A 57,671-nucleotide genomic window follows, 5' to 3' on the forward strand; every position below is an offset into this window, starting at 1 on the left:
TTCGCGGTCGCTAGTCCCCTTGCACTATTGATGACAAGCGATAATCAGGTTGAGCATGTGTTACAGATGCACTTAATGATTGTCCCTATTAGTTTGGGCTCTCTGGGTGTATGTATGCTGATGGTATCTGTCTGTAATGCGCTCGGTAAATCTTATACAGCGCTAGCGATTTCCGCTTTACGCCTGTTTGTTTTCTTCCTTCCTTGTTTATGGGTGGGCTCACAACTTGGCGGCATCAAAGGGCTTTTGCTCGGAGCTTGTATTGGTAATATCTTTGCGGGAGTTTCCGCGTATATAACTTACCGACGTACTATTGATAAGCTCGCAGTAAAGCAGAAAGCCGAATAAAAGGAAGCCCTCTAATTGAGGGCTTCAACGTTTATATAAGCGGCTAACATTTACTTAAACCGTCTTATCCGCCGGAAAAACAACGCCAGTTTGTCTTCTGATTTCGGTTAGAACTTTCGCTACCGTCAATGAACGTTGTTTTGTGTTCTCATCAATCACACCACGTTTGAGCTGCTTAGCAAATGCTTCAGCTTCATAAAACATGTGGTTTTCTGTTTGTGGCAGTGTCAGCACCTCTTTCTCTTTACCACGGAGAACACGTTCGACACCACGCCCTGTGGAGATCATATCAACCAACACGCTCCCCTGCTCGCCCTGAAACTCGCTGGGAATCAATGAATCGCTCACTTTAGAATGAAGGAGGTTCACGTTAAACCCATCGTATGCCAACGTCACGCTTCCACATCCATCTACACCAGACGGCAATACACAGGCACTGGCATGAACCTCATTAGGCTCACCAAACAGCTCGACAGCAGAACCTAAACAGTAGTAACCAATGTCCATAATTGAGCCATTAGAGAAGTCCGGGTTAAACGTATTAGGATTCTCTCCATCTAAATACTTCTGGTATCTTGAGGAGTATTGGCAATAGCTGATAGTCGCGTGTCTTAAAGGGGCAATCGTCGGTAGGCTCTCTTTAAGCACGACAAAGTTTGGTGTGTATGGCGACATAAACGCTTCAAAAAGAACCACATTGTTTTCCTCTGCGCACTGAAACATTTCTTGTGCAAGCTCGTAATTAGAAGCCATCGGTTTTTCGCAGATAACATGCTTTCCGGCTTTCAACATTTGCAATGCTTGAGGAGCATGAAGAGAATTCGGACTGGCAATGTAGACTGCGTCAATATCAGAATCTTTTCCCAGTGCTTGTAAATTGTCATAAAAAGCCTCTGCGCCGAAAGGCGTACCAAATGAACGGGCTTTCTCAATGTCTCTCGAATAAACAGCGCTAAGACTAAACTCTCCGGTTTGTATAGCAGCTTCAACAAATTGTTGAGAAATCCAGTTAGTCCCGATGACCGCGAGTTTAAACATGTTACTTCCTTTTTATTTTCGTTATAAAAACCAAAATGTTCCGGCTTTGATAGTTGATTTAAACAAGGTTTATTTGTTTAAACAACTTAAAAGAGCCAAACGCTCTAGTCCTTTTAATGCATTTAATGTGACAACGTCACCAATAGTATGAGTTAAATTACAGCTAAACGTGGATTTATTGATAAGCCTCAACTATCTCTATCCAGATGGTTGGTAATTTTAGGCCAAGATAATTACCTTCGGAGCTGACATTAAGCCTACTCTGACCATGGTTAATACATGTTCTTACTGCTAATTCACTCATTTTATATTGTGATTTGCTGCAAAATTTTTGATCGCGAAATGCCGGTTTCACTGCACATTTCAGTTAATACTTAAGGCTCAATTAAAAAACCACTCGATAATACCTTTTATGTTTACCAGTTAAGTTGCGTTATCGATTCACATCACACCAAAATGTAACTTATAAATAACTTTTCACAACAAAGCCTTGAAGATAAGCATTATCGACGAAAAATAAGTTTGCATTTTTGAAATTGTCAACACATCAAAAACAACGCATTAGTCACACAAATTGTCCATTTCAGCCCTGTAAAACAGTGAATTCCACTGGATTTAATTTTCCTAGCAGAATAAGCCCTCCACCCGTAGAATCCGCCCCATAATTATTACAACCCGATTACATTACCACCACACTCCTACGCTCTACCGTAGAGGTAACAGCGGCGAGTATGGTTAGCCCCCAAAACGTGAAAGGTCCAATACAACAATGAGTCCAGAGAAATATCTCCAAGATTGGCAAACTAGCCAAACGATTGCTGAATCTATCTCCCCTCTAATTGGTAAGCTATATCGTGAAAAAGGAATCGAAGTAATTCTGTTCGGTAAAACACTTATCAATGCCACCACTATCGACATTCTCAAAGCTCACCGCGTTGCAAGACGATACACTGGAAACCCTCTTTCTCTAGAGCAAACAATGCCTATCGTTGAAGCGCTATCTGAAATGAGCATTTCTTCTTGCCGTGTTGATATTGGTCAGTTGGCAACTCAGTATTGGAATGAGCGCGAAGACACTTCTGCGCTTAACGACTTCGTGCAAACAGCGCTTGAAGGTGCACGTGACGCAGACTCTTCTCTAAAAGCTCGTGATGTTGTTCTTTACGGTTTTGGCCGTATCGGCCGACTGCTAACTCGTCTGCTTATCGAAAAGAGCGGTCCTGGTTACCCACTAAGACTGCGTGCTATCGTTGTACGTGGCGGTAAGAAAGGTGACTTAGAGAAACGTGCCAGCCTGCTTCGTCGTGATTCTGTACACGGCCAGTTCAACGGCAGCATCATCATTGATGAAGAGCGTAAAGCACTGATCGTTAATGGTAACTTCATCCAAATCATCTACGCAAACAACCCAAGCGATGTTGACTACACAGCATACGGCATTAACAACGCTCTTGTTGTAGACAACACTGGCGTTTGGCGTGATTCGGAAGGCCTGAGCCAGCACTTAGCATGTAACGGTGCCGAAAAAGTACTTCTGACAGCTCCTGGTAAAGGCGACATCAAAAACGTTGTGTTTGGTGTAAACGAATCTGTGATTCAAGAAGAAGACACCATCATCTCAGCAGCAAGCTGCACAACAAACGCAATTACACCAGTACTGAAAGCGCTGAACGATAAGTACGGTGTACTTTCAGGCCACATCGAAACGGTTCACTCATACACTAACGACCAGAACCTGATTGACAACTTCCACTCAGGTGACCGTCGTGGCCGCAGTGCCTCACTGAACATGGTTCTGACTTCAACTGGTGCAGCAAAAGCAGTAGCAAAAGCGCTGCCAGAACTTGCTGGTAAGCTGACAGGTAACGCAATCCGTGTACCTACGCCAAACGTATCAATGGCAGTAGCAAACCTGAACTTAGGTGAAGATGTTGACCGTGATTCACTAAACGAATACCTGCGTGAAATCGCGCTGAACTCAGAGCTGTCTGCACAGATCGACTACACTGACTCAACGGAAATCGTTTCAACAGATTTAGTGGGTTCTCGCCATCCTGGCGTTGTTGATGGTCAGGCGACTATCGCACAAGACAAGCGTTGTGTACTGTACATTTGGTACGACAACGAATTCGGTTACAGCTGCCAAGTAGTGCACTGTATGGAACAAATGATGGGTGTTCGTTACCAAACATTCCCTCGATAGGTGAACATTGCTCCACAACGTTAACCACATGGTGTAACGAGCGATAACTTAACATTTGTTCTTAATAATAAGCGCGAAAGCGCACTACTAATATCAATACCCCCTTTATACGCCTGAGCTCACCCTCAGGCGTTTTTTCATTTAGACGGTTTGACATTATCCAGACACAGTAAGACGTTTCGTTCATGTTTCGTTCATATTCAGAACGCTAATCTGAATACATAGACGAATTAAGAGGTCAAGATTATGAATCGGATCATCGTTACTGCACTGGCACTGATTACTGGTCTATTTGCTTTAATATTTAGCCTGCTCATGGCGATTCCATTGACCATCGCGGCACTGATAACCGGTAAGCGTATTGAGGCTCGTAAAAAGTACATGCAAAGAGAAATGCAGGAAGAGTACGAGTTTAATACCGGAAAAGCTGATGCGATAGAAGGCGAATTTGAAGAAGTGCACCGATAAAGAATTAAAATGTTTCTCGCTCCAATCCCCCTATTAGAGTAAAAAGCTCCTGAGAAACTCCTTGCTTACACCCAGCCGGTTTTACCACGCTGGGTGTTTTTTTATGTTCAAAAAAAGATATTTATATCGTTGCGACAACCCGAAGTGCCAATAGAATAAGTACTACTCCGGATAAGCGATCTATCAATACCGCTGTTGAACGAATTCGGTCAACCAACTTAGAGCTAGACAGTACGATGGTGATGAACGTATACCATAAACCATCTACGACAAATGGCGTCGCAACAATAATCATTTGATTGCTCAGTTCATTACCCAGAGCGACAAACTGGCTAAATAACGCAATAAAAAACAGGGCAATTTTAGGGCTGAGAATAGAAATGAAGAAGCCTTCTCTCGCCGATTGAATCACCGTCGTTTCTTCCCCTGATTCAAGCTTAGCCGCAACGCCCCCTTTCGAACGTAAAGCATTAAAACCTAAATACGCAAGATAAGCGGCACCCGCTAAACTGATTGCTTTAAACAAAAACGGACTTTGCTGCAGAACAACCGCCAGACCAATCAAGGTAATAAATGCGTATATACCAATACCAAACGCATGAGCCCATGCGGTCGCTAATCCATTAATTCGGCCACCAGCCAGTGCGTGCTTAGCGACAATAGCCAGACTAGGGCCAGGGGACATGGCACCCAATAAACAAACGGTAAAAAGTGATAGCCAAACTGTTAGTGTCATAGAACTCTCTCCTCCTTTGACTTAAATCTACCAAGTGAAGGGATATAAATAGAAATCAAAGTTTTTCATAAAGGTCATAACCAAAAGTCATAACCTAATGAATGGAGTATTCCGATATCTGCATCACCGCTCGTATTTGTTCTCTCACCCAGCGATGAGCAGGATCAGTGTCGTATTTAGGGTGCCACATAAGCCAGTACTCATGAGTCTGGGTTTTCATCGGCAATGGCTTGTTAACTAGCTTCCAGTGCTTAGCTAAATTGAGTGCAATATGTTCTGGCACAACCAAAAGATGCTCACTTGTGACCAATCTATTTACCGCTGCAGAAAAGAAAGGCACTTTGAATGCAATATGCCGTTCTAGACCAATCTGTTTCAACGCAAGATCGGTACTCGAATCTTTATCACCACCGCCAGTGACTTTGATATGTGAATAGCTGACTAGCTGTTCCACACTGATATTTTTTAACTTGGCTAACGGATGACTCTCCTTCATCAGGCAGACCGAAGTATCAGAACCAATATTGATACTCGAAACACCTTCCGGTTTTGAAGGGTACATTGAAGAGGCGATATGTATCCCTAGCTCGTGTAACTTATCAAGAAAGTCTGGCTGCCAGAGCCGATAAGCCATATCAAGTTGCGGCGCTAGTTCACTCAGGTGTGATGCAATATCGGGAAGTACGTACTGAGCGACATAATCACTGGAGGCAATCACCAGTTCCCCCTGCCAGTCTTGTGGCTCAAAAGGCTTGTCATCTAAAAGATGATCAAACTCAGCAAGTAATGCATCAAGCTTATCTTTTAATGCTAAGGCACGTGGTGTCGGAATCAGTTGATTACCCTGTCGGACAAGCAATGGATCACCGCATAACTCCCGAAGCTGTGCCAGTTGACGGCTTACCGCGGATTGGGTGATATGAAGCCGCTCTGCGGTTCGGCTAACATGACACTCTTCCAACAGTACATGCAGGGATCTCAACAGATTTAAATTAATGTGGTTTAACATGCTTTATCCATGTGAATGACTATACCCAGATAACCTCAGTTTCCACCTTACAAACTTATTAACGGTCGTATTGAAAAACTCGGTCAAAACCGTATGGGTCATAAGATGTCTCAGTTCAGGAAAGCGTTGAATTTGATCTCTGATTTCATTCAGGCGATTCATGTTCGGAACCTCGACAAACACCATCATGTCAGTTTCACCACTGATCGCATGGCACCATTTCACACCATCAATTTTATATAGCTCGTCGGCGTAAGATTCGCAGTAGTAAGTCGAGGTTGACTTATCAAACTTCAGAGCAAAATAAGCACAGATGGAGTCCCCTTCATTCGGAGCAATTTCTGCGTGATAACCCAAGATGACTTTGTCGTTTTCGAGTTTGCGAATACGAGCGGTTACGGCTGAACGAGATAAACTCACTTTATCAGCAATTTCTGTAACTGACAGCCGGGCATTGTGCCGGAGGAGATCAATGATCCTGTGATCAAACTTGTCCATAAACTTACCGCGTCTTCCGTGTGTTTTTCATTCTATACCGATTTTAAATACATAAGAAACCAACATTTTGTTGGAATTATTTAAAACAACCGTCATATTGACGGCGCAGTAACGCATTTTGTTTTTCAGAACTCATTTATTCTTAGAGCTCTCTTCAATTGGGATCTTCAGAGGTAGCATGGAACAGCTCAAAAAAGACATTTCTCTCGTATCCGGTATCGCCCAACTTTCTACTACTTTGATGGGAACTGGCCTATTTATGATCCCGGCCATTGCCGCAGGTATTGCAGGTCATTATTCACTTTGGGCGTGGGTATTATTATTTATTGCCATCTGCCCGATAGCTCTGACTTTTGCGCAACTAGGTAAACGTTATCCGAATGCTGGCGGTACAGCATTTTTCGTCCGCAAAGCATTTAATCCCAAACTGGAAAGCAGCGTGGCCTGGCTTTTTGTCAGCGTCATTCCCGTTGGCGTTCCTGCAGCTATTGCTCTTGCTGCTGGCTTTCTTCAACAGCTGTTACCTGAACCAATAAACAATAACTTGTTTGCTCAGGTAATGACTGTTCTGCTTCTGGTCTTTGTTAACTTACTCGGGACTAAGTCATCTGGTCGCTTGCAGACAGTTATCGCATTAAGTGTCTTCGCTCTGGTTGGCGCTTTCCTGTGGAAGGGAGAGATAAACAATGCGGATCTTATAATGCCTGACATCACAGCAGACTCAGTTTGGCCGATAACCGCGGCACTGGGTGTGATGTTTTGGTGTTTTGTCGGTATTGAGGCCTTTGCTCATATGGGCGAAGAATTTAAGAATCCGCAGCGAGATTTTCCGATAGCCATTATTGTCGGCTGCTTTGTCGCAGGAGTGACTTATTGGGCTTGTTCAGTGGTTATCCTAAAGTTTGGTGCTTATGGCACCCCCCAGTTTGATAACGCTTCTATCCCCTGGTTAAGCGCCCAACTGTTGGGAGACAGCGCTAAATGGATTATCAGTGTGATTGGTTTTTCCGCGTGTTTTGCCAGTGTGAATCTGTATACACAAAGTCTGTCTCGAATGGTATGGAGCCAGGCTCGTGAACACAGGCCGGATAGTAAGCTCGCGAAAATCTCCCGTCGAGGCGTCCCTTCGTCGGCAACATTACTGGTTGGTTTCGTCTTATTGATATCATGCGTGATAGGAACTCTTTCACAGCTTGATTTGGAGTTTTTCCTCAAGCTCGCTAACAGCATTTTTGTGCTGGTTTATCTCCTCGCTATGCTGTCGGCGTTTAAACTGTTGCGTGGAGTTGGTAAGGTGCTGGCAGGTGTATCTTTACTACTTTGCACGGGCGTGTTTATTTGCCTGGGCTGGTCTATGTTATACGCGATCACGATTTTCGCCTTACTTTCCTTTCCTTGGAAGCAATGGAGGCAAAAGCGGCCTGCTCGCGCGATAGAATAGCAGCCCTAAAACAACTCAGATAAGCGTTTTATATGAGAATCTATATCCTTTAACGAGACATTACCATAGCCGAGAACAGCGCCGTTCCAATCACGATGCTTAAAGTCAGGGTGCTCATAATAACTTAACGGACGTAATACGATGCCTTCAGCGGCAGCGCGTTGCGTCCATGCTTGTTCATCAATACCCGAACACCATTTCAGTGTGATGTGCAACCCTGCCGCCTGACTGATTACGCTGACTTTCTCTCCCAAGTGCTTGCCAATTGAGAGACTCATTTGTTCATGTTTGGCTTTGTACACACGGCGCATCTTGCGGATGTGACGTAGCAACCCGCCCTCACTAATAAAATCCGCCATTGCTTCTTGTACATGACTGGGCGAATCTCCGCTTAGCGCATCCTTAACCATCAGACACGATTCTACCAACGATTCCGGAACAACGAGGTAACCGAGCCTCAATCCGTTAAACATGACTTTACTGAAAGAGCCGATGTAAAGAACGCGATCATCACGCCCCATCTGCGCGGCTAGTCCCTGAAGACTGGTATATGGACGATGTGCAAACTGGAACTCACTGTCGTAATCATCTTCTAAAATCCAGGACGAGGTCTGTTCCGCCCAGTCGATAATTTTCCCTCTTTGCTCGGTATTCAGGGTGGTACCCATCGGATACTGGTTACTTGGCGTAATGTAAAGTGCATCAGCATCACTGCTAGTCACAGTGTTCACATCAAATCCAGTCTTTTCCTGAACAAGCAACGGCTCAAACTGATACTGCTGAAACTGGATCAACTTGCGCATTTGCGCGTAGCCGGGCTGTTCCATCAGTACTTTGCTGCCTCGGTTTAACGTGGTCATTGTCGCAATGCTCAACGCTTGTTGGGCGCCAGAGGTAATGATAATTCGGTTAGGGGTACAGTTTACTGAACGACTGGAAGCTAAATAATCAGACAGAGCACAACGCAGTGCCCAACTTCCCTGTATATCCTGATTGCCAAGCAGCGATGCTCTCGTTAAATGGCGGTTGAGATACTTTTGCCACATAACACCAGGAAACAGAGCCAAATCAGGGACTCCCGGAGCAAACGCGGAGTTCATATCATGCTTACTGACTGGTGTTTTAGATGTTTTGACGGACACCTTCTCAGGCAAGTATTGTTCAGGCAATTCCACAGCAACATAAAAGCCAGAACCTTTCCGGCTTATTAAATACCCCTCGGCCACTAGTTGTTCGTACGCCAAAATTACCGTGTTTCGACTTATGTTCAGTTCATGAGACAGCTTACGAGTGGAGGGTAATTTGCCATTTATAGGCCAAAGACCTTTGACGATCTTCTCCCGAATCGCAAAGAAAACCGATTGCTGCAGAGTCCCGGACTCCGAGTTTACACATAAATCACCCACATCAATCAACAAACCGGATCCATCCTTTGTTTAAAACTGGCTCTCTTTAAACTACCAGTTAGGCGATAGATTGCAATTCAACACTAATAAAAATTGAATTAAGTCCCAGCATTGGGGTGACGCCAAGGAGAGCAGCAATGTTATCAAACACGAAAAGAACTCAAATTAAGAAAGGGGCTCACAAAGCCGTCACTGAGGTTGAAAAGCTACACTCGATTATCGATGAAAGTTTAATAGCGCATATTGCAATCACCAATGAGTCGGGCCCTGTCGTGATCCCGATGCTCGCGTGGCGTGTGGGTGAGTTTGTCTATATTCATGGTGCAAACAACAGCCGCTTACTCCGCTCACTCAAACAAGGTCAGCAAAGCTGCCTAACATTCACATTGTTTGATGGATGGGTAATGGCTCGTTCAGCATTCCACCATAGCGCTCATTACCGAAGCGCTGTTGTGTTTGGTCAGTTTGAGGAAGTACCGGACAACAATGAAAAGGATCGCTTGCTGAATCACTTTGTAGAGCAAATCGCTCCGGGCAGAACAGAACAAATCAGACTGAGTAATGAAAAAGAGCTGAATGCGACTCTGTTGCTGAGAATCTCACTGCAAGAGGCTTCTGTAAAAATCAGTAACTCCGACGTAAAAGATGACGCTGAAGATATGGATATACCAGTATGGGCAGGCATACTTCCGTACCGAACCGTGGTTGGTCCGCTACAAGCAAGTCATGATCTGTATGAAGGTATTACAACACCAGATTACAGCAGCGCTTACCCGACTCGTTGGTATAACAATGAGAGTCTGGACTAAACACTAAGCACACTGAGCCGCCTTAAATGTAAGTATTGAACTCGTAAACCACCAGCACTACTGGTGGTTTTCTTTGTCAGTGTATCTAATCGCACCGTTTTCCCGTATAACAGAAATCGCTAAATGGCTTCATAAAACAGCGTTCAATGCCAGTTTGGATACCATACTAATCGTAGTGAGTAACGGGAGACTCTCAATGTCGGACAAAGAAAGAAACTTACCCACACATCGCATTTCTAGATTCGGTAAATTTGCCTCGCTAGCAACAAGAGTTGCAGGGAATGTCCTTGCAGAAGGCACAAAGCAACTTGTTAAAGGCAATAAACCTAAAGCAAAAGACCTCCTATTAACTCCGCAAAACGTTACCAGGCTAACCGACCAGCTTGCTCACCTGCGTGGTGCCGCGATGAAACTCGGCCAAATGATATCAATGGATACGGGTGATATTCTTGACCCTGAACTGGCAGACATTCTTTCAAGGCTCAGATCCAACGCCGATCCCATGCCAGCAAAACAATTAAATAGTGTGCTGGAAAATGCACTGGGTTCAAACTGGAAAGCGGAATTTCTCGCGTTTAACTTTAAGCCTATCGCCAGTGCTTCTATCGGTCAGGTTCATCAGGCATACAGTGATGCAGGGGATAAGCTTGCAGTAAAAGTCCAATACCCCGGCATTCGTAAGAGCATCAACAGTGACGTCGACAATGTCGGCACACTGCTTAAAGTGGTCGGTTTGATACCAGAATCCGTAGACTATAAAGGATTACTAGAAGAGGCGAAAAAGCAGCTGCACGACGAGGCTGACTACGAGCGCGAAGCACAATTTGCTATGCGTTATTACGAGGCATTAAAAGACAATCCTCATTTCGTTGTACCAAAAATCCATTTTGAAAGTTCATCGCAATCTGTTTTGGCAATGGAGTTCATCGAAGGTAACTCCGTAGATACCATCATAAATTATGATCAAAGCACACGTGATTTCGTCATGCATAATTTGCTTCAACTACTATTCCGTGAACTGTTTGAGTTTAAAATGGTTCAGACGGATCCAAACTTTGCTAACTATATCTATCTTGAAGAGACCAAACAGATTGGCCTGTTAGATTTTGGAGCGACCCGAGAATACAGCGAACGATTTAGTTCTGGTTATCGCCTGGCTTTCTCTTCTGTCATTAACCAGGATGAAAACGGGCTGAATGACGCCTTGCAGCAAATAGGTTTTTTCAGCCAGACAATAATACCTGAGCAGCGACAAGCAATTCTGGACCTGGTGAAAATGGCGTGTGAGCCTATGTTAGTTGACGAAGCCTATGATTTTAAAGCCAGCGGCCTTGCGCAGAGGTTGCGAGATGCGGGTAAAATACTCAGTATGGAACAAGATTACTGGCACACTCCACCGGCAGATGCCATTTTTCTCCACCGTAAAATAGCTGGTATGTACTTACTTGCTGCCCGAATTGATGCCAAAGTGAACATTCGCAATCTTGTTTTGCCCTATCTCAAGATCAATAACGACTAGCCTATTGTTTTTCTTTTGCTTTCGCGTAGTTTGAATACATATATATACCCAAGTGACTTCAAGATGCAGGATTCAGAGCACTGTCACTGATTCAAGTTCAAGGAAAGCAACGCAGCGGAATAGCGAGCTATTTCCAAGTTGTTTGACGATGAAATTGTGCCAGTGACATGCTCCCAAGGGGCGAGTTGCCTTGGCTTACATACTTCGTTAACGATTTTTGATTTAGAACCACTAGATCATCAAATCGTTGCCTCGTCTGTAAGCCAAGTCATTCTCGCTGAACCAAGCATCTTGAGGTTACTTGGGTATATTGCCCGAATGTTCATATTCACTATTGTTGATAGAATGATTCGAGAGCAATGAACACATTTTTATTTTCCATTAAAACGAACAAATATCGGGGTGCTCGGTGAGCAAGTTTCAAGATCTCTCCACTCTAATACAACAAATTGGACAAGCCGAAGAAGCGGATCAAGTCACAACGCTCAACGAGTCTATTGAAGCAGGTCTGGAACCCGGTGCGATAGCTTTGATACTAGAAGCGTTCACCATTAATGATCGTGTCCGGTTATGGAGAGCCTTACCACTAGAGCTGCATATTGATGTATTGACTGAAATGCGTGCTGATGTGCGCTTTTCTATCATTAATGCATTATCCGAAGTCGAGTTAAAACTCACCCTTGCGAAACTGGATAACCTTTCACTGATCGAGTGGGCAGATTCTCTGCCGGAAGAGATCATTAATGAAGCGCTATCACTGATCGAAAAAGACGAGTTGGAGCTTTACGATCTTGCTAACGCTTATGAAGATGAAGAGATTGGTCGTTGGGCTGAACGTAAGATCATCACCCTACCATTCAACATTACAGTAGGCACTGCGAAGCTACTGATGGATCGCTACAGTTATGACACACCTCAGCAAGTCTATTTAATTAACCGAAACAAACAGTTCCGTGGTGCAGTTAACTATTACGAAATACTGCGCAGTGACTCTAATACTCGCCTAAAAAGCTTGGCGATTGAAACGGTCACCATCGTTGACAGTAAGATGTCTTTACCGGAAGCCGTAGAAGCATTGGAGCACAGCGCACTCTCAGCTTTACCAGTTACGGACGCGGATCAGACTTTAATCGGCGAAGTAGACTGGCAATTTGCTCTACGTACCCAGCGTGAAATTTATGAAGCACGATTAATGGCGGGTACAGGTATGGACGAAGGCGATGATTTATTCGCACCTGTAATGAAAAGCTCCCAGAAACGAGGGGTTTGGCTCGGTATTAACTTACTTACTGCGATATTAGCCTCAATCACCATTGGCCTTTTCGAAGATGTCATAGCTCAGGTGGTCGCACTCGCAGTGTTGATGCCAATAGTTGCCTCTATGGGAGGCATTGCCGGTAGCCAGACTCTCACACTGATGATCCGGGCAATGGCACTTAACCAGATCACACCAGGAAACCGGTTCAAGCTATTAAAAAATGAACTCGGTATCGGATCTTTAAACGGTATTGCCTGGGCCCTCATCATTGGAGGATTGGCCGGGGTATGGTTCCAGTCACCAATCCTTGGCGGCACCATCGCTCTGGCAATCGTGGTCAACATCATCACCGCAGCACTGTTTGGTGTTTTGATTCCCATCATTTTGGATAAGCTGGAACTGGATCCGGCGCTTGCCGGCTCAGTGATTTTGACGACTGTTACAGATGTTGTAGGCTTTTTTGCCTTTTTAGGTACTGCTAGCCTAGTGTTATTGTAATCATTTAATAGTAATTAATTGATCAGTCACTAGCATAATAATGAAAAATTGCAAATCGCAGTTGCAAATTGCAAGTATTAACGAGTTTTAAACAACGTACCTCGCCAAAACTACGGTATTACGTGGATTTAAAAGTTGGCACACAAGCTGCTATATATCAACCGACCCTTCTTAAGCCGAGGGTCACCTAGCCAACTGACGTTGTTAGTGGACTCGATTTTGTTCACATATATATAAGCCAATCGCACTATTTGCGGTTGGCTATTTTTTATATACCACCTCACCTTCTCCTGTCGTCAAACATTCGAAAACTTGTTTACTATAGCCACGCACTCGGGCTTATTCGGGTATAAGTCTCAATAACACCATCGCCTTTGGAAATTCGTCACTGTGTTGGGCATAATTTTCACAATTCCCAACATTAAGTATTACCCATGACCTCATTAAGCCAAGCTGAACCGCTATTTCTGGAATTTATGCAGCAAGAGATGCAAGTCGATGCCGCTCACGACCTTAGCCACATCAAGCGTGTTGCCAAAACCGCGAAGAAGCTTGCTGAGCAAGAAGGGGCTCAGTTAGAGGTTGTACTACCCGCGGCCTATCTGCATGACTGTTTCACTTATCCCAAAGATCATCCCAACAGAAAGAAAAGTTCGGTAATTGCAGCGACAAAGGCTATCGCCTTTTTAGAGAGTATTGATTATCCGCAGCACTACCATGACGCTATTGCTCATGCGATAGAAGCGCACAGCTACAGTGCCGGAATTCGCCCTGACACATTAGAAGCGCAAGTGGTTCAGGATGCCGATCGCTTGGATGCATTAGGTGCGATAGGCGTGACCCGCTGTATTCAGGTCAGTACCCAGTTCGATGCAAAACTCTACGATCACCAAGATATGTTTGCCGAACAGCGCGATCTGGATGACAAGCAATATACGCTTGATCATTTTCAGACCAAATTGTTCAAAATTGTGGAAACAATGAATACGGAATCGGCCCGTCAAGAAGCACGACAGCGCAAGGTGTTCATGCAGGCTTATTTGAGTCAACTGCGTGATGAGGTAACTGAGTAAATGTCTGAAAGCTATGCCTTGATTAAAGAACTGAAACGTCAGTTAAAACTCTCAGGACTGCACTATGTCGACGTTGCGCAGCATCTTGAGGTCAGCGAAGGGACAGTGAAAAGACTACTCGCTGAAGGGCACCAAATTAGCCTCGAACGCCTTGAACGTATCTGCCAGCTTATTGGTTTAGAAATGGCAGAACTGTTTAAACTCGCCGCTTCACATAACAAAGGCCTAGAATCACTCACTCTGGAACAAGAAAAGCACCTGATTGAAGACAAAGCTCTGTTACTGGTTGCTGTCTGTGTCTTAAACGGTTATCAGTTTGAGCAAATCATTGAGCAATACACCTTTTGCGAATCAGAGCTGGTACAGAAACTGGCCCAGTTAGACCATCTTAATATTATTGATTTACTGCCCGGCAATAAACTCCGCTTGCGGGTTTCTCCAACGTTTCAATGGCAAACCGGCGGCCCGATTCAGCGCTTTTTTCAACAGCAGGTACAGGAAGCCTTCTTCCAGAGCTACTTCTCCGCAGAGGATGAAAAACTGTCCATGGCGACGGGCTTAATGAGTATTCCAACCAACAAAAAACTCCAACACAAACTGCAAAAAGTGATCGACGACTTCTATCAAGCCTGCCAAAGTGACAACTCTCTGGAAATGCGTGAAAAACATGGTACTTCTTTAGTTATCGCGATGCGCAGATGGACATTTCCTCTCTTTGAACCATGGGAACGTGCACCGAATAAAAAGTAACATTTTAAGCAACCTAAGATCCGGTAAGTTGCAATAATCGCCACCTTAAGTCTCATATAATGTGACTTTTGATATAAAGCTGGTGTATCTGCTAACAAGGCATAAAGTGCTCACATCTTTTGACTTTTTTCCTTTGGTGCCAGCATGTTCTTCTCTAAACGCTTTTTCCCTTATTTTGTCACGCAATGCCTTGGGGCGCTGAATGACAACGTCTATAAAAACATACTCTTATTAATGGTCACCTACAGTCTGGTTGATTCACTGCCTGTATCCACCAGTTTGTTTGTTAACCTCGCAGCAGGTCTGTTTATTCTGCCCTTCTTCCTGTTTTCAGCTCATGCTGGCGCAATCGCGGACAGTGTGGACAAAGCAAAGCTTATTCGTCGTTTAAAGCTGATTGAACTGCTGATCATGGCCTGTGCTGCTGCCGCTATCCTGACGCAAAATGCCATCTTGATGCTGGTGCTGCTTTTTTTAACCGGAACACAATCGGCTTACTTCGGCCCTGTAAAATACGCTTTGCTTCCGCAGGCTTTGAAAGCAAGTGAACTAATAAAAGGTAACGCATGGGTCGAGATAGGCACCTTTCTTTCTATTTTGATTGGCACATTATCGGCGGGAATCTTATTTGCGGTTCCAAATGGCACTCTCATCGCATCATGCCTTGTCATCGTCTTATCACTAGCAGGCTTCATCAGTAGTTTAAATATTCCCGCGTTACCGGGCCGCTCAAAACATAAAGTTAAGTTCGAGCCAATCAACGGCCTTAAAAAAACTCTGGCAGTCGCACAGAAACAACAGGGAGTTTGGATGTCGATTTTAGCGATCAGCTGGTTCTGGTTTATGGGGGCGACCTACCTGACGCAGTTCCCTAATTTCGCTCGCGAACATCTGTTTGCCGACAGCACCGTCGTATCTTTGTTACTCGCACTATTTTCAATTGGAATTGCCTCCGGCTCGTGGCTATGTGAAAAGCTCTCTTTTGATCATGTTGAACTCGGTATTCTGCCATTTGGTATCCTTGGCTTAACCATCTTTGGCGTAGACCTGTTGTGGGCGGTACCGTCATACGACACCTTGCCGAACCAGTACTATGACGTACAAAGTTTCGTCTCTGATTCCAAACACTACCGCGTCATGATGGATCTGTTCTTTACCGGATTAAGCGGCGGTGTATTTATCGTGCCCCTGTACGCATTTATTCAGTCTCGCGCTAAAGCAGAGGTATGTGCACGTTCTATCGCTGCCAATAACATCATGAATGCCTTGTTCATGGTCGTGTCAGCCTTGGTATCAATATTCGTACTCAGTGTTCTAGAACGTTCTGTTCTTGAGCTGTTCGCTATCGTAGCGATCGGGAATTTCTTAGTCGCGATGTATGTTTACCGCCAGGTTCCAGAGTTTACTCAACGCTTTATCAGCTACTTACTGAGTCATTGCCTGTATCGGGTATCGGTTGACGGACGCCAGCATATCCCGGAAAAAGGTGCAGCGTTGATCGTCGCAAATCATGTCAGTTATGTAGATGCGCTTATCCTGATGGGCACCTCGACCCGACCGGTACGTTTTGTGATGGATAAGTCCATCAGCGAACTGCCAGTATTTAAATATATCTTTCGCCACGCGGGTGTCATTCCCATTTGCTCTCCGCGTAAGTGTGCAGACACTTACAAAAAAGCCTTTGAACAAATAGAGCAAGCTTTAAACAACGAAGAGATTGTGTGTATTTTCCCAGAGGGTCGACTGACGTCTGACGGTAAGCTAGGTGAGTTTCGACCTGGGGTGGAAAAAATTCTCCAACGAACACCAGTGCCAGTTATCCCGATGGCGCTGCAAGGACTGTGGGGGTCATTTTTTAGCCATAAAGGTGGGCATGCACTCACCACCTTACCGAAGCGATTTTGGTCTAAAGTCCAGGTAAACATTGGCGAAGTGATCAGCCCTGTTTCTTTAGACCGCCATATGCTGCAGCAAGAGGTGCAAGGTTTATTAATAAATCACAAGTAGTTACGCCCAAATTAGAGTAGGATGACTAATGTATATTTACCAGAACCCAAGGTTAGTACGCCCTGTTACATCAATGGAGATAATATGAAAATCATCATTTTACATGGTCTTTATATGCATGGTCTGGTCATGCAACCTCTTAGCCAAAAGCTGCGTAAACTGGGCTACGAAACCCAAGTGTTGAGTTACAACACTTTATCTATCAATGAAGAAGCGCTTTTCAACTCAATAGATCATGCACTCAATCCGCTTACCACAAATGTGTTGGTGGGGCACAGCTTAGGCGGCTTGATGATAAAACGCTATCTGGCGAACAGAAAGCCATCGACAAACCTGGTTTCTCACGTTATTGCCATTGGTTCGCCTCTGAAAGGAGCTTCAATAGTATCCCGCATTCAAGATCTTGGATTGGGGGCGATTTTGGGTAATTCTCCGCATCACGGATTGAATAAACACGACGACGTCTGGGAGTTTCCGCAAAAACTCGGTAGTATCGCAGGCACACTCCCTATCGGTGCTCGTCCGTTGTTAATTCGCGATGGGAATACCTTATCCGATGGTACGGTTACCGTCGACGAAACTCGTCTGGAAGGGATGCAGGACCATATTGAAGCCAAGCAAACTCATACTAGCCTAATCTACAATACCTACGTTCCTGAACAGATTGATCACTTCATTCGCACCGACTTTTTTCGTCGGTAGCACAAAATTAACTAATAAAAGCTCAATCGACTTCCCAAAATATTGTTAACTCAGTACTATCTTTACGCCAATCTTCTTAACACAAGAGGTTTGGCGTCATTTTAATTGTTCTCAGGGCGGGGCGAAATTCCCCACCGGCGGTATACTCTTTAGAGTGAGCCCGCGAGCGCTCGATTCGTCGAGGTCAGCAGATCTGGTGAGATGCCAGAGCCGACGGTTATAGTCCGGATGAAAGAGAATAAGAAGACACCAGTCAATCTATCTCATAATGTTGAGGTGATTCTGGTGCATTTCTTTATAGTCGCGTTTTATGGCGACCTCTCATACCGCCCTGATTCTGGTCATATTTTAGGAGTTAACCATGAATCAGTCATCTCTACTTGCCGAGTTCGGCGACCCAATTACTCGTGTTGAAAACGCACTAACTGCGCTGCAAGAAGGCCGTGGTGTCCTTCTGCTTGATGATGAAGATCGTGAAAACGAAGGCGACATTATTTACTCAGTTGAGCACCTGACTAACGAACAAATGGCGCTTATGATCCGCGAATGCAGTGGTATTGTGTGCCTTTGTCTTACAGACACTCAGGCAGACAAACTTGAGCTGCCGCCTATGGTAGTAGACAACAATAGTGCAAACCAAACTGCCTTTACCGTTTCAATCGAAGCTAAAGTTGGCGTAACTACAGGTGTATCTGCCGCTGATCGCGTAACGACAATCAAAACCGCAGCTAACCCACATGCGAAACCAGAAGACCTTGCTCGTCCGGGGCACGTATTTCCACTGCGCGCACGCCCGGGTGGCGTGATGACCCGCCGTGGTCATACAGAAGGTACCGTCGATTTAATGCAAATGGCCGGGCTTCAGCCTGCTGGCGTACTATGTGAAGTGACTAATCCTGACGGCACTATGGCGAAAACACCTGAACTGGTTGCCTTCGGCCGCCTGCACAACATGCCTGTGCTAACGATTGAAGACATGGTCGCTTACCGCAACCAGTTTGATTTGAAGCTGGCGTAAAACTTACCCTCTTTGCTCTCAGGCCGCACATTATACCAATCTACACAAGTATCTGATCATGATTGCTGGATAAAATCACTGATAGCTGCGTTATAGATTTTGCAATTAGAATAACTAGTTACTTCAATCTATGCCTTGCTCTAAGTGATTTTTTCTTCGCAATAAATTGATCATTTACTTATCCAGATTGGTATTCGCGCGGCTTTTTTGATCGATGTTTGTTTAACTGAGTAACACTATACTGAGTTAATAAACGGGGAGAACGGCTCATGAATGGAATAATCAAGCACTTCATCGCTATCGGGTTCTTAAGCCTTAGTTCGTGCGCTTTCGCTTCGGGCTGCCCTGATATCCTTCAAGGCAAACAAAGACTGTTGAACTCATCCGAAGAAATTGATTTGTGTGAGAGTTTTAAAGGCAAAACCTTACTTGTCGTCAATACCGCTAGCCAATGTGGATTTACACCGCAATTTGAACAATTAGAAGCGCTGTACCAAACATACAAAGATAAAAACTTCACAGTGGTTGGTTTTCCGAGTAATGATTTTAAACAAGACAAAGGAACAGAGGAAAACTCAGCAAAAATCTGTTATCTCGATTACGGCGTCACCTTTCCCATGATGGCAAGAAGTTCCGTAACAGGTGCCAGTGCGAACCCCGTATTCAGCGAAATAAGCCAACAGGCCGGAGTTTCTCCGAGATGGAACTTCTACAAGTTTCTCATCGATAAAGAAGGCAATGTCATCGCAACATTTCCGAGCTCAACCTCTCCGACAAGCACTACGCTTACTGATATGATTGAACAACATTTGTAGGAGTGGAGCTATGGTCACTACGCGCGTAACCATGTTGCGTCTGGGCTATCTGGGATTGCTACCATTCCTGTTCAGTTTGTTGCTGCTCTTTTTCGACACAACCCTATTCAATTTAAACGGCCATCAATTCTTTATTGCTTATAGCGCTGTTATCTTAAGCTTTTTATCCGGCGTCTTATGGGGCAATGGGATTGATCATTATTACCATCGTTTAAGCCGTAATATTTTAGTGCTGAGTAACCTCTTCGTTTTACTCGCCTGGGGAGCCCTGCTTCAGGGATACACTCATTACATAACGGCCACATTACTCTTGGCCTCGGGTTACATCGCCGTCTGGTACGCTGAAAAACTGATTAGAAAAGTTGAGCAAGAAGTCGATCCCAAAGGCTATCAGCTAATGAGGGGGAAACTCACGTGCGGCGTGCTGATTATGCACTTCATCGCCTTATTTGCTTAGGCAGTACCCATGAATTCAGCGTACTCAGAACGCCTAGAGACGACTCATCATTCCCTAATTTGCCTTAAAGGGGCTGATAAAACTTGAAATTAATATGCAACCTTTGCAATATTTAGATTAGTTTTCTTACAAACAGGGATAGATCAATGCTTAAAAAAAGATTTTTTAAAACTAAAGATGAAGTCGAAGTCACCTTTGAACTCGATAAAGAACAGCGCGAATCAATACAGATCGCCGGTGACTTTAATAATTGGCAACCAGAGCCAATGAAACTGGTAAAAGGAAGTGGACAATTTAAGTTCAAAACCCGGTTACCAAAGGAACAAAACATTGAGTTTCGTTACTTACTTGATGAAGCGGAATGGGAAAACGACCCTCAGGCCGATAGCTATGTTCCTAACGGCTTTGGCAGTGATAACAGCGTCGTCTGTACACGCGAATAACCAAAACACATTTAACCTTATTTTGTACTTGGGCGCACTTGTTGCGCCTCTTTTCATCCAGATCTAATTTATTGCCTGCTCTACTATTAGTGCTCTCCCCGTCTTCTCTCTGAAATTTGTATCCCCTTCTATTCACAAATGTTTCACGCCTGTCCCCGTACTCTTATCACTTAGCCTGGTGCAACTGAACACCAGCTAGTGCATTTGTCATTGAGCAGTAATGGAACTCTATTTTGAAACCAGGAAAAACAGGCATTCGCCGGGTCATGGACGCGACCGGTTACTCATTTCAGGGATTGAAAGCAGCGTGGATTAACGAAGCAGCTTTCAGGCAGGAATTGCTCCTGTCGTTTGTTCTATCACTCAGTACATTCTTTTTAACCGTCACCACGTTAGAGAGAGTACTGATGATCAGCAGTCTGTTGCTGGTGTTAATCGTCGAACTAATTAATTCCGCCATAGAAGCGGTAGTTGATCGTGTTGGGGATGAGTGGCATGAGTTAAGTGGCCGCGCGAAAGATATTGGTTCTGCGGCGGTATTTATCGCACTTCTCCTCGTCCTTTTCGTTTGGACGTCATTTTTACTTTAGTTTTTTGTAAGAAAGTTATTTATGAAGACCGTTGATATACAACAAGAAGGTATCTCTTACGTTGCCTTTTCTTTTCTATTGGCGTTTTATTTCGCGCTTGTCGTCAATATCCCAATTTATAAAGAACTCATCGGGATTTTCTCTACCCTTGATGGAGTTAAAACCGGATTTGTTATTACCATTCCGATTTTCTTTATTGCAGCACTCAATTTTCTTTTTAATTTGTTCACCTGGCCATGGATAGGAAAACCGTTTTTTATCTTACTGCTTATTCTTTCGAGTATGGTGAGCTACGCAAGTTACAACTATGGAACACTGTTCGACTACGGAATGATCGCCAATATTATTGAGACTGACTCTAGTGAAGCTGGCTCTTATTTCAGCGCCTACTCTGCAATATGGGTTTTATTAATGGGCATCGTTCCCGCGTTGCTTTTAGCTAAAGCCAAATTACGTCCGCTCAAAGGAGAACTGCTTCGCTTCTCAATAGCGAAATTAATCTCGATGATCGCCTCTCTTGCTGTCATCGCTGCTATCGCTGGACTGTATTATCAGGACTACTCATCGGTCGGTCGTAATAACAGTTACCTGAAGAAGATGATCATTCCTACGCAGTTCGTTCACAGCGCAACCGGCTACATCAAGAAAAATTACCTCACTACGCCGGAGCCCTATCGCGAGATTGGTACAGAAGCTAAACAATCACAAGCCGCACTAAAGCAGGCAGAAGATAAACCAACCTTATTAGTTTTCGTTGTTGGTGAAACCGCTCGCTCCCAAAACTACGAGCTAAATGGCTATGACAGAAATACCAACGCTTACACCAGCCAACTGGATGTGATTTCTTTTCAGGACTTCGCCTCTTGCGGAACCGCAACGGCAGTATCGCTTCCGTGTATGTTCTCCCAGCTAACTCATAATAAGTTCGACCGCAACAAAGCAGACAATCAGGATAATGTACTCGATGTCATGCAACGAGCGGGCATTGACCTGTTGTGGAAAGAGAATGACGGTGGAGATAAAAACGTTGCTCATAAAATCAAAAAGGTAACCATAGACAGAAACAGAGTTGATCAATGGTGTAATGGCAGCACATGTTATGACATAGCTCTGCTCAACGGACTCGATCAGGAAATCGAAAGCATGAATGGCAACCGGGTTGTTACTTTGCACCTCAATGGAAGCCACGGACCAACCTACTTTCAGCGCTACCCGAAAGACAAAGCTTTCTTTCAGCCTGACTGTCCGCGCGCCGATATTGAAAACTGCAGTGTTGAGCAAATAATTAATAGCTACGACAACACCATTCGTTACACCGACTATGTTCTGGAACAGACGATCGAAAAGCTTAACGGGCTAGAAGATAAGTACAACACGGCTTTGATTTATATCTCAGACCATGGCGAATCACTGGGTGAAAACGGTATGTTCTTACATGGAATGCCATATAGCCTTGCACCAGAATACCAAAAACGCGTGCCTTTCGTGACGTGGATGTCACCGGGCTTTAAACAAGTAAAACAGGTTAACTCAGATTGTTTGAAGCGAGAAGCACAAGTAGTGGGTAAGTACTCACAAGACAATGTATTTCATTCTCTTTTAGGGCTAATGGATGTTCAAACCAATGCTTACGACTCAAGTCTAGACATATTCAAAACATGTCGTACGCCTAATACATAGTGTATAAAAGCAACGTTTAGCCTGACCACAAATTTTGAGTCAGGCTTTTTATGACGAGCTATGCAAACTAGTTCTGTCTCGATTGTTATAATCGCTGTCTAACAAATTGAAAGAGAAGAACCCAGATGAAAATTGGCATCATCGGCTTGGGCGATATTGCGCAAAAGGCATACCTTCCGGTTATTACTCAGCTTCCAAATATAGACCTGGTATTTTGCACCAGAAACGCGAACACTCTAGCCTCTCTGGCTCAGCAGTACCGAATAGCCGAAACTTGCATCGACTACAAACAGCTCATGAGCTTTGGTGTCGATGCCGTCATGATACACGCAGCAACGAGCGTTCACTTTCAGATTGCACAATACTTTTTAAAGCAAGGTGTTCCTACCTTTGTTGATAAGCCTCTGGCGGATAACGCAGAACAAGTTGAAAAGCTTTATGAAATATCGGCTCAGACAGCTCAGCCCCTTTATGTTGGCTTCAATCGCCGCCACATACCGCTTTACAACCATCACATGCAAGGCGCACAACAGGGAGATATCAGCGGTTTAAAATCACTCCGTTGGGAAAAGAATCGGCATAACCTTCCCGGCGATATTCGTACTTTTATTTTTGATGATTTCATTCATCCGTTAGACAGCGTCAATATAGTTGCCAAAAGTGATTTAAAAGATATTTACATCACCCAGCAATTCGATGGTGCAAAGCTAGCTCGACTCGATGTGCAATGGCAGCATAATGAAACACTGCTACATGCGTCTATGAATCGCCATTTTGGTATCACCACAGAACGAGTCCAGGCTTGTTATTCCAATAAAGTCTTCGAGTTCGACTCGTTTACTGAAGGTAAGCTTTGGCATGAGAATCAAGAACAAAAGCTAAGTCTGAAAGACTGGACGCCTATGCTGAGTAGTAAAGGTTTCCATAACATGCTTCTGGATTGGTTTGAGGTCATTGAAAGCGGAAAAATGGCGTCTGGTATCGTGGAGAGAAACATCGCCAGCCACCAACTTGCAGAGGCTATCTGTCGACGAATCGAACAAGCCTCATTACGCTAACAGAATTAGAAAACACACGGTTATAAGCGATTGAACTGCACTTAGTGGTGAGTACTAACTCTATCGATAACAGCCAAATACCCGTCTCAGTTTTGGCCCATGCATCTTATTCATACTCTGTTAAGATTCATGTGAGATACTGATATTGAAGTAATTGGGTTCAATCGAGGTTACTTAAAGTGGCATGAACTCGTTTAACATCGACGATTAGAAATAGGAAATAGAATGAGAACTCTGGGCAACATCATCTGGTTTGTGTTGGGTGGCGTATTTATGGGATTGCTGTGGTGGTTTTTTGGCATCCTTGCCTTTATCAGCATCATCGGTATTCCTTGGGGGCGCGCCTGTTTCGTTATGGGTAATTTTTCGTTCTTCCCATTCGGAAAAGAAGCCATTTCACGTGATACATTGACTAATGAGATGGACATAGGTACCAGCCCGCTTGGTGTAATCGGTAATATAATCTGGTTTGTGTTTGCAGGTATCTGGCTGGCAATCGGTCATCTTGTTTCTGCTGTAGCGTGCTTTGTTACCATCATTGGTATTCCGTTTGCACTTCAACACTTAAAGCTTGCAGTTATCTCCCTAGCTCCAATCGGGAAAACTGTTGTTCCGAAAGAACAAGCTGCCATGGCTCGCTTCAACACTCATCGATAATATTTGTATGCCCTCTGAGGGATCGATCTCAGAGGGTAACTTCCCGATACAAGTAAACCTGTAATAAAAAGTCAGAACTCGCGATTCATCCTCTCCAGACAGGTGAGAAAAACGGATTGCTGATCCGGCTCGATGTGACGGGTCAAATCTCGGACCAAATCAAGATGCAGCTGATTGTGGTGCCGATGGATAACTTCCCCTTCAGGCGTTAACTTAACCACTATAGCCCGTCTGTCCTCAGGATGAGCGCAGCGTTCGATTAAACTCGCATTCACCAGTTTTTCAATTTGGACAGTTAATGTCCCTGTTGTTATCCCAAGCTTTTCTGCCAGCTCTTTCATGCGTAAAGCCCCATGGCTACCTAACACCTCTATGGTGTGAACCTGCGCTAATGAGTAGCCCGTTTCTTTAACCACTGACTGTTCCCACGACGACATTTTGTCGTAGAACTCGGTCAGCATTTGATTCAGTTTTTCTAATTCGCTCATCGTTTAGTCGTTTTGCACTTCGAGAGTAAGGTGATGAATCTTATCAAACATACTCAGTAATTGTTTAAAGTCACTTAGCGTTTTGTCGCTATGATTATTTACCGCAATTGCAGCTGAGTAGTGATGACCACTGATTTTCCACACATGTAGATCCACGACTTCTGCATAAGGTTCCAGCACTGCTTGGATATCTTCCCGGTATTGTTTATCGATACTTTCATCCAACAACACTGGTGCCGTTTGCTTCATTAAACCCAGCGTCCATTTACCAATAACTAGCGCACCAACTATCCCCATAACGGCATCTAGCCAAATCCAACCGTAAAACTTACCAACGATTAGCGCAACGATAGCAAGCAGTGACGTCAACGTATCAGCGAGAACATGAAAGTACGCAGCGGCAAGGTTATGATCATGATGATGGTCATGGTGCTCTCCGTGATGATGATCGTGTCCATGATGGTGCTGATCTTTTAACAGCAACATACTCGCCAAGTTAACTACCAAGCCGATTACGGCGACCAATATCGCTTCATTAAATCGGATGACCTCCGGATTGAATAAACGGTGCACGGATTCAACTACCATCATCAGCGCGACGATACCGAGTGCAATAGCACTGGTGAAGCCACCCAGAACGCTTACTTTCCCCGTACCAAAAGAAAATCGTTCACTGTTCGCATGCTGCTTAGCATAGCGGTAGGCAAACAACGTGATGCAAAACGCAGCAGCATGGGTGCCCATGTGCCAGCCATCTGCCAGCAAAGCCATCGAGCCGAACAGAGTCCCGGCACTGATCTCCACTATCATGGTAATGAGTGTGAGAACAAGTACGTAGAAGGTTCGCTTTTCGCCTTTATGATTGTGCGATACAAAGTCATGGGTATGCTGTGAGATTGCCATTGCCTGATCTTTCATCCTGAACTCAAATTTGTTTGATAATCAAAATATTTGATATAAATTTAGTTTGATAATCAAACATTGTCAACATTCTACGTAATTTCAATTTTTTAAGTTCAGGCCTTAGAGAGTAATTTGGGAATCCTCTTTTGATACGTTAAGCTATGGGTCGTCTAATCTGTCCAAAAAGTAATGGTATATAACGATGGAAAAAGTAGGTACTCGGGCTCTGATAGTCGAAGGCGGAGCAATGCGCGGCGTCTTTTCTTGTGGAATACTTGACCACTTTTTGGCGCAAAACTTCTCTCCGTTCGACAGCTTTTGGGGCGTGTCAGCAGGTGCCAGCAACTTAGCTGCCTATCTGGCAAACATGCCGGGAAGAAACCTGAAAATCTATCTCGATTACAGCCTGCGCAAAGAGTTTATTACGCCTAGTCGTCTGTTTCTCGGCGGAGATATGATGGATCTTGACTGGATGTGGAAAATCACACTCAAAGACCTCGGTATTGATAAAGAGGTGCTACAAGCTGATCCAAGACCTTTCTTTTTAGGCGTAACCCGCCAAGATACAGGTCAGGCTGAATACCTCACGCCGGATGTTGAATTGCTTGCCGAAACCATGAAAGCCAGCAGTGCAGTTCCGATTCTATATCGTAAAGGTGTGCCACTTAATGGTAATCGATATGTCGATGGTGGTGTTGCGGATGCAATTCCAGTTGAGGAAGCCATTAAACGCGGCGCAACCAAAATAATGGTACTACGAAGCCGCCCTGCTAGTTATCGCAAGTCAAAAACCAAATTCAACTCCATTACAAAAAGAATGCTAAGAGATACACCAGCCCTTATTCAACCTATGCTGACAAGGGATCTTCGCTACAACCAAGCGTTATCGGTGATTAATAACCCACCCGAAGGGATAGACGTCATTCAAGTTTGTCCACCTGAGACATTCAAGCTTAAACGCTTAAGCCGTTCGCCAGAGCCGTTACGTGCTGCGTATGAACTTGGTATTGAAGCAGGAAAAGAAGCGATAACTCGCTGGGAAAATCTTTAAATAAGTAAGATCAAAAAAAGCCACATCTAATACCAATCTGGATAAGTATAAATACTTGTTTAGATTGGTATGACCGTGTGGCTAACGCAAATTCGATGGCAGTGGATTATCGTATTTGCTTTCGAGTGAGCCCAACAGTCGGGCTCAAAATTTTCAAATCAATATACCCAAGTGACTTCAAGATGCAGGATTCAGAGCGTTGTCACTGATTCAAGCTCAAGGAAAACGACGCAGTGTAATAGCTGGCTATTTCCAAGTTGTTTGACGATGAAGTTGTGTCAGTGACACGCTCCCGAAGGGCGAGTTGCTTTGGCTTACATACTTCGTTAACGATTTTTGATTTAGAACGACTAGACCATCAAATCATTGCCTCGCCTCGAAGCCAAATCATTCTCGCTGAACCGAGCTTCTTGAGGTTACTTGGGTATATACGCCTAATAAGTCTCAAACAGCCCAGCGTTATAGTCTTGGATTGCTTGTTCAATTTCTTCAATGCTATTCATGACAAATGGGCCATAATGAACAACAGGTTCGTTAATTGGTTCACCAATGAAAAGTAACACGCCGCTTTGCTCATTCGCGGTCAGGGTTGCCAACTCTCCCTTAGACAAAAGCGCCATTTCACCTTGTTTTATCGCCCGTCCCGGTGTCTCAACCAAGCCTTGATAAACATATAACATCATATTGTGGCTTGGCTCTATCACAAGTTCAATCGTTGCCCCCGCATTTGGTCGCCAGTCAGCAACCGTAGCTTTAACACCAGTTTTGGTCAGCGGCCCCGCAGCCTGATTGCCATTGAAGTTAAGTTCCCCGGCAATGATACGTACTAATCCAGCCTCTTTGTCATCTAATTCTGTGATCGTTTCTGGCTGAAAATCATGGTATTGGGCTGGCTGCATTTTGTCTTTTGCTGGCTGATTAATCCAAATCTGAAAGCCGTGCAGCGTACCGTCTTGCATGATTGGCATCTCACTATGAATCACACCGCGTCCGGCTGCCATCCATTGAGCACCTCCAGAGCGGAGTTCACCAACATTGTTCATATGATCGCGATGCTGAAAGTGCCCCTTCAGCATATAAGTGAGTGTTTCAATGCCACGGTGTGGATGAGGAGGAAAGCCGCCAACATAATCTGCATGGTCGTCGGATTTCAGCTCATCCATCATCAAAAATGGTGAAAAACTTGCATTATTAAAGCCCGCAACCCGGCGAATTTTAACGCCGTCACCATCTGCAGTCGGCTGAGATGGAATTAGCTGGCGAATTTCTCTTACTGTGCTCATGACATTACTCCTCGTGCGCCCGTTAACCAGACCTGAAAGAGGTCTGTCGGCTATCGACATGAGCATATTGTAGTTTGAAGAAAAAAATTAAAGACCAGAAGCAGTTGAGCTATTCGTTCAAATTTTTCGAACAACGGACTGATTATTTCGAAAAGTACTCGCTTATTACTACGTGCCTAAAAGACCGATTGCTCGCTACTCATTCAGATGAGTGGCCAGGTTTTTGTTTATTGTTGAGAAAAATATCTGGAATAGTTTGAAAATAAAGGTAGCTATTTCGTAAACAAGGTGTATAGTGAGCTCTGGCTCTTAAAAGAGAGCTGTTAATGCAACATTTAGTTTAAGTTCCTTCTCAGTAAAATCTTGAATCTCTATTCAGACTCCTGCGTACAACTTCCGCTTGATTGAACATTCAATAGCTTAAAAAAGATCCACTATAACTCATAATTTAAATGTTTAAGTCAAAGGTATTATTATGTCTAAAGTAACTGGTTCAGTAAAATGGTTCAACGAAACTAAAGGCTTCGGTTTCCTATCTCAAGACAACGGCGGCCAAGATGTATTCGTACACTTCAACGCTATTGTTGCTGACGGTTTCAAAACTCTGACTGAAGGTCAGAAAGTAAGCTTCAACGTAGAGCAAGGCCAAAAAGGTCCTCAGGCAACTGAAGTAACGCCTCTATAAGACTGCTTTTCTTGGTGCAGCATATACGTGCTGCACCAAATTTCTCTCCTTCAAAACACCTCCAGAACTATACCCAAGTGACTTCGGGTGCGCGATTCAGAGCTTATTCGCGTCTAAAAATCCAGTCATTCTCGATGAGCTTAAAACACACATCCCAGGTTATTTCGGTATATTTTTAGCCTTACTTAGGCTTAGCTCCGTACTGTCTAAAATAAATTTTTCAGTACCTTTTATTTAAAATACTCAAAAGGAAACGCTATGTCCTCTAGAAGAACTAGCCGCCAAAAACATTGGTATCAACTACTTAACAAAGAAAAAATCGTCAACAAACAGGAGAATAAATGTTAGAAATAGAATTTAATTTAGAACAACCTCAAACCACCTGGAACGCCAGAATACACCAGCTTAATGGAGATATTTTAAGGCGACATATTTTACCTAAACTTCAGTCTACTAGTATTTTTATAGACTTTACCTATTGTGAATGTTCCTGTGAGGGTACGATCATGAGTGAGTCGGGAGCAAAATTAGGTAGTTTTATTGTCAAATAGTCTCACTCGATAAACTGACACTATTAATGATTACTTTGGAGAAGTAACCGATGGCCAGGAAAAGTAAAAAACAGATAGAAAAAGATAAGAAAGAAGCTGAACAAAATAATACAGCAGAAAAACAAAAAACCCGACGCCGAATCGAAGATATTATGGAACAAAGAGAGTTCGATAAATTATTCGACCTATAATACTCTTCCCTATCTGCTTTCTTCATGTTCATGTGTTAGGTAATGCCACCTGCCTTTCACTTACATGAACTTGAGCTGTTACACAGCTACTCCATATAACTTCTACGAAAATCGCCCCTCCCCTGTCACATATTTCCATCAGATAATCAGCTTTAAATAATCGGACTTAATAGCGCAACCCAAAACTGCTCTAGTCAAATTGATATTTTTACGTATAATCGCAACCGTTTGCTTCGTATAACCCCAATGATATGGTTTGGGGGTCTCTACCAGCTCCCGCAAAGTGCTGATTACGAAGAGTTGAGATCACGGTGTATCTTACTCTTTGTAATATGTAGTAGCGTTCGACTTATTTCTATCTATACCTATTCTTAGAGTAACTGCATCCATAATACACAAAAGGTGGAATATGAACGCATTTATTCAGGGGCTTCCCAAAGTAGAATTACACTTACACATCGAAGGTTCACTTGAACCAGAGCTTATGTTTAAGCTGGCAAAACGAAATGGAATCGACATTCCTTATTCATCACCAAGTGAGCTACGAGACGCATACCAGTTTGAAGATTTACAGTCTTTTCTCGACCTCTACTATCAGGGCGCAGATGCGTTACGCACAGAACAAGACTTTTACGACCTTACCTGGGAATACTTAGAACGCTGTAAAGCTGACAATGTCATCCACACAGAAATCTTTTTCGATCCTCAGACACATACCGATCGCGGAATTGATTTTGATACCGTTATTAACGGAATTACGCGAGCTCTGGATTATGGATGTGAACAGCTAGGCATAACTTCGCAAATCATTGCCTGCTTCCTTCGTCATCTTTCTGAAGAGAGTGCATTTGAAACGCTGCAGTCTGTCCTCAAACATAAAGACAAAATCATAGGCGTCGGACTCGATTCTTCAGAGAAAGGGAACCCGCCAGCTAAGTTTATTCACGTATTTCAACAAGCCAAAGAGGCTGGGTTACTGACGGTTGCACACGCCGGAGAAGAAGGTCCTGCGCAAAATATTTCCGATGCAATCGAGATGCTGGAAGTGAGCCGTGTTGATCATGGGGTTCGCTGTGTTGAAGATGAAGCGTTAGTTGCGTCTCTGATTGAAAGCCGAATGCCGCTTACTGTCTGCCCGCTGTCAAATATTAAACTGTGTGTCTTTGAAAACATGAAACATCACAACGTCGTAGATCTGCTTCGTAAAGGCGTTGCCGTAACGATCAACTCAGATGACCCTGCCTATTTTGGCGGTTACATGACGGATAATTTCCTAGCTGTGAATCAAGCTCATCCCATGAGCTACGAAGAGCTAGCTAAATTCACGCTCAACGCTATAGAAGCAAGTTTTATCGATGAAGCAATGAAGGCAAATTATCGTTCACAAGTACAACGATACGTTGACCGACACTCGGCGCCATAGCGAAGAAAGCTTTTCTCTATAGCCAGATAATTTCTGAGATTTTTTAAAAGTAATACCAATCTGGATAAGTAAATGGTCAATGTATTGCGCAGGAAAAATCGCTTAGAGCAAGGCATAGATTGCTGTAACTAGTTACTCTAATTGCAAAATCTATAACATAGCTATCAGCGGTTTTAACCAGCAAGAATGCTCAAGTACTTATTTAGATTGGTATAAATTCAGCAATCCCGTCTACTTGCCTATACCCCTACAAACCTTCTGTGGTTAATGTAGAACTTAAGCGCTAGACTGACTTAGATTAGATTAGATAACGAATCACAAAAGGAAGACAATCATGATTCAACAAGGTCAAACACTACCTTCTGCAACTGTCAGTGAGCTAACTGCCGATGGATGGTAAATCACGACGTAACGGAACTATTTGCGAATAAAAAAGTAGTGTTGTTCGCCGTACCGGGTGCATTTACCCCAACGTGTTCAGAAGCACACTTACCAGGCTACGTAGTCCTGGCTGACCAACTAAAAGCGAAAGGCGTTGATCTTATCGCATGTATCGCAACGAATGACGCGTTTGTTATGCACGCATGGGGCGAAGCTCAAAATGCCTCTGAGATTAAGATGCTAGGTGATGGTGATGCGAGCTTCACTAAAGCACTTGGCCTGGAAATGGATACCGGCGCTTTTGGTGGCATTCGTTCTCAACGCTACGCAATGATCATTGATAACGGCGTGGTGACAACACTGAACGTTGAAGCAGCGGGAGAGTTCGAAGTAAGTAACGCAGAAACTATCCTGGCTGCACTTTAAGTACATAAAAGCATCGCCCCAGCATATGCCGGGGCGATGATTATTGTTATTAGGTTTTATCTGCCAAAAGGTTTTCTTCTGGTTATTGCTAAAAGCAGGGTTAGTAACAACAAGTGAATATGCCCTAGAGAGCCGCCACTACTGTTTTCTTCATCATCACAACCAAAAATAACGTACTGCCCATCGATACTAGTTTCACACTGTCCGTCGTCACTCACCTCAACGTCGTCTGTATCCGAGTCAGCCTCAACACTATCTTCAGTTACAGTCTCATCCTCGCTTTCAGTAGCCTCTTCCTCAACCATTAAGAAATCAGGCTTTGAAATGACCAGTTCAGGCGGTTCTTCGCTATTAATATACGAGTCAATCCAGTCTCTGTAATACGAGACATTGGTATACCAGGTAGGTAGGGTTACAGAGCTACATACGCTGTTAATAATAGGACCCGCACTGATAATACCTACTTGCGTGAAGGTAAGGTCATCAACGTTACGTAACAATAGAGGGCCTCCGGTGTCTCCTAAACACGCACCGTTACCGTATAGTGTATCATCCCCACCTGTTTCTTCCTCTATAGGCTCTTCTTCAAGTGTGGGGCGTATAATCTCTGTAGGTAAGGTACATAGCTTTTGCGGATCTAACGGAGACTCAATGTAAATTGGCAGCTCTTCTGCCGACTCCAGGCGCTCGTAACATAGCGAAATCGGATAGTAAGAAACGTCCGTTTCTCTAAAGTCAGTTGTACTACTGCCCATTTCGGGATCTGAGTCACCACCCGTCCCCCAACCTGCTACTTTTACATTTGGAACTGGCTCCGCAGAATTCCATTCACCCTCTAAATAAGATAAAGCAGTATCACTACTAGAATCACCCAGTGTTACCACTCCCACAAATTCTTCCGGAAAATCGCGTTCAACATAGAGTAAAGCAATATCATTCTGATAAGCCGTTGATTTAAGTACCGTCAGTTCAGTTTCAGCTGAAGTGTCTGTAGTGTCTGTAGTGTCTGTAGTGTCTGTAGTGTCTGTAGTGTCTGTAGTGTCTGTAGTGTCAATTGTGGTGACAGACTGCTCAGGATAATAGTCTGGATGTATAACTACATGAGTTACTTTATAAATGTCACTGATCTCAACTAAAGACAAGTCCGACTTACCAACCGTTATTGATATTTCTTTAGGTTTAGCCACATCATATAGCGTAAAAACATCGGCATTTTCACTGCTATCTTCCAGGCTGGCATTTGATGCGACTAAACAGTGAGCTGCTGTCATTACCCAGCGCTTGCCTACAATCGTCGCTCCACAAGCATGGTCCTCAGCGAAAACACTGGCTCGTACCGACGCTAAAAAAGAGTATTCACTTTCAAAAGTTTCTTGCAAAACTGGAACATAATCATCATTAACAACAATCGCATAAATGGGTGAACTCACTAAAAATGAGGCCAAGAGCGGTGTCCATTTCTTTCTCATATTCTTCCTTCCATAGCTGAACACAGTTGGCTGAGTTAAAAAGACTTACTCCACTTATGCACTTTTACGCTCAAGCAACTACTTGCACAAATTGTAGATACTAATTCCAACATTATCTGAGACTTATGTTGTAAAAAAAGAAATATGAGATTTAATTCTAAAGTTTTACCAAATGATCACTCTCTAATGCTAATTTGTGACATAGAGTACGGTAACTATTTGAAAACCAGTTTAATGACTTTTCACTTATGAAGTTCGATCCTTAGTTCTAAAACCAACTCGCGACCAGACGCTTAAACCAGTCTGTTAGTTGCTTGAAGAGTCCCCCTTTCTCTACCACATTTAGCGCTACTAACTCGGTCTCTTTTACTGTGTCGCCATCCACTTTGTACACGACCTTGCCGACAATCTGGCCTTTATCTATCGGCGCGATCAAATCACCTGTGTACTCAATTTCAGCGTTCAGCTTGTTTACATCGCCCTTTGGTAACGTAAGAAAAACATCGCGATTAACCCCTACTTTCAGATTGTCAGTGCTGCCCATCCAGACACGAGCAGTCGCAATATCTTGGCCTGATGTTACCGGCATAACAGTGTCATAGAATCGGAAACCATAGCTCAACAACTGTTTACTTTCCGCTTCACGTGCACTCGCACTTTTCGCACCCATCACGACCGCAATCAGGCGCATGTCACCACTGGTTGCCGACGTCGCAAGGCTATAACCCGCACCGCTTGTATATCCTGTTTTCATGCCATCGACCTTCAAGCTGCGATCACGAAGAAGACCATTGCGGTTATATTGCGTTATGCCGTTGTAGGTAAACGAGGTTTCGCTGTACATAGGGTAGATGTCAGGTAAATCACGAATAATTGCTTGTCCCAGCTTGGCGATATCGTGTGGTGTAGAGTACAGGCCTTCGCTATCTAATCCATGCGGGTTCGTAAAAGCGCTATTGGTTAAGCCCAGCTGTTTTGCCCAACCGTTCATGAGGTTCACAAATCCCGACTCACTACCTGCAACATGTTCTGCAATTGCAACACTGGCATCGTTGCCAGACTGAACCACTAACCCTCGATAGAGATCAGACAATGAGACCGATTTATTCACTTCGATGAACATCTTAGAGGAGTCAGGAAAATTCTTAGCCCAGGCATTACGGCTGATTACTACCTCATCATCAAGGCTGATATTCCCAGCATTAACTTCTCTGCCTGCAACATAGGCCGTCATTAACTTAGTTAAACTAGCCGGATTTAAACGTTTATCTGCTTCCCGTTCTACCAATACTGTGCCGGTATGATAATCCATCAGGACATACCCTTTAGAACTCAGTACAGGTGCATTCGGGACAACAGTTGGAGCAGCAAAAGACAAAGCAGAGAACGCAGCGAAACCCGTAAGAATGGGAAGTTGGAATATAATATTTTTTCTCATTATGACACTGACCTTAGTAACAATCGGTTTCTATCCATTAGATGCTATAGGTATCGAGTATATTGAAACTCGGCTCAGTTACAGTAGCAATGTTACCAATGGTTACTTTTATTACATATTTTTCGAGAAGAAATAGGTTTGAGGATCTAGTCAGTATTAAAAGCGTGCTAAATATATTAAATAAATATTTAACAAAAAGTTGCGCAGTAGTTAATTAATCATAGAGAAATAAAAAAAATGTCCGCATACAGGCAGGTTCTAAAACACTTATGCGGACTTAAGGATAAGTCAGTTCATGCAATATTGAACTGAAAACTAAGGGGTAATGAAAACCGAATATTCATGATTTCCAATGTTTGCCATGTTACTTCGCTCAGGCTTTATATTGTTAGATTCAGGTCAATAGTAATCTGGACAAAATTCAAAGCAAGCAAATATACCAAGCTTACTTAATAAGGATTAGATAAAAAACAAAAATATAGCACCAAACATTAATTTTATTTATTTCTAACCATAATGAAATTTATACATTACTGAAAATTTATTTACAGACATGTAATAAATTAAATTGCTAGCATCCCTTAGAGTTCAGCATCAACAAACATTTAATAAATATAATAAAATTAATTTTAAAGAAGAAAAACCATTTTACTGGTCTAAGAACATAGAAAGCGCGCACCAAAGTATGGTGCGCGGAATGATAACTAAGGTTTTAGTTTTAGAACATCGTCGATGTCCTGAGCACTATGACGTTCAGCAAGGAACTCCCCGTCTTCACCCCATGAACGGTTAACGATTCGACCACGTTTGACCGCTTCACGCTCATCAATCGCTTTTGCCCATCGCACAACATGTTTGTAGCTGCTTACATCTAAAAATTCAGCCGCATCGTAAGCTCGTCCCAGAACAAGGTTGCCATACCACGGCCAAGTCGCGATATCCGCGATGCTGTATTCTTCCCCACCTAAAAACTCATTCTTAGCTAAGCGCTTATCCAGTACGTCCAACTGACGTTTCGCTTCCATCGTAAAGCGGTTAATAGGATACTCAAATTTCTCTGGCGCATAGGCATAGAAATGACCAAAGCCTCCACCCAGATATGGCGCTGAACCCTGAAGCCAAAATAGCCAGTTCATCACTTCAGCACGCTTTGCTCCCGCTTTAGGTAAAAACAAACCAAACTTTTCTGCCAAATAAAACAGGATGTTACCCGATTCAAAAACATTGACCGGCGCTTCACCTGAGCGGTCCACTAACGCAGGAATTTTTGAATTTGGATTTACCTCAACAAAGCCAGAGCCAAATTGGTCTCCGTCACCAATCTTAATCAGATAAGCATCGTATTCCGCTTCTTTAACACCAGCAGCTAAAAGCTCTTCAAACATGATAGTGACCTTTTGGCCATTCGGCGTGCCCATTGAATAGAGCTGGAATGGATGTTCACCGACTGGAAGCTCTTGCTCGTGGCGTGCTCCCGAATCTGGTCGGTTAATACTCGCCCATTGGCCGCCATTTTCACTGTCGTTCGTCCAAACTTTTGGTGGAATATATTCGTTTGCCATTGTTATTCTTTCTTCCTTATCCTAATCAAATACCTGAGTAACACACATACCCAAATTACCTGCATTTTGAAGTCATTTGGTTATATAAATTACCCAACCATAATCAGAATATTAGGCCGAAGAAGAGAAATAAAAACCCCAGTTACCAGTTTGATTAGAACCTTTGGTTATGGAAGTTTCTTTCACGCTATAAGTGAGCAGAATAAAATTTCCGGAATGAAAAACCGCCCCAAAAGAGGGATGGGGCGGTGAAGAAGTATTACAAGACTAATCCGCCATCAATTTTCAGGACTTGTCCTGTTATGAACTCACTCTTATCTGATGCTAAAAACGCAACACCATTTGCAATGTCTCTAACCGAGCCCATTCGTCCCAATGGTGTTTTTCCTTCCATCATTGTGATCACTTTTTCCGGCAGGTCTTTCGTCATATCGGTAGCAATAAAGCCGGGAGCGACACAATTCACACGAATCTGCGCACCTTTACGGGCTAGTTCTTTCGCCCAGCCTTTACTCATTGAGATCACACCACCTTTACTTGCAGCGTAATTACTTTGACCAATATTCCCGTCCGTACCAACAATTGAGGAGATATTAATGATACTGCCAGACCCTTGATTTAACATGACTGGAGCAACGCTTTGAGTGAGTAGAAATACCGCTTTAAGGTTGACATCAATGACACTGTCCCAGTCCTTCTCAAGCATATCCTGCAGAAGTGCATCTCTTGTGATACCTGCATTATTCACTAATACATCAATGCGGTGATGTTTACTGATGATACTGTCTACCACTTCACCGACACCATTATGGTCACACAAATTAACCTGATAACTTGAAAGTTGATCTGATTGCCCCCACTCGACTGGCGAAATATCTAACCCGATGACGCTAAAGCCATCTTCCAGTAGTTGCTCACAAATTGCTCGGCCAATACCGCGCGCCGCACCAGTGACAACGGCTACTTTGTCATTTTTCATCTTGATAATCCTTCTCTGTAGAGAATATACAGCGCTTTAACCGCTATTTTTCATATCCTCTTTCGCTTCTCGTTCTAACACGCCTTAGCGATGCTTATAGAACTATAGATAGATTTTGCGTTTGAAACGTGAGCAATTCGATACAAATAAGCAAGAGTTTGCCGAGCCAGCCTTATCATAACCGCTATAGTTCAATAGATTCACATATGCTCGGTCCAAATACTTTAACCCCCTTCAGGCTTATTAGGCGTACAATAAAATCAAAGTCAGCTAAAAATAGGTTTCGTAATTTCAGTATGTTGAATATGAATTTTGCGCAAAGAGTTGTCGTTAATACAACTCAGCAAGAGTGGATTGCCAGCCCGGCGTCAGGAGTTTGGCGTAAGCCATTAGAACGAGAAGCGAAAGAATCCGGGCACACAACTAGCATTGTAAAATATGAAGCTGGATCACGTTTTTCTACTCATTATCACCCATATGGTGAAGAGATTTTCGTACTTGAAGGCGTATTTTCTGATGAAAACGGCGATTATCCAGCCGGCACTTATATTCGAAACCCTCCGGGCAGTCACCATGCGCCTTTCAGCAAAGAGGGTTGTGTTATTCTGGTAAAACTTAACCAGTTTGATCCAGAAGATCTCGCCACTGTCCGAATCGATACAAACTCACCAGAATGGCTGCCTGGCATCGGAGGACTTGAAGTCATGCCTTTGCATGAATATAAGCACGAACACGTAGCGTTGGTAAAATGGCCAAAAGGCGAACGCTTTCAGCCACACCGACACTTTGGTGGAGAAGAGATATTTGTTTTGTCGGGTGAGTTTAATGATGAGTTCGGAACCTACCCTAAGCATACCTGGCTGCGGAATCCACATGCCAGTGAGCATTTTCCATTTGTACAAGAAGAGACCATCATCTGGGTTAAAACCGGACACTTACCTGTGGTTTAAGCCAGCAGAATTAAGAGAGGAAAGCGGCTCTCATCCCAAGATGCGAGCCGATACTCATCAGTCGGTCATGCACCCATAATCCTGGTATGCAGCCAGTCTTTCAGCTCAGCACGATTCAGTTTCAGTACATTCATTTCACGATCATCAATGGGGCTTCCCTGTAGTTCCAAAACGCGAATTTCTTTATCTAATGCATTGTAGTTGCGAACATTCTCTGCAAATGATGAATCGCGTTCAGCAAGCTGAGCGATAGTATCCAAATGCTCTGGGAATTCATGAGTTAATGAGTGATTTTCTCCTAACATATAAACCTCTTGTTGGACTGTTGATGTATATGTTTTGCTCACTTTTCAAGCGGCGTACTAGAATCTGCTGACCTTTCGAGATCAACAGACCTTAATAACCATAGCACTTGATGAATAAAGGCATCACAGAATAGAGCACACTTTTGCAATCCTAGCAGTCGAACGAACTACCAGTGACAGTCCATTATCACTAATGCAAATATTCATATCCGAGTATTCAACTGACTTACTAAATCCAGAGCATGGTATCTGTAATTAAGCGGGGTTTATCACTGGTCTACACAAACTCTCAGGTAAAAAACAGCCTAGAAAAAGTTCCCTTGTAAAAAAATTATTTTTCCATCAAATCAGTATTCTACGGTAAGTGACTGTTTTATATTGCCCTTCTATATGCAACTGAGAGTTTGAGATAAATCACATATTGCTGGCTATCAAACTAACGTCTATCTTTCATAAAAACGCATCAACTGTGTAGCATATCTTCTCTATTTCAGACGTTTACAGGCAGTGGAATAGAGTGATTAAAAGTGTCGGCACCACAGAAGTAAGTACAACGATGTAGTCAGCTACTAAGAGTTGGTCACAACCATTCTGAAAGTTGCGATGGTAATCATGCTGATTGGGCAATGATATCAATCGTACTGAGATACTAGGGGGTATCAGGATGAACACTCGAATACTAAGAAGACTCGTCACTACAAGCTTGTCCGTCGTATGCTTTTATGTTCCCACTTTCTACACCAACGCGGCAGCTCCAAACTGCGACAATATACTGGCCACTAACCGAACGTCCGTATCAGATAAGATGGTAAGTTTGCTCGGCAAAGACATCACCATATCCAATCACATCACCACAGTAATTCCGACACAAAACAATCCGTTTGTAACCGAAGAGCTCGTGTCAGTTTCCAATGACGTATCACCAAATGGTTCTCTTCCAAAGCAAACTCCAGAAGAGATAAAGGCAGTTCGAGCTAATTTAGAACAGGCAGCTCAGGAAGCCGAACGATTACAAAGTACACTTGAACTGGCTTTTGTTGGTGTACTTGACGGGTATTGTCAGTTTTCGACTCATGAGCTTACTGAAGCGGCGAAAATAGACTTCGACCATGTCGAAGGTCTGGTTCTCTATTCAATTCCCGCTCTAATCGCGATGGTTGATCAGTCATACGCTATGGCAGTCAAACCAGATGAAGAAAATAATGAAAACGAAGCAACGGCAATAGCTAGTTATCAAAGCGACAACGTACTGGTAAAAGTTGAAGAGTTCGATGGCTCTCATCTTACCTTCTCGGTCACTAATGTTGCTGCAGAAGGTGCGGTGGAACCCGAGTTCAATACCTTTAAAGCCTATCGTAGTGACAGTGGGAGCCTGACGTACCGAACCGAATCTCTGCTCAGCATTCAAGATGCGAGTGGTAATAGCCTGCCGACCATAGGAATCGCAGAGCTGTCTTCTCAGGAAGAAGAGAGTTTAACTATCTCCCCGGGAGAAACCCGCAAGTTCATTACCCAGCTCGAATCTGAAGTGGACCCACATTCTCAGTTAAGTATCGAGTTTCCGGCACGGGCGCTAAATACTGCTGAGTCATTTTCTTTATCATTCGCAGACTCAAGCGCACTCGCTACTGCTGGAGTAAATTAGTTCGAACAACCGGTACTGAACCTACGTCATCCATAGTCAAAGCAGGCCTGATAAGCCTGCTTTAACTATTTGTCCAAGAGAAAACCTAAACAGTGAGCCGGCAATTAGCAATCTCTTTATTTCTGCGATAAAAAGACTCTAATCACCATAAGTAACAGAGAGACAGAATTTGGCCTCAAAGAATAAGCTCGTCCGTTATACTGCGACTGAAGTATCTGATGTTTTTGAAAAAGAAGACGAACTCCTTGCCCAGGTTCAGTCCAATCATCTTTCACAAGTTCTTCTGCTTTGGCAAGTTAAAAGCCCGACTCTGGTGCTGCCTGCGGGCAAGAAGTGGTCTGCGTCGGAAGATCTCAAGAACGCTCTGCACTACTCAGGCTGGAAGTTATTCTCGCGCAAAACTGGTGGTGCACCCGTGCCTCAAGTACCTGGAATCATTAACCTCTCCCATATTTATACCTGGCCAGATACCGTGCCGTATGACATTAAAAAAGCGTACCTCGATTTATGTGCAATCTTAACCGTCTTTTTTGAACAACTCGGTGTGAAGGTCGATGTACACGCAACGCCCAATTCATACTGCGATGGTGACTACAACTTAAATATCGGGGGACAAAAAATCGTCGGTACCGCGCAGCGCGTGTTATTAAAAAAAAGGAGGCGGAAAAGTTGTTTTATCTCAGGCTTGTATTCTGATTGATGCTGATGTCGACAAAATCGTAGAACCAGTGCACCTGTGTAACCAACTTTGTGGCCACAGCGACGATATACGCGGTGATGTCCACACTCCATTATTCGATCACATTAGTGAAAGACCGGCTATTGACTCACTATTTCAGCAACTAAGCAGTGCCTTTCTGAAACACGCTAAACCTGCATAAAAATAGCGATATGGATAACTACCCCGGCAAGTACATTAATACACAGAAAATCAATGTGCTTCGGAAGCAATTCGTCACTGGTTACATCAGACAAAGTCGCTTACGATAGCAAATATCCAAAAAAGTTTGTGAACCTCTCATGCGCAGTAAAAATAACAAAAACCTCAGCATTCTGCTTAAGCTAAACAGCTTTGTTGCTCCTTATAAGTGGCGCGTTACCGCAGCCCTGGTCGCACTAATAGCAACCGCGAGCCTGACTCTGTCAGTGGGCTACGGGGTGCGCATACTCATTGATCAAGGGTTTGCTCAACAGTCACTGGAAGAGCTGACCAGCGCGATTCAGTTTATTGTCGGTATCACGCTGTGTATTGCGATTGGTACTTTCTTTCGCTTTTATCTTGTCTCTTCTGTAGGTGAGCGCGTCAGCGCCGATATTCGTCTTGCAGTGTTTAACCACGTCATTTCGCTGCATCCCAGTTACTTTGAAACCAACAGTAGCGGCGATATTATGTCGCGACTTACCACCGACACGACCTTGCTGCAGAGCATTATTGGCTCTTCATTTTCTATGGCAATGCGCAGCGCCTTAATGTGTATTGGTGCCATCATTATGTTGTTTGCCACCAACTTTAAGCTCACGCTGATTGTGCTTGCGTCAGTACCATTCGTTTTAGTACCTATTTTGTTTTATGGACGTCGGGTACGTGCCCTGTCTCGTCAAAGCCAGGACTCAATGGCAGATATGGGAAGCTATGCCGGTGAAGCAATAGAACATATTAAAACGGTACAAAGCTTTAGTTCCGAGCAGTATGAAAAATCCGCCTTTGCCGTAGAGGTAGAAAAAGCCTACGAGGTTGGAAGACAACGAGTTAAGCAGCGTGCAATTCTAATCTCTGGCGTGATTGTGATCGTATTCAGCGCAATTGCCGGCATGCTCTGGGTTGGCGGCAGTGACGTCATCCACGGTAAAATGTCGGCTGGTGATCTGGCTGCGTTTGTGTTTTACGCCATCATGGTCGCCTCTTCCACAGCTACCATTTCAGAAGTGCTGGGCGAGCTGCAAAGAGCCGCAGGTGCAACCGAAAGACTGATCGAGATCCTGCAAGTGGAAAGTGAGATTAGTGCGCCAGACCATCAATTAACGATAAGCGCAGAGATGCCCGCCGAAATCAGATTTCAATCCGTCAACTTCAACTATCCTTCGCGTCCCGGCCAGCCTGCTATTAAAGACCTGAACTTAACTGCAGAACAAGGCAAAGTACTGGCGCTGGTCGGCCCGTCAGGTGCTGGTAAAACGACACTTTTCGAACTGTTACAACGTTTTTACGATCCGCAGCAAGGCCAGGTTTTGTTTGGAGGTGTTGATATCCGCCAGTTCGCCCCGAACAATCTTCGCCGCCAGATGGCACTAGTGCCGCAGCAGCCCGCGTTGTTCAGCCACGACGTATTCCACAATATTCGCTACGGTAACCCGGAAGCAACGGACGAGCAAGTGATCGAAGCAGCGAAAAAAGCACACGCTCATGAGTTTATTGAGAAACTGCCTGAAGGCTATCACAGCTTTTTAGGCGAACGTGGCGTGAGATTATCCGGCGGCCAGAAACAGCGTATTGCCATTGCCCGTGCCATTCTTAAGGACCCGAAGATTCTGTTGCTTGATGAAGCCACCAGCGCCTTGGATAGTGAAAGTGAACACCATGTTCAGCAAGCTCTTGAGGGACTTATGAAAGGTCGCACCACACTGATCATTGCTCATCGCCTGTCGACCATTCAACATGCAGATAAGATAGCAGTACTGGACGGTGGCGCACTGGTCGATATTGGTAACCACCAGTCACTGATGCAAAGCTGCGAGCTTTATCAGCGGCTGGTTAACTTGCAGTTTAAGCACTTAGAGTAAACACTTACGTCCTCACACAGCGATGAACAGATAACACTGGCGTAAGGATGAGTAAAGCAATCAGCCTCCTTTAAAAGGGAGGCTTATTGCTTTCTGGCAATTTTACTTTAGTGTGAGTAATCATTACGTTCACTAAGTACATCTGAGAAATACTCGATAAACTCAAACTGCATACCGTGATCTTCCATATAGTAGACATTCTTTCTGAACGGGTGCTCTTCCCCTCTGTGATCAAGTTCGTAGCCCGCTTTACTCAACCTTTCAATTAGCGCTTCCACATCCGGCACCACAATCCCTACATGTTTCACACCGGTAAATTGAGATGTCCAATGGTTCGCCTCGCCCTTTCCTCCGGAAGAGACCGCAATATAGGACTGGTCATCACCCACGTGAAACCATTCAATCGATCGCCCGAACCAATTATCTACTTTTCCTCCACCACGCATTTTCCACTCAGGAACAGCTGCTATTAAAAACTCTATTGTCTTTTGCGCATCGACGACTGAAATATTGGCGTGCTCAACATAACTTCTCATTTTCGTTTTCCTTCTCGCTTTCATGTTGTTATTAATCACTCTAGAACCTCAAGCTAGGTTGAGGTAAAGGACGATTTTGGTTGCAGCCCTAAAAATGAGATGAAGATCAAATAAGGAAATAGTTGAAGCCAGCGCACAAAAGCCTCAGAATGCGCTCTTTTCGCAGCGAACATAATTTCGACGCGTTGTTATCTAACTCGACAATTGAGAATCATATATATGGGTTTTACCTCTTTAGGTCTATCTGCTCCAATCCTTAAAGCAATTCAGGAAAAAGGCTATGACACCCCTTCTCCAATTCAGGCTCAGGCAATTCCGGCAATATTGGAAGGGAAAGATGTCATGGCGGCAGCACAGACCGGTACAGGTAAAACAGCAGGCTTTACGCTACCAATTCTTGAACGATTATCCAGCGGCCCACGAGTTCGCGCTAATCAGGTTCGCGCTTTGATTCTTACTCCTACACGTGAGCTTGCTGCTCAGGTACAGGAAAACGTCTTTATGTATGGTCGTCATCTGCCACTGACCAGCGCTGTGGTCTTTGGTGGTGTGAAGATTAACCCTCAGATGCTGCGCCTGCGTAAAGGTGCCGATGTACTGGTCGCGACTCCGGGGCGTCTGATGGATCTTTATAGCCAGAATGCAGTGAAGTTCGACCAACTGGAAGTGTTGGTACTGGATGAAGCAGACCGTATGCTGGATATGGGCTTTATCCGCGACATTCGCAAGATCCTTAATCTACTGCCTAAGCAGCGCCAGAACCTACTGTTTTCAGCAACGTTTTCTGATGAGATTCGTGACCTTGCTAAAGGCCTGGTGAATAACCCGGTTGAGATTTCAGTTAACCCGGCAAACTCTACGGCGAGAACTGTTGAGCAATGTATTTACCCATCGGATGTTAAGAAGAAGGCACCGATGCTGGTAAAACTGATTAAAGATGGCGACTGGAAACAAGTACTGGTATTCACTAAAACCAAACACGGTGCGAACCGTTTGGCAAAATTCCTGATCGAACAAAACCTCCCGGCAGCAGCAATCCATGGCAACAAAAGCCAAGGTGCACGTACCAAAGCGCTGGCTGACTTTAAATCTGGTGAGATTCGAGTCTTAGTCGCAACTGACATCGCGGCCCGTGGTATCGATATTCCTCAGCTTCCTCAGGTAGTGAACTACGAGTTACCAAAAGTTGCTGAAGATTATGTTCACCGTATTGGTCGTACTGGTCGCGCCGGTGAAGTTGGCAAAGCTATCTCTTTAGTCTGTGCACTTGAAGCGCCAGAGCTGTTCGCGATTGAACGCCTGATTAAGCAACTCCTGCCACGTAAGGAGCTTGACGGTTTCGCTCCGACCAATGTCGTACCGGAATCTAAACTGGATACCCGTCCGATTAAGCCGAAAAAACCGAAGAAGCCTAAAAAGCCAAAAGCACCGCAGGCAGAAGGTGGAAATACCCAGTCAGCAGATAAAAAGGGATCCAATGGTGCCAACAAGCCTAAGCGCCGCTCCTTTAGTGGTGGCAAAGGTGACAACAGCGGCAGCAGAAACGATTCAAACCAAGGCGGCACAGGGAAACCACAAGGTAACCGAGACGGTCAAGGGCGTGCGAACACTAGACCAAATGGAAACAAGCCAAATGGCAACAAGCCAAACGGAAATAAAAACAGCAATGGTGGAAAACCGTCCGGCAACCGCAAGCCGAACAATGCTAAACCATCTGGTAATAAGCCATCCGGGCAGCGTCGTAAGCCACGCCCTCAGACTGCTTAGGGCATCGGTTTAATTCAGAGCTAAAAAAGCCCCGACACAACTATGTGTTGGGGCATGGCAAAGATAAACCTTTATGCAATCAATCTATATTACACGACTTCTAACTCACCATTTCTCCAAGGTTCAATTACAACCTTGATGTGGTCATTTGGTGTCATTAACTGCTTAAATGCACTTTCAACACCATCCATACCCACTTTAGCGGTCAGCATTTTCTGCCAAGGCACTTTACCTTCCGCGATAGCTTGCAAACACTGTTCAAACTCATGCGGCTGGTAGTAGTAAGAGAATCGTAGATCAAGCTCTTTTACTGTTGCGTAAGCGTAGTTGATCTCAGTAGGTGTAGTATGAATACCCGTAACCACAATGCGAGCACCTGCTGGTGCACGGCGGATAAAGTCGTCAATCAAGGTATGTTTACCAACACACTCGAAGATAACCAAACGTGAGCCCGTTGCGACTTCAGCACCCACCGCGACTTCGTCTTCTCTAGTCGGGTTTACTGCACGTGTTGCGCCAAAGTCTTTTGCCAACTCAAGCTTATCGTCTTGAATATCGACCGCCAGAATATTACTAACACCACGTTGATGTAGCGCAGTAATGGTAGCAAGACCAATCGGGCCACAACCTACAACCAATGCAACTTCATCAGCCTGAATATCACTGCGGTTAACTGCATGCAAACCGACGGCTAGTGGCTCAGTCAACGCTGCAGCTTCTGATGGTACGTTCTCAGGAACCGACAGAAGAAGCGCTTCATCAAGCAGAAAGTACTCAGAGTATGCACCGTGAATCCCCGGAGTCACCCCCACGCCAGCACCATTTTGGCTCATAAGAACCGGCACTGAGGTAACACGACTGCCAACTGGCAGTGCTTGTTGTGTGTCATCACCGTATTCAACGATTTCCGCACAAAATTCATGTCCAAGCATGACTTCCGTGTGATCATCCATTGCATCTGTCATCACACCTAGCTTGCGGTAAACATCAAATACTTCTTCCGTATGACGCGCAATGTGTAGGTCCGAGCCACAAATACCACATGCAAGGCTACGAACAAGTACTTGGCCTGGGGCCGGTTTTGGTACATTCACTTGCTGCAAGTGAACGCTACCATCTTGCATTACAATACTGTTCATTGTTGTCATAGGATTACGCTCCAAGCTCGTCGCTCATACCTGCAACTGCACCTGGTTTAATGTAACGTGGCGTGATGCCCTGTGCTTTAGCAGTAGCAATTAAAACCTGTTCAATCCAGCCAGCATCCATGATGTTCATGAAATTACCGTCTTCATCAAAGTTGATGTTAGCACCCTCAATCACCATAAAGCCGTCTGCACCACCTGACTCTTCCGGACAATGGAACGTATGGATAGAACCGCCTGGCTCGTAAAGGTAGCTACCTGCTGTTTGCGGTTGGTCAGGGTACTCAAGATAATTCCACTTACCGCTTAGCGTGTAGAAATGCACCACACCTGTGTGGAAGTGCTTAGGCAGAGTGATACCTGGTTTGAATTTCGCTCGAATTACCCAAGTGCCATTCTCCGGGTCTAGAAACAACGGGTAAACATCAACACCCGGTAGTGCATCTTTGATGATCGACTCTTCGTTAGTGTTCAGAGTCAATAGAAGGTCCTGGTGATTAATAACTTCTGGTAGTGACATAACTTGCTTCCTCGCTTTTGTTGTAATTAGACTTCCACGTCTTAACCCAGTAGAGGGTATTTAAAATTCTCGAAACCGTCTGATGCATTAACGGTGCAGCCGTTGATAACATTCGCTTTATCACTGACCAAAAATGCAACTACGTTGGCAATTTCTTCTGTTTGAGTAAAGGTCTGGCGCATCTGTTCTTTACGGATGTGTTCCCATAGACCAAACGCTTCATATTGACGTAGCATTGGCGTATCCACGCGACCCGGTGCGATAGCCACGACTCGAACCCCCAAAGGCGCGAGCTCCAAAGCTGCACTTTTCGTCATCATGTCCACGGCGGCTTTGCTTACGTTGTAAGTAAACGTCAGTTCCCCAGCGACTTGTGCATAGACAGACGAGGTATTCATTATCACGCCCGGCGTGCCTTGTGCCTGGAATTGACGAGCGGCAGCCAAAATTCCGTAATAAACCCCGTTCTGATTTACCTTTGAAACAGGCTCGAAATCTTCGATAGGATCATGCTCTAGCAACGGTTTTGCTAAACCGATGCCAGCGTTATTGATCATGATATCCAGCTTGCCAAATTGCTCGACGGCGTAATTGACCATCGCTTCAACTTGCTGATAATCAGTCACATCAGCCGAAAAGGTTTTTAAGGATTGCTTATCCGCGTCTTTATAAACTTCGAGAGAGTGTTGAGAAATATCTACAGCCAATACGTTTGCGCCCTGCTCACGTAGTTTTGTAACGATGGCTTGACCAATTCCACCAGCTGCGCCAGTGACAATCGCCGTTTTGTTCATCAGTTCCATTTAGCTTCCCTTCTACGATATGTTATCGAAATGTAACTTAGATCAGGTTTTTAACACTCACTTGACCTTTTGCGAAAAAAACTTGATATATTGCGATTTACAAACCATTAACATTTCAAAATCGAGACATGTATATCGTTAGAAGCGGTGCAGCAGACAAATTTGATAGTTTGGTTTCTGAACTTGGGCAGAACCCTATAGAGATAATGAAACAGGTAGGGCTATCTGCTGCTCAATTTCGCGATCCCGATACATACATTGCCAACTCAAGACTTGCTGAATTACTAGAAAACGCTGCGATACTCTGTCAGGAGCCTATGTTTGGCGTATTACTGGCTCAGCGGCAAGGCGCCAGTGCGTTAGGTGATTTATCGATGCTCGTTGCGCGTGCGAAAACGGTAAGAGAGGCACTGAGACTGGCCAATGACTATCTCTATTTGCAGTCTTCAGGTGTTAAATTCTCTATGGTTCCGCAAGATGACTGGATGAAACTTTGTTTAAGCATTGACACCTACAGTGATCAAATTACCACCCAGCTTATGCAAATCAGTGTCATGCAAATGGCACGGTTTGTGGCAAACTTGCTCAACATTGATACGAATAGTTTTACCTTGCATTTGACCCAGTCTGGCAACTTAGATAACCGAAGCTCCAGTTATGCCAACGTTCCTAAGATCCGCTTTGGTGAAAAATTTAACGGCATTATGCTCAAGACAAGTTTGCTCGACACACGTAACCATCAGGATGAAGAGGCATTAAATAGGCATTTTCAGGAACACCTCAAATATCTGCAAAATCGTTATCCAAACAATTTAAGCGATCAGGCCAGAGATATGATCGGACGATTACTGCCTACCGGAGAATGTAGTGTTGAACAGGTCGCCCGTGCGTTGGATATGCATCCGAGAATGTTACAAATCAGACTAAAAGAGTATGGCGAGAATTACAGCAAGTTATTGCGCCAGGTAAGGCAAAACTTTGCTGAACGTCGCCTTAATGAAAATGTTCAGAGTATTACCGATATCGCCCTTCAGCTTGGTTATGCGGAAGCTGCGGTTTTTAGCCGCCACTTCCGAAAATGGACAGGCAAATCACCAAGTCAGTGGCGTAAAGATCAAACCGAAACAAACACTAATTAACTCGCTCGTTACGTCCCGCTCTAAGTTTTTGCAACCAAGAAACCGACATCACTCCATCGCACGTCATTAAGAGCAGCTTGTGATCGTGATCCTCTTTCTTTTTTCGTTCTCTTGATGATTAAGAGTCTTTATTGCATTATGTAACCGGTTCCAAAACATTAAATAGGCTATATTTGAGATAGGTAGACCCGTATTTCAGACGGCTAAGGGTAAGTAGAAATGAGTCATATTTTTCCAGAAAACTTTTTATGGGGCGGCGCAGTAGCCGCACACCAAGTTGAAGGCGGCTGGGACCGAGACGGTAAAGGTCCAAGCATTGTTGACGTGCTGTCCGGTGGAAATGTCAGTACACAGCGCAAAATTACCGATGGCGTACTAGAGGGGTACCACTACCCTAATCATGAAGCGACGGCATTCTACGATCACTATAAAGGTGATGTTGCTCTGCTGGCAGAAATGGGCTTTAAATGTTTCCGTACTTCGATCTACTGGCCACGTATTTTCCCAAAAGGTGACGAGTTAGCACCAAATGAAGCAGGCTTACAGTACTACGACGATCTGTTTGATGAGCTGCTGAAACACGGTATCGAGCCAGTAATTACCTTATCTCACTTTGAAATGCCGCTGCATTTGTCAAAAGAGTACGGTGGTTTTAAACACCGTCGAGTTGTGGATTTCTTTGTTCACTATGCAGAAACCGTTATGCGTCGTTACAAGAGCAAAGTGAAATACTGGATGACGTTTAATGAAATCAACAACCAGCGTGATCTGCACCTGCCGATCTGGGGCTACTCTAACTCTGGCGTCGATTACACCGCTGAGGAGAACCCGGAAGAGTGTATGTACCAGGTTGTACACCATGAAATGGTTGCCAGCGCGAAAGTGGTCAAACTGGGTCATGAGATCAATCCTGATTTCCAAATCGGCTGTATGGTTGCCTGGGTACCGATTTATCCGTACTCCTGCGCACCAGACGATGTAATGCTGGCTCAGGAAGCTATGCGCAACCGCTTCTTCTTCAGCGACGTACACATGCGCGGTGAATATCCTGCTTATACACTTAAAGAGTGGGAACGCAAAGGCTACAACATTAAGATGGAGCCGGGCGATCTGGAGATCTTAAAAGAAGGCGTCTGCGATTATGTGGGCCTAAGCTACTACATGTCTGTAGCAGTAAAAGCTGATGCCGAAGAAACAACAGAAGGTTCAATGAGCGGCTTTACCGGCGCGGTTAAAAACCCTCATGTTCAGGCTTCCGAATGGGGCTGGCAAATCGACCCTGTTGGTCTGCGTTACTCTTTGTGTGAGCTTTATGAACGCTACAACAAACCACTATTCATCGTAGAGAATGGTTTTGGCGCGATAGACAAAGTGGAAGAAAATGGCGAGATCAACGACGACTACCGTATCAACTACCTGAAAGCACATATTGAAGAAATGCAAAAAGCGGTGAATTACGATGGCGTAGACTTGATGGGTTATACCCCTTGGGGATGTATTGACTGTGTCTCTTACACGACCGGGGAGTATCGTAAACGTTATGGCTTCATTTATGTTGATCGTCACGACGATGGTACAGGGACGATGAATCGCAGCCGCAAGAAGAGCTTCTACTGGTACAAAGACGTGATCAGCAGCAATGGTAAAAATCTGTAACTCTCTGACTCTTTGAATAAACTGTCGGTAAAAAGCATTCAAATAATACACCCTGCGTCTCAGACTCAGGGTGTATTTGGTTCTGAGAAGATCAATAACAACCGATAGTCCACAATTAGTGTAAACTGTGCGCCGTATGATTGAGGAAGAAAAAATGGCGACAATCAAAGACGTATGTAAAGCAGCAGGCGTGTCGAAAGCGACCGTTTCCAGAGTTTTAAATGGCAGCGAATCTGTTAAAGAACAAACTCGCCAGACAGTACTGGCGACAATGAAATCCCTTGGCTATCAGCCAAATGCCTTTGCCCGTGCTCTGGCGACGAACAGCTACAATACGTTCGGTTTAATTCTTCCTCATTTTGAAAGTCACTACTTTGGTTCGATGCTGACCGAAGCCGCACTCGACATGCAAAAAGCAGATAAAAAGTTATTTGTCATGAACAGTAGCGACAGTGCTAAGGGGGAAGAAGACGCAGTGCGCTCACTTAACGCACACAACTGTGATGCGATCATGATTTACAGCCGTCACCTGTCTGAGCAGCAACTTTCCAGCCTGCAACAAGAGATCAAAACTCAGCTTATCGTCATCAACCGCTCTTTGGATGACGAGCGATTGTTTAGCTTTGGTTTTGACCAAGAACAAGTGGCACGTGTCGCAACCAACCACCTTTTAAGTTCTGGCCATAAGAAAATCGCCTGTATTACCACACCCATGCCGAGCAGCACAGGTCATAAACGTCTCGCGGGCTATAAAGAAACCCTCGAAGAGCACGGAATAAAAGTTGAAGAATCACTCATTTTCCATGGCGAGAGCAGCCTCAAAAGTGGCTATGATGCGACGATCAAACTGATCGACAGCGGTGTGCCTTTTACCGCCATTTTTTCCTGCGCAGATTCTATGGCTATTGGCGCAATTCGTGCGTTGCATGACCGCGGAATAAAAGTGCCGGAAGAAGTCTCTGTTATCGGTATTGATGGCGATCCTGCCGGCGATTATATGGTTCCGCGCTTATCAAGCGTCGCGTTGCCGATATTAGAACTGACCCGTGATGCGGTCACCACAGCGCTTACCTACAACAAACGAGAAAGCGACAAAAAGCACTTTCAATATCAGGGGTCACTACAGGTAAAAGAATCTACCCGGGAAGCGAACTGATCGACAACACTAGCCAACCTCCTATGCCCCCGCATTTTCTTAACAGCGCGGGTTATCTGACCGCCGATTTCCCTTCTGAATCCACTCTAATACTGCGGCTGATACCATGATTCTCTGACTTCTGACCAGAGATGCATAGTTCGCAGTCTGATCGCTAAAAAGCTCATTAATACAATACTTTGCTGATTAAACTTTCCCTACCTCACTTAACGTTCTACACAATGAATTGCATTTTTTTCATCAAAGAATGCAGCATTGAGTCCAAAACTAAACCACACTAGTCTTTATTGATAAGTACTAAAACAACGAGGAGCTCATATATGTGCCGATATTTTTAACCACCTATTTCTAGTGGAGGTTAAAAGTAACAGCAGGTCTAGATGACCTTATAAGATTTCAACAAGGAGAGTGTATGCGAGGCATTACGATGCATTTTACGTTAGAGGAATTCCAAGAGCGTTTATCCAAAGTTCGACAATCGATGCTCGAGCGTGAGTTAGATCTACTCATCATCCATGATCCATCCAATATGTCATGGCTGACCGGATACGATGGATGGTCTTTCTACGTACCGCAATGTGTAGTCGTAGGATCGGAAGGTGAACCCATCTGGTTTGGGCGTCTACTGGACGCGAACGGAGCCTACAGAACCGCATATATGTCCGCCGACAACATCACATCCTATCCTGATCATTATGTTATGAATCCCCCTCTTCACCCGATGGATTATCTGGCTGAAGCCGTACTTGCTCCCCGCTGCTGGGATCGCGGACGCATCGGCGTTGAAAAAGACAACTACTATTTTAGTGCTACCGCTTACGAGTCACTTACAACTCACTTACCCAACGCGCAACTTATCGATGCGACGGGCTTAGTGAACTGGTGTCGCGCGGTCAAGTCCGATCAAGAGTTGTCTTATATGTATCGGGCTGCGCGTATTGTAGAAAACATGCATCGTGTCGCGTTCGACATGATCGAGCCCGGCTTGCCGAAACATCACTTGGTCGCAGAAATTAATCGCCAGGCTGTACTCGGCCATGAAGAACACTTTGGCGATTATACGGCTATCGTGCCAATGTTACCTTCTGGTGCAGATGCTTCCGCGCCACACTTAACCTGGGATGACAAACCATTCAAAAAAGGAGAAGGCACTTTCTTTGAAATCGCAGGGGCGCACCGTCGCTACCACTGCCCGCTATCACGCACCATATTCCTTGGCGAACCCGATGATAAATTCAAGCGAGCTGATGAAGTACTCACGCGCGGTCTTGAGGCAGGTTTAGAAGTCGCCAAGCCCGGTAACACCTGTGCCGACATCGCCAACGCCTTGAACAAAGTGCTGGATAAAGCAGGCTTTTCCCGTGAGGGTGCGCGCTGTGGCTATCCGATAGGGCTGAGTTATCCGCCCGACTGGGGGGAGAGAACCATGAGCCTTCGCGATACAGACCAGACAGTTCTTGAGGAAGGAATGACGTTTCACTTTATGCCGGGGCTATGGTTTAAAGACTGGGGACTGGAGACAACAGAAAGCATCGTCATCACACGACTTGGCGCCCAGACCTTATGTGACTTCCCGCGCCACCTTTTTATAAAACACTAATGAAATAAGGTTTACATATTACTGACTGTTGAACTGACAAAAGGAGTTTGCATGCAAGACAGCTCGATCACGGCCACCGTAGACTTTGACCGAGACGGTATCCAACATGGCTTTTTGGCCCTTCCCTACTCTAATGACGATTCTGCATGGGGAAGCATTATGATCCCGCTAACGGTGATAAAAAATGGTCAGGGAACAACATCTCTCCTCACAGGCGGAAACCACGGTGACGAATATGAAGGGATCACCAGCCTGTTAAAACTGTCGAGCACACTTCGGCCTGACCAGATACGCGGACGCGTGATTATTATTCCTATGATGAACGCACCTGCAGTGCAGAATGCGTCTCGCACTTCCCCTATCGATAAAGGCAACTTAAACCGAAGCTTTCCCGGCAATCCATTAGGGACGGTAACAGAGAAAATTGCCGATTATTTTACTCGCTATCTGATACCGAAATGTGATTTTGCTCTGGATATTCACTCCGGCGGCAAGACCCTGGACATTCTTCCCTTTGCAGCCGCGCATCGGTTAAATAACCCCGCACTTGAAGAGCTATGCATACTGGGCGCGAAACTGTTTGGCGCACCTTATACCATGGTCATGCTCGAAATGGACGCCACTAGCTTGTATGACACCGCCGTAGAATCTCAAGGAAAAGTTTTCGTCACGACGGAGTTACGTGGTGGCGGAACCACCACACCGCAAACCATTCAATATGCAGACCGCGGTATTCGTAACTTCCTGCGTTTTGCAGGTAACCTTTCTGGTGACTACGAAAAACCAGACAATCCTACCCAAGTTCTTGATATGCCCGATGCCGATTGTTACGTACAGAGTAAACACAGAGGTATAGCGGAATACCTGTTTGAGCTGGGTGATAACATCAGTCAAGGAGACGTGATTGTAAGGATTTACTCTACCGAGCGAACAGGTGAAGCGCCGATAGAGTATCACGCCGAGCGAGATGGAATTTTCGCTGCCCGCCGTTTTCCTGCTATGGTGAATATTGGTGATACGCTCGCTGTCATCGCCAAAGATTGCGGCGTAGTAACTTAATCGCCATTGCCTGCATCATCATTTCGTCCAACAGTCAGGAGATTCATCATGCGCCTCGATCGCTACGACGTCAAAATTCTACAGATTCTTCATGACAACGGCCGTATCACCAAGTCTCATCTTGCCGAAGAAATCAATCTGTCCGTCAGCCCTTGCTGGGAAAGGGTCAAAAAACTCGAACAAGCGGGAATCATTGAAGGCTACGGTGCCAAAGTAAATACCGACATATTGTTTAAAAAAACCTCCGTTATGGTTGAGGTCTCTCTCAAAGAGCACAACGCACAGGCCTTTAAACGCTTTGAGCAATTAGTCAGGCATACGCCAGAAGTGACCGACTGCTATGCTACTGGCGGTGGAATTGACTACATCCTTAAGATCCAGTCTGAAGACATCGACCAATACCAGCGCCTTATCGACAACTGGCTGGATTCCGAAGTGGGTATTGAACGCTATTTTACTTATATCGTGACGAAAACCATCAAGCGAAACTCTGATTCGTTAGAAATCAATCAAAATGCGTTGTTTTAAAAGAAAAATACTCTGCCAGAAAAAATCTCACTTCCGGGCGTATTAAAAAGGAAAACTTCTCACTAAAGCCTCTCGCATCAGAAAATATCGCGCACTTTCTTCTCTTACAGTTTATCTATGGACGATAACACTGGGAGAAGGATTCATGACAGTACTTCACGACTTACATAACGATGAAGTTAAAGCATCGCACGACATGATGGCCATAATGGAAGACGTACGCTTGGTGAGAGGGTTAGCCTACGTTAACGGTAAATGGACAAGCGGAGAGCATTTTCATCCGGTGCATAATCCGGCTGACGGCAGTGTGATTGGATACACCACCAGACTATCTCAACAACAGCTCTATCAGGCAATTGATGAAGCCGATCGTGCCTTTGTTAAATGGCGAAAGATGCAGGCAGAGCAACGCGCAGAGATACTGATGCGCTGGCACGATTTGATTCTGCAATCCAAACAAGATCTCGCCCGCCTTATGGTCATGGAACAGGGAAAAACCTTAAGTGATGCGCGTGGTGAAATTGACTACGGCGCTTCATTCATCCGCTGGTTTGCTGAAGAGGCACGTCGTAGTTACGGTGAAACCATTCCAAGCCACATACCGAATGCCCAACTTTCTACCATACGTGAGCCGATTGGTGTCGCAGCGTTAATTACGCCATGGAACTTCCCGAATGCCATGGTGACTCGCAAAGCCGCCGCCGCATTAGCGATTGGATGCCCTGTGCTTATCAAACCCGCCAGTGAGACCCCGTTCTCCGCTCTGGCTTTAGCGGAATTAGCCGATCGCGCAGGGTTTCCTGCGGGCGTGTTTAATGTCATCACAGGTGACGCAGCCATGGTTTCTCAGACACTGTGTCACTCTGACAAAGTCAAAGCGCTCTCTTTCACCGGTTCCACCCGCGTCGGCAAATTACTCCTGCGCGACGCGGCACAAACGGTAAAGAAATGCAGCATGGAGCTCGGTGGCAACGCACCTTTTATCATCCTGCCAGATATGGAAGTCGAAACCGCAGCCAAAGCAGCAGTAGATGCAAAGTTCCAAACCGCCGGACAAGACTGCTTAGCCGCAAACCGGATATTTGTTCCTCTAGATAAATACGAAGCGTTCCTTGAGGCATTTGCCAGAGAAATGGACAAAATTGTTTTAGGCAATGGCTTAGACGATAACGTCACTATGGGGCCGCTCATCAATCGCGCTGCAGTAGACAAAGCCCATGACTTAGTTCGTGACGCGCTCGATAAAGGCGCGAGACTCGTCGCGGGTTATAACGAAGCCGTTCCGGGTGGAAACTTCTTCTCTCCAACCTTACTCGCCGATGTAACACCCGAGATGGCCGTCTATCGTGAAGAGAACTTTTGCCCTGTTGCCGGCGTGCTTCCTTATCAGGATTTAGACAGCGTGATCGAGATGAGTAATGACACCGAGTATGGCCTCGCAGCCTACGTGTATGGTCATGACATTCACCAGATCTGGCGATGCATGCGCGGCTTGGAATTTGGCATGGTCAGCGTCAACTCCGTCAAGATGACAGGTCACCCTATTCCATTTGGTGGCGTCAAACAATCCGGACTCGGACGTGAAGGGAGTCACCACGGTTTTGAAGAGTTCAGTGAAATTAAATATTGCTGTTTAGGCAACCTGCCAAGCGTCAGTGGCTGTTGAGACAGGATAGTTAAGGAGAAAGACTATGAGTAACAAAACAGAGCAATTGCTGGAAATTGATCGTCAGCGCGTGTTTCATGCCTCAACCCACCTCAAGCAGTATGCGGCCGGTGAGCTTCCCGGAAGGATCATCTCAGGTGGACAAGGCATTCGAATCAAAGATTCAGAGGGTAATGAACTTATCGACGGCTTTGCGGGATTGTACTGCGTAAACATTGGTTATGGCAGAGCCGAGATGGCTGAAGCGATTTACGAACAGGCGAAAGAGCTGGCGTACTACCACACCTATGTGGGACATACCAACGAAGCGCTGGTCAAACTGTCAGACCGCATCATCAAGATGGCCCCACAAGGCATGAGTAAAATTTACTACGGCATGTCCGGTAGTGATGCCAACGAAACCCAACTCAAATTAGTCTGGTACTACAACAATGTTCGCGGCCTGCCAGAGAAGAAAAAAATCATATCGCGAGATCGTGCTTATCATGGTTCGAGCATTGCCTCTGGCTCAATGACCGGACTACCTCTGTTCCACGCTCACTTTGACCTGCCACTGGAGCGTATCAAACACACCATGGCGCCCTATTACTACCGCCGTGAAGATGACTCACTATCAGAACTTGAGTTCTCACAATACTGCGCCGATCAGCTCGAAGCGATGCTCCTTGCCGAAGGGCCGGAAACCGTTGCAGCTATGATCGCGGAACCGGTACTCGGAACCGGTGGTATTGTGCCGCCACCGGAAGGATATTGGCAGGCGATCCGCAAGGTTCTCGATAAATACGATGTGCTGCTGATCGCCGATGAAGTGGTGTGTGGCTTTGGCCGTTTGGGTTCGGATTTTGGTTCTATCCACTACGACATGAAACCGGATCTTATTACCGTTGCGAAGGGCTTAACCTCAGCATACCAACCGCTTTCGGGTGTAATCGTCGGAGAACGGGTATGGAATGTGCTGGAAAACGGCACCGACCAGTGGGGCGCTATCGGTCATGGTTATACTTATTCTGGTCACCCTATGGGAGCCGCCGCTGCAAACTGTAATTTAGATATTATTAAGCGAGAAGGCTTGGTGCAAAATGCCGCAGACGTGGGGGCGTATTT

The 57,671-nt window shown here is 44.8% G+C and carries 53 protein-coding genes, 2 pseudogenes and 2 riboswitches (2 of these 57 running past the window's edge); of the genes and pseudogenes, 38 read left to right on the forward strand and 17 right to left on the reverse strand.

Annotated elements, in window-relative coordinates; all coding sequences use genetic code 11:
• Nucleotides 1–348 carry the final stretch of an MATE family efflux transporter gene (locus KHN79_RS20145; protein WP_244812797.1) on the forward strand. The gene continues 936 nt to the left of window position 1, outside the view, so 348 of the gene's 1,284 nt are visible here — the last part of the coding sequence; its start codon lies beyond the left edge, outside the window; it ends in the stop codon at nt 346–348.
• A 54-nt stretch (nt 349–402) separates the two neighbouring features.
• On the opposite strand, the gene KHN79_RS20150 is transcribed toward KHN79_RS20145, so the two are convergent.
• On the reverse strand, nt 403–1,386 hold the full coding sequence (locus tag KHN79_RS20150) for a Gfo/Idh/MocA family oxidoreductase (RefSeq protein ID WP_182008929.1): 984 nt from the start codon (nt 1,384–1,386) through the stop codon (nt 403–405).
• A 769-nt stretch (nt 1,387–2,155) separates the two neighbouring features.
• Here KHN79_RS20150 and KHN79_RS20155 point away from each other — a divergent pair.
• Together KHN79_RS20155 and KHN79_RS20160 are read left to right on the forward strand one after the other, a co-directional pair.
• Nucleotides 2,156–3,589 carry a glyceraldehyde-3-phosphate dehydrogenase gene (locus tag KHN79_RS20155; RefSeq protein ID WP_182008928.1) on the forward strand — a complete coding sequence of 478 codons (1,434 nt, stop codon included), beginning with the start codon at nt 2,156–2,158 and terminating at the stop codon, nt 3,587–3,589.
• Between the two features lie 246 nt (nt 3,590–3,835).
• On the forward strand, nt 3,836–4,057 hold the full coding sequence (locus tag KHN79_RS20160; RefSeq protein WP_182008927.1) for a hypothetical protein: 222 nt from the start codon (nt 3,836–3,838) through the stop codon (nt 4,055–4,057).
• 121 nt (nt 4,058–4,178) lie between these two features.
• On the opposite strand, the gene KHN79_RS20165 is transcribed toward KHN79_RS20160, so the two are convergent.
• The 3 genes from KHN79_RS20165 to KHN79_RS20175 form a co-directional block, all read right to left on the reverse strand.
• Nucleotides 4,179–4,793, reverse strand: a complete 615-nt coding sequence (locus KHN79_RS20165) for a LysE family translocator (RefSeq protein ID WP_182008926.1) — start codon at nt 4,791–4,793, stop codon at nt 4,179–4,181.
• A 94-nt stretch (nt 4,794–4,887) separates the two neighbouring features.
• Nucleotides 4,888–5,802 (reverse strand): LysR family transcriptional regulator, encoded by a 915-nt coding sequence (locus KHN79_RS20170; protein WP_182008925.1) that lies wholly within the window; start codon nt 5,800–5,802, stop codon nt 4,888–4,890.
• A gap of 3 nt (nt 5,803–5,805) precedes the next feature.
• Nucleotides 5,806–6,300, reverse strand: coding sequence for an Lrp/AsnC family transcriptional regulator (locus KHN79_RS20175; RefSeq protein ID WP_182008924.1), 495 nt, complete (start codon nt 6,298–6,300; stop codon nt 5,806–5,808).
• Between the two features lie 178 nt (nt 6,301–6,478).
• On the opposite strand from KHN79_RS20175, the gene yjeH reads away from it, so the two are divergent.
• On the forward strand, nt 6,479–7,741 hold the full coding sequence (gene yjeH / locus KHN79_RS20180; RefSeq protein ID WP_182008923.1) for an L-methionine/branched-chain amino acid transporter: 1,263 nt from the start codon (nt 6,479–6,481) through the stop codon (nt 7,739–7,741).
• A 5-nt stretch (nt 7,742–7,746) separates the two neighbouring features.
• On the opposite strand, the gene KHN79_RS20185 is transcribed toward yjeH, so the two are convergent.
• The gene (locus KHN79_RS20185; RefSeq protein ID WP_182009396.1) at nt 7,747–9,156 is read right to left on the reverse strand and encodes a PLP-dependent aminotransferase family protein; all 1,410 of its coding nucleotides are present in this window, start codon (nt 9,154–9,156) and stop codon (nt 7,747–7,749) included.
• Nucleotides 9,157–9,284: 128 nt separating this feature from the next.
• Between KHN79_RS20185 and KHN79_RS20190 the strand changes: the two genes are divergently transcribed.
• From KHN79_RS20190 to KHN79_RS20260, 15 genes are all read left to right on the forward strand, one after another.
• Nucleotides 9,285–9,956: a pyridoxamine 5'-phosphate oxidase family protein gene (locus tag KHN79_RS20190; protein WP_182008922.1), complete on the forward strand. Its 672-nt coding sequence runs from the start codon at nt 9,285–9,287 to the stop codon at nt 9,954–9,956.
• Between the two features lie 196 nt (nt 9,957–10,152).
• Nucleotides 10,153–11,475 carry an AarF/ABC1/UbiB kinase family protein gene (locus KHN79_RS20195; RefSeq protein ID WP_182008921.1) on the forward strand — a complete coding sequence of 441 codons (1,323 nt, stop codon included), beginning with the start codon at nt 10,153–10,155 and terminating at the stop codon, nt 11,473–11,475.
• A gap of 409 nt (nt 11,476–11,884) precedes the next feature.
• The gene (locus KHN79_RS20200; protein WP_182008920.1) at nt 11,885–13,231 is read left to right on the forward strand and encodes a magnesium transporter; all 1,347 of its coding nucleotides are present in this window, start codon (nt 11,885–11,887) and stop codon (nt 13,229–13,231) included.
• Between the two features lie 434 nt (nt 13,232–13,665).
• Entirely contained in the window at nt 13,666–14,304 is a 639-nt protein-coding gene (locus KHN79_RS20205; RefSeq protein WP_182008919.1) for an HD domain-containing protein, read from the forward strand.
• Entirely contained in the window at nt 14,305–15,054 is a 750-nt protein-coding gene (locus KHN79_RS20210; protein ID WP_182008918.1) for a helix-turn-helix transcriptional regulator, read from the forward strand.
• A gap of 144 nt (nt 15,055–15,198) precedes the next feature.
• On the forward strand, nt 15,199–17,061 hold the full coding sequence (locus KHN79_RS20215; RefSeq protein WP_182008917.1) for an MFS transporter: 1,863 nt from the start codon (nt 15,199–15,201) through the stop codon (nt 17,059–17,061).
• Between the two features lie 84 nt (nt 17,062–17,145).
• Nucleotides 17,146–17,763, forward strand: a complete 618-nt coding sequence (locus KHN79_RS20220) for a triacylglycerol lipase (protein WP_182008916.1) — start codon at nt 17,146–17,148, stop codon at nt 17,761–17,763.
• A gap of 103 nt (nt 17,764–17,866) precedes the next feature.
• A riboswitch (FMN riboswitch) is annotated at nt 17,867–18,007 on the forward strand.
• Between the two features lie 117 nt (nt 18,008–18,124).
• A complete protein-coding gene (gene ribB / locus KHN79_RS20225; RefSeq protein WP_182008915.1) occupies nt 18,125–18,781 on the forward strand; it encodes a 3,4-dihydroxy-2-butanone-4-phosphate synthase in 657 nt (218 codons plus the stop codon).
• 269 nt (nt 18,782–19,050) lie between these two features.
• Nucleotides 19,051–19,596: a glutathione peroxidase gene (locus KHN79_RS20230; protein ID WP_182008914.1), complete on the forward strand. Its 546-nt coding sequence runs from the start codon at nt 19,051–19,053 to the stop codon at nt 19,594–19,596.
• A 10-nt stretch (nt 19,597–19,606) separates the two neighbouring features.
• On the forward strand, nt 19,607–20,053 hold the full coding sequence (locus tag KHN79_RS20235; RefSeq protein WP_182008913.1) for a DUF3429 domain-containing protein: 447 nt from the start codon (nt 19,607–19,609) through the stop codon (nt 20,051–20,053).
• A gap of 146 nt (nt 20,054–20,199) precedes the next feature.
• Nucleotides 20,200–20,496 carry an isoamylase early set domain-containing protein gene (locus KHN79_RS20240; RefSeq protein ID WP_182008912.1) on the forward strand — a complete coding sequence of 99 codons (297 nt, stop codon included), beginning with the start codon at nt 20,200–20,202 and terminating at the stop codon, nt 20,494–20,496.
• 233 nt (nt 20,497–20,729) lie between these two features.
• Entirely contained in the window at nt 20,730–21,086 is a 357-nt protein-coding gene (locus KHN79_RS20245; protein ID WP_280519666.1) for a diacylglycerol kinase, read from the forward strand.
• 21 nt (nt 21,087–21,107) lie between these two features.
• Nucleotides 21,108–22,766 carry a phosphoethanolamine--lipid A transferase gene (locus KHN79_RS20250; protein ID WP_182008911.1) on the forward strand — a complete coding sequence of 553 codons (1,659 nt, stop codon included), beginning with the start codon at nt 21,108–21,110 and terminating at the stop codon, nt 22,764–22,766.
• 125 nt (nt 22,767–22,891) lie between these two features.
• Nucleotides 22,892–23,824, forward strand: a complete 933-nt coding sequence (locus KHN79_RS20255) for a Gfo/Idh/MocA family oxidoreductase (RefSeq protein WP_182008910.1) — start codon at nt 22,892–22,894, stop codon at nt 23,822–23,824.
• 225 nt (nt 23,825–24,049) lie between these two features.
• Nucleotides 24,050–24,481 (forward strand): YccF domain-containing protein, encoded by a 432-nt coding sequence (locus tag KHN79_RS20260; RefSeq protein WP_182008909.1) that lies wholly within the window; start codon nt 24,050–24,052, stop codon nt 24,479–24,481.
• A gap of 71 nt (nt 24,482–24,552) precedes the next feature.
• On the opposite strand, the gene KHN79_RS20265 is transcribed toward KHN79_RS20260, so the two are convergent.
• Together KHN79_RS20265 and dmeF are read right to left on the reverse strand one after the other, a co-directional pair.
• Nucleotides 24,553–24,969 (reverse strand): MarR family transcriptional regulator, encoded by a 417-nt coding sequence (locus KHN79_RS20265; protein ID WP_182008908.1) that lies wholly within the window; start codon nt 24,967–24,969, stop codon nt 24,553–24,555.
• Nucleotides 24,970–24,972: 3 nt separating this feature from the next.
• Nucleotides 24,973–25,872, reverse strand: coding sequence for a CDF family Co(II)/Ni(II) efflux transporter DmeF (gene dmeF, locus KHN79_RS20270; protein WP_182009394.1), 900 nt, complete (start codon nt 25,870–25,872; stop codon nt 24,973–24,975).
• 202 nt (nt 25,873–26,074) lie between these two features.
• Between dmeF and KHN79_RS20275 the strand changes: the two genes are divergently transcribed.
• Complete coding sequence (locus tag KHN79_RS20275; protein ID WP_182008907.1) at nt 26,075–26,923, forward strand: patatin family protein; 849 nt, start codon at nt 26,075–26,077, stop codon at nt 26,921–26,923.
• Nucleotides 26,924–27,357: 434 nt separating this feature from the next.
• Here the strand turns inward: KHN79_RS20275 and KHN79_RS20280 are convergent, their stop codons facing one another.
• Nucleotides 27,358–28,206: a pirin family protein gene (locus KHN79_RS20280; RefSeq protein WP_182008906.1), complete on the reverse strand. Its 849-nt coding sequence runs from the start codon at nt 28,204–28,206 to the stop codon at nt 27,358–27,360.
• Between the two features lie 472 nt (nt 28,207–28,678).
• On the opposite strand from KHN79_RS20280, the gene KHN79_RS20285 reads away from it, so the two are divergent.
• The 5 genes and pseudogenes from KHN79_RS20285 to KHN79_RS20305 all read left to right on the forward strand — a co-directional run bounded on the left by KHN79_RS20285 (nt 28,679) and on the right by KHN79_RS20305 (nt 31,863).
• Nucleotides 28,679–28,891 (forward strand): cold-shock protein, encoded by a 213-nt coding sequence (locus tag KHN79_RS20285; RefSeq protein WP_280519670.1) that lies wholly within the window; start codon nt 28,679–28,681, stop codon nt 28,889–28,891.
• A gap of 341 nt (nt 28,892–29,232) precedes the next feature.
• Nucleotides 29,233–29,442, forward strand: a complete 210-nt coding sequence (locus KHN79_RS20290; protein WP_182008904.1) for a hypothetical protein — start codon at nt 29,233–29,235, stop codon at nt 29,440–29,442.
• Between the two features lie 50 nt (nt 29,443–29,492).
• On the forward strand, nt 29,493–29,633 hold the full coding sequence (locus tag KHN79_RS20295) for an adenosine deaminase (RefSeq protein WP_182008903.1): 141 nt from the start codon (nt 29,493–29,495) through the stop codon (nt 29,631–29,633).
• Nucleotides 29,634–29,846: 213 nt separating this feature from the next.
• Nucleotides 29,847–29,946, forward strand: a riboswitch (purine riboswitch).
• A gap of 96 nt (nt 29,947–30,042) precedes the next feature.
• Complete coding sequence (locus KHN79_RS20300) at nt 30,043–31,056, forward strand: adenosine deaminase (protein ID WP_182008902.1); 1,014 nt, start codon at nt 30,043–30,045, stop codon at nt 31,054–31,056.
• Nucleotides 31,057–31,390: 334 nt separating this feature from the next.
• Nucleotides 31,391–31,863: pseudogene (locus KHN79_RS20305) on the forward strand (peroxiredoxin).
• Nucleotides 31,864–31,919: 56 nt separating this feature from the next.
• Here the strand turns inward: KHN79_RS20305 and KHN79_RS20310 are convergent.
• The 4 genes from KHN79_RS20310 to fabG all read right to left on the reverse strand — a co-directional run bounded on the left by KHN79_RS20310 (nt 31,920) and on the right by fabG (nt 37,311).
• A complete protein-coding gene (locus tag KHN79_RS20310) occupies nt 31,920–33,308 on the reverse strand; it encodes a trypsin-like serine protease (protein WP_244812712.1) in 1,389 nt (462 codons plus the stop codon).
• 292 nt (nt 33,309–33,600) lie between these two features.
• On the reverse strand, nt 33,601–34,770 hold the full coding sequence (locus KHN79_RS20315; RefSeq protein ID WP_182010891.1) for a D-alanyl-D-alanine carboxypeptidase family protein: 1,170 nt from the start codon (nt 34,768–34,770) through the stop codon (nt 33,601–33,603).
• Nucleotides 34,771–35,474: 704 nt separating this feature from the next.
• On the reverse strand, nt 35,475–36,332 hold the full coding sequence (gene yghU / locus KHN79_RS20320) for a glutathione-dependent disulfide-bond oxidoreductase (RefSeq protein WP_182010889.1): 858 nt from the start codon (nt 36,330–36,332) through the stop codon (nt 35,475–35,477).
• Between the two features lie 259 nt (nt 36,333–36,591).
• Nucleotides 36,592–37,311, reverse strand: a complete 720-nt coding sequence (gene fabG / locus KHN79_RS20325; RefSeq protein WP_182010887.1) for a 3-oxoacyl-ACP reductase FabG — start codon at nt 37,309–37,311, stop codon at nt 36,592–36,594.
• Nucleotides 37,312–37,607: 296 nt separating this feature from the next.
• On the opposite strand from fabG, the gene KHN79_RS20330 reads away from it, so the two are divergent.
• Nucleotides 37,608–38,261, forward strand: a complete 654-nt coding sequence (locus KHN79_RS20330; RefSeq protein ID WP_182010885.1) for a cupin domain-containing protein — start codon at nt 37,608–37,610, stop codon at nt 38,259–38,261.
• 65 nt (nt 38,262–38,326) lie between these two features.
• Here the strand turns inward: KHN79_RS20330 and KHN79_RS20335 are convergent, their stop codons facing one another.
• A complete protein-coding gene (locus tag KHN79_RS20335; RefSeq protein WP_182010884.1) occupies nt 38,327–38,566 on the reverse strand; it encodes a YdcH family protein in 240 nt (79 codons plus the stop codon).
• 664 nt (nt 38,567–39,230) lie between these two features.
• On the opposite strand from KHN79_RS20335, the gene KHN79_RS20340 reads away from it, so the two are divergent.
• The 3 genes and pseudogenes from KHN79_RS20340 (at nt 39,231) to KHN79_RS20350 (ending at nt 42,992) form a co-directional block, all read left to right on the forward strand.
• Nucleotides 39,231–40,211 (forward strand): hypothetical protein, encoded by a 981-nt coding sequence (locus tag KHN79_RS20340; protein ID WP_182010883.1) that lies wholly within the window; start codon nt 39,231–39,233, stop codon nt 40,209–40,211.
• Between the two features lie 169 nt (nt 40,212–40,380).
• Nucleotides 40,381–41,092 (forward strand): annotated as a pseudogene (locus KHN79_RS20345) (lipoate--protein ligase).
• 139 nt (nt 41,093–41,231) lie between these two features.
• A complete protein-coding gene (locus KHN79_RS20350) occupies nt 41,232–42,992 on the forward strand; it encodes an ABC transporter ATP-binding protein/permease (RefSeq protein ID WP_182010881.1) in 1,761 nt (586 codons plus the stop codon).
• Nucleotides 42,993–43,099: 107 nt separating this feature from the next.
• Here the strand turns inward: KHN79_RS20350 and KHN79_RS20355 are convergent, their stop codons facing one another.
• The gene (locus KHN79_RS20355; protein ID WP_182010880.1) at nt 43,100–43,528 is read right to left on the reverse strand and encodes a VOC family protein; all 429 of its coding nucleotides are present in this window, start codon (nt 43,526–43,528) and stop codon (nt 43,100–43,102) included.
• A gap of 219 nt (nt 43,529–43,747) precedes the next feature.
• Between KHN79_RS20355 and KHN79_RS20360 the strand changes: the two genes are divergently transcribed.
• Nucleotides 43,748–45,295: a DEAD/DEAH box helicase gene (locus KHN79_RS20360; protein WP_182010879.1), complete on the forward strand. Its 1,548-nt coding sequence runs from the start codon at nt 43,748–43,750 to the stop codon at nt 45,293–45,295.
• 89 nt (nt 45,296–45,384) lie between these two features.
• Here KHN79_RS20360 and KHN79_RS20365 read toward each other — a convergent pair whose 3' ends face one another.
• From KHN79_RS20365 to KHN79_RS20375, 3 genes are read right to left on the reverse strand one after another with little or no spacing between them, the layout of a single operon-like run.
• Nucleotides 45,385–46,443, reverse strand: a complete 1,059-nt coding sequence (locus KHN79_RS20365) for a zinc-binding dehydrogenase (protein ID WP_182010878.1) — start codon at nt 46,441–46,443, stop codon at nt 45,385–45,387.
• A 4-nt stretch (nt 46,444–46,447) separates the two neighbouring features.
• Entirely contained in the window at nt 46,448–46,960 is a 513-nt protein-coding gene (locus KHN79_RS20370) for a 2,4'-dihydroxyacetophenone dioxygenase family protein (protein WP_182010877.1), read from the reverse strand.
• 41 nt (nt 46,961–47,001) lie between these two features.
• A complete protein-coding gene (locus tag KHN79_RS20375; RefSeq protein WP_182010876.1) occupies nt 47,002–47,763 on the reverse strand; it encodes an SDR family oxidoreductase in 762 nt (253 codons plus the stop codon).
• Nucleotides 47,764–47,891: 128 nt separating this feature from the next.
• Between KHN79_RS20375 and KHN79_RS20380 the strand changes: the two genes are divergently transcribed.
• From KHN79_RS20380 to KHN79_RS20415, 8 genes are all read left to right on the forward strand, one after another.
• Nucleotides 47,892–48,902, forward strand: a complete 1,011-nt coding sequence (locus tag KHN79_RS20380) for an AraC family transcriptional regulator (protein ID WP_182010875.1) — start codon at nt 47,892–47,894, stop codon at nt 48,900–48,902.
• 219 nt (nt 48,903–49,121) lie between these two features.
• Nucleotides 49,122–50,558, forward strand: a complete 1,437-nt coding sequence (locus tag KHN79_RS20385) for a 6-phospho-beta-glucosidase (RefSeq protein WP_182010874.1) — start codon at nt 49,122–49,124, stop codon at nt 50,556–50,558.
• 154 nt (nt 50,559–50,712) lie between these two features.
• Nucleotides 50,713–51,714, forward strand: a complete 1,002-nt coding sequence (locus tag KHN79_RS20390) for a LacI family DNA-binding transcriptional regulator (protein WP_182010873.1) — start codon at nt 50,713–50,715, stop codon at nt 51,712–51,714.
• A 412-nt stretch (nt 51,715–52,126) separates the two neighbouring features.
• Nucleotides 52,127–53,314 carry an ectoine hydrolase DoeA gene (gene doeA, locus KHN79_RS20395; RefSeq protein ID WP_182010872.1) on the forward strand — a complete coding sequence of 396 codons (1,188 nt, stop codon included), beginning with the start codon at nt 52,127–52,129 and terminating at the stop codon, nt 53,312–53,314.
• Nucleotides 53,315–53,365: 51 nt separating this feature from the next.
• A complete protein-coding gene (gene doeB / locus KHN79_RS20400) occupies nt 53,366–54,373 on the forward strand; it encodes a N(2)-acetyl-L-2,4-diaminobutanoate deacetylase DoeB (RefSeq protein ID WP_182010871.1) in 1,008 nt (335 codons plus the stop codon).
• Between the two features lie 48 nt (nt 54,374–54,421).
• On the forward strand, nt 54,422–54,901 hold the full coding sequence (locus KHN79_RS20405; protein ID WP_182010870.1) for an Lrp/AsnC family transcriptional regulator: 480 nt from the start codon (nt 54,422–54,424) through the stop codon (nt 54,899–54,901).
• A 145-nt stretch (nt 54,902–55,046) separates the two neighbouring features.
• Nucleotides 55,047–56,567 (forward strand): NAD-dependent succinate-semialdehyde dehydrogenase, encoded by a 1,521-nt coding sequence (locus KHN79_RS20410; protein ID WP_182010869.1) that lies wholly within the window; start codon nt 55,047–55,049, stop codon nt 56,565–56,567.
• Between the two features lie 25 nt (nt 56,568–56,592).
• Nucleotides 56,593–57,671 carry the 5' portion of an aspartate aminotransferase family protein gene (locus KHN79_RS20415; protein WP_182010868.1) on the forward strand. It continues 328 nt past the right edge of the window, so 1,079 of the gene's 1,407 nt are visible here — the first part of the coding sequence; its start codon is at nt 56,593–56,595; its stop codon lies beyond the right edge, outside the window.

The organism is Vibrio sp. B1FLJ16 (assembly GCF_905175385.1).
In the GTDB taxonomy this organism is placed as follows: Bacteria; Pseudomonadota; Gammaproteobacteria; order Enterobacterales; family Vibrionaceae; genus Vibrio.

Coding starts and splice junctions, on each gene's coding strand:
- KHN79_RS20150 (WP_182008929.1), bottom strand. CDS start 1,386: ATGTTTAAACTCGCGGTCATCGGGACTAACTGGATTTCTCAACAATTT.
- KHN79_RS20155 (WP_182008928.1), top strand. CDS start 2,156: ATGAGTCCAGAGAAATATCTCCAAGATTGGCAAACTAGCCAAACGATT.
- KHN79_RS20160 (WP_182008927.1), top strand. CDS start 3,836: ATGAATCGGATCATCGTTACTGCACTGGCACTGATTACTGGTCTATTT.
- KHN79_RS20165 (WP_182008926.1), bottom strand. CDS start 4,793: ATGACACTAACAGTTTGGCTATCACTTTTTACCGTTTGTTTATTGGGT.
- KHN79_RS20170 (WP_182008925.1), bottom strand. CDS start 5,802: ATGTTAAACCACATTAATTTAAATCTGTTGAGATCCCTGCATGTACTG.
- KHN79_RS20175 (WP_182008924.1), bottom strand. CDS start 6,300: ATGGACAAGTTTGATCACAGGATCATTGATCTCCTCCGGCACAATGCC.
- yjeH (WP_182008923.1), top strand. CDS start 6,479: ATGGAACAGCTCAAAAAAGACATTTCTCTCGTATCCGGTATCGCCCAA.
- KHN79_RS20190 (WP_182008922.1), top strand. CDS start 9,285: ATGTTATCAAACACGAAAAGAACTCAAATTAAGAAAGGGGCTCACAAA.
- KHN79_RS20195 (WP_182008921.1), top strand. CDS start 10,153: ATGTCGGACAAAGAAAGAAACTTACCCACACATCGCATTTCTAGATTC.
- KHN79_RS20205 (WP_182008919.1), top strand. CDS start 13,666: ATGACCTCATTAAGCCAAGCTGAACCGCTATTTCTGGAATTTATGCAG.
- KHN79_RS20210 (WP_182008918.1), top strand. CDS start 14,305: ATGTCTGAAAGCTATGCCTTGATTAAAGAACTGAAACGTCAGTTAAAA.
- KHN79_RS20215 (WP_182008917.1), top strand. CDS start 15,199: ATGTTCTTCTCTAAACGCTTTTTCCCTTATTTTGTCACGCAATGCCTT.
- KHN79_RS20220 (WP_182008916.1), top strand. CDS start 17,146: ATGAAAATCATCATTTTACATGGTCTTTATATGCATGGTCTGGTCATG.
- ribB (WP_182008915.1), top strand. CDS start 18,125: ATGAATCAGTCATCTCTACTTGCCGAGTTCGGCGACCCAATTACTCGT.
- KHN79_RS20230 (WP_182008914.1), top strand. CDS start 19,051: ATGAATGGAATAATCAAGCACTTCATCGCTATCGGGTTCTTAAGCCTT.
- KHN79_RS20235 (WP_182008913.1), top strand. CDS start 19,607: ATGGTCACTACGCGCGTAACCATGTTGCGTCTGGGCTATCTGGGATTG.
- KHN79_RS20240 (WP_182008912.1), top strand. CDS start 20,200: ATGCTTAAAAAAAGATTTTTTAAAACTAAAGATGAAGTCGAAGTCACC.
- KHN79_RS20250 (WP_182008911.1), top strand. CDS start 21,108: ATGAAGACCGTTGATATACAACAAGAAGGTATCTCTTACGTTGCCTTT.
- KHN79_RS20255 (WP_182008910.1), top strand. CDS start 22,892: ATGAAAATTGGCATCATCGGCTTGGGCGATATTGCGCAAAAGGCATAC.
- KHN79_RS20260 (WP_182008909.1), top strand. CDS start 24,050: ATGAGAACTCTGGGCAACATCATCTGGTTTGTGTTGGGTGGCGTATTT.
- KHN79_RS20265 (WP_182008908.1), bottom strand. CDS start 24,969: ATGAGCGAATTAGAAAAACTGAATCAAATGCTGACCGAGTTCTACGAC.
- dmeF (WP_182009394.1), bottom strand. CDS start 25,872: ATGGCAATCTCACAGCATACCCATGACTTTGTATCGCACAATCATAAA.
- KHN79_RS20275 (WP_182008907.1), top strand. CDS start 26,075: ATGGAAAAAGTAGGTACTCGGGCTCTGATAGTCGAAGGCGGAGCAATG.
- KHN79_RS20280 (WP_182008906.1), bottom strand. CDS start 28,206: ATGAGCACAGTAAGAGAAATTCGCCAGCTAATTCCATCTCAGCCGACT.
- KHN79_RS20290 (WP_182008904.1), top strand. CDS start 29,233: ATGTTAGAAATAGAATTTAATTTAGAACAACCTCAAACCACCTGGAAC.
- KHN79_RS20295 (WP_182008903.1), top strand. CDS start 29,493: ATGGCCAGGAAAAGTAAAAAACAGATAGAAAAAGATAAGAAAGAAGCT.
- KHN79_RS20300 (WP_182008902.1), top strand. CDS start 30,043: ATGAACGCATTTATTCAGGGGCTTCCCAAAGTAGAATTACACTTACAC.
- KHN79_RS20315 (WP_182010891.1), bottom strand. CDS start 34,770: ATGAGAAAAAATATTATATTCCAACTTCCCATTCTTACGGGTTTCGCT.
- yghU (WP_182010889.1), bottom strand. CDS start 36,332: ATGGCAAACGAATATATTCCACCAAAAGTTTGGACGAACGACAGTGAA.
- fabG (WP_182010887.1), bottom strand. CDS start 37,311: ATGAAAAATGACAAAGTAGCCGTTGTCACTGGTGCGGCGCGCGGTATT.
- KHN79_RS20330 (WP_182010885.1), top strand. CDS start 37,608: ATGTTGAATATGAATTTTGCGCAAAGAGTTGTCGTTAATACAACTCAG.
- KHN79_RS20335 (WP_182010884.1), bottom strand. CDS start 38,566: ATGTTAGGAGAAAATCACTCATTAACTCATGAATTCCCAGAGCATTTG.
- KHN79_RS20340 (WP_182010883.1), top strand. CDS start 39,231: ATGAACACTCGAATACTAAGAAGACTCGTCACTACAAGCTTGTCCGTC.
- KHN79_RS20350 (WP_182010881.1), top strand. CDS start 41,232: ATGCGCAGTAAAAATAACAAAAACCTCAGCATTCTGCTTAAGCTAAAC.
- KHN79_RS20355 (WP_182010880.1), bottom strand. CDS start 43,528: ATGAGAAGTTATGTTGAGCACGCCAATATTTCAGTCGTCGATGCGCAA.
- KHN79_RS20360 (WP_182010879.1), top strand. CDS start 43,748: ATGGGTTTTACCTCTTTAGGTCTATCTGCTCCAATCCTTAAAGCAATT.
- KHN79_RS20365 (WP_182010878.1), bottom strand. CDS start 46,443: ATGACAACAATGAACAGTATTGTAATGCAAGATGGTAGCGTTCACTTG.
- KHN79_RS20370 (WP_182010877.1), bottom strand. CDS start 46,960: ATGTCACTACCAGAAGTTATTAATCACCAGGACCTTCTATTGACTCTG.
- KHN79_RS20375 (WP_182010876.1), bottom strand. CDS start 47,763: ATGGAACTGATGAACAAAACGGCGATTGTCACTGGCGCAGCTGGTGGA.
- KHN79_RS20380 (WP_182010875.1), top strand. CDS start 47,892: ATGTATATCGTTAGAAGCGGTGCAGCAGACAAATTTGATAGTTTGGTT.
- KHN79_RS20385 (WP_182010874.1), top strand. CDS start 49,122: ATGAGTCATATTTTTCCAGAAAACTTTTTATGGGGCGGCGCAGTAGCC.
- KHN79_RS20390 (WP_182010873.1), top strand. CDS start 50,713: ATGGCGACAATCAAAGACGTATGTAAAGCAGCAGGCGTGTCGAAAGCG.
- doeA (WP_182010872.1), top strand. CDS start 52,127: ATGCGAGGCATTACGATGCATTTTACGTTAGAGGAATTCCAAGAGCGT.
- doeB (WP_182010871.1), top strand. CDS start 53,366: ATGCAAGACAGCTCGATCACGGCCACCGTAGACTTTGACCGAGACGGT.
- KHN79_RS20405 (WP_182010870.1), top strand. CDS start 54,422: ATGCGCCTCGATCGCTACGACGTCAAAATTCTACAGATTCTTCATGAC.
- KHN79_RS20410 (WP_182010869.1), top strand. CDS start 55,047: ATGACAGTACTTCACGACTTACATAACGATGAAGTTAAAGCATCGCAC.